Origin of the sequence: Modestobacter sp. Leaf380 (assembly GCF_001424485.1) — a bacterium.
Lineage (GTDB): Bacteria > Actinomycetota > Actinomycetes > Mycobacteriales > Geodermatophilaceae > Klenkia.
In genome coordinates this window covers 112,864-168,428 of the sequence record NZ_LMQC01000020.1, presented here as the reverse complement: position 1 = coordinate 168,428, position 55,565 = coordinate 112,864, and the positions used below count along the sequence as shown (strand labels likewise).

Annotated in this window: 59 protein-coding genes and 1 tRNA gene (2 of these 60 only partly in view); 26 read left to right on the top strand and 34 right to left on the bottom strand. The window is 75.0% G+C overall.

Annotated elements, in window-relative coordinates; genetic code table 11:
* The 3 genes in view from ASG41_RS16200 to ASG41_RS16190 are tightly spaced (at most 29 nt apart) and all read left to right on the top strand, a layout consistent with a single transcriptional unit that may run on beyond the window.
* A protein-coding gene (locus ASG41_RS16200) for a CdaR family transcriptional regulator (RefSeq protein ID WP_056297234.1) crosses the window boundary here: on the top strand, positions 1-1,026 show its 3' portion. 114 nt of this gene lie to the left of the window's left edge; only the last 1,026 of its 1,140 coding nucleotides appear in the window; the start codon falls outside the window, past its left edge; the stop codon is at positions 1,024-1,026.
* A gap of 29 nt (positions 1,027-1,055) precedes the next feature.
* Positions 1,056-1,694: a biliverdin-producing heme oxygenase gene (locus ASG41_RS16195; RefSeq protein WP_235564850.1), complete on the top strand. Its 639-nt coding sequence runs from the start codon at positions 1,056-1,058 to the stop codon at positions 1,692-1,694.
* Positions 1,691-4,099, top strand: coding sequence for a SpoIIE family protein phosphatase (locus ASG41_RS16190; protein WP_056297228.1), 2,409 nt, complete (start codon positions 1,691-1,693; stop codon positions 4,097-4,099). The genes ASG41_RS16195 and ASG41_RS16190 overlap by 4 nt, the downstream gene beginning before the upstream one ends.
* Positions 4,100-4,109: 10 nt before the next feature.
* On the opposite strand, the gene ASG41_RS16185 is transcribed toward ASG41_RS16190, so the two are convergent.
* Genes ASG41_RS16185 through ASG41_RS16175 form a run of 3 tightly spaced genes read right to left on the bottom strand, consistent with a single transcriptional unit; the run spans position 4,110 to position 7,041 of the window.
* Positions 4,110-5,156, bottom strand: a complete 1,047-nt coding sequence (locus tag ASG41_RS16185; RefSeq protein WP_056297225.1) for an FAD-dependent oxidoreductase — start codon at positions 5,154-5,156, stop codon at positions 4,110-4,112.
* 41 nt (positions 5,157-5,197) lie between these two features.
* Complete coding sequence (locus tag ASG41_RS16180) at positions 5,198-5,965, bottom strand: class I SAM-dependent methyltransferase (protein ID WP_235564849.1); 768 nt, start codon at positions 5,963-5,965, stop codon at positions 5,198-5,200.
* Positions 5,962-7,041: a methylenetetrahydrofolate reductase C-terminal domain-containing protein gene (locus ASG41_RS16175; protein ID WP_235564848.1), complete on the bottom strand. Its 1,080-nt coding sequence runs from the start codon at positions 7,039-7,041 to the stop codon at positions 5,962-5,964. The genes ASG41_RS16180 and ASG41_RS16175 overlap by 4 nt, the downstream gene beginning before the upstream one ends.
* A gap of 126 nt (positions 7,042-7,167) precedes the next feature.
* Between ASG41_RS16175 and ASG41_RS16170 the strand changes: the two genes are divergently transcribed.
* Entirely contained in the window at positions 7,168-8,133 is a 966-nt protein-coding gene (locus ASG41_RS16170) for an ATP-binding protein (RefSeq protein WP_162245572.1), read from the top strand.
* A 4-nt stretch (positions 8,134-8,137) separates the two neighbouring features.
* On the opposite strand, the gene idi is transcribed toward ASG41_RS16170, so the two are convergent.
* The 6 genes from idi to paaA form a co-directional block, all read right to left on the bottom strand.
* Complete coding sequence (gene idi, locus ASG41_RS16165; protein WP_056297219.1) at positions 8,138-8,674, bottom strand: isopentenyl-diphosphate Delta-isomerase; 537 nt, start codon at positions 8,672-8,674, stop codon at positions 8,138-8,140.
* A 79-nt stretch (positions 8,675-8,753) separates the two neighbouring features.
* Positions 8,754-9,842: a 1,2-phenylacetyl-CoA epoxidase subunit PaaE gene (gene paaE, locus ASG41_RS16160; RefSeq protein ID WP_056297216.1), complete on the bottom strand. Its 1,089-nt coding sequence runs from the start codon at positions 9,840-9,842 to the stop codon at positions 8,754-8,756.
* On the bottom strand, positions 9,842-10,390 hold the full coding sequence (paaD, locus tag ASG41_RS16155; RefSeq protein WP_235564847.1) for a 1,2-phenylacetyl-CoA epoxidase subunit PaaD: 549 nt from the start codon (positions 10,388-10,390) through the stop codon (positions 9,842-9,844). Before paaD ends, paaE begins: the two co-directional genes overlap by 1 nt.
* Entirely contained in the window at positions 10,387-11,298 is a 912-nt protein-coding gene (paaC, locus tag ASG41_RS16150; protein ID WP_056297209.1) for a 1,2-phenylacetyl-CoA epoxidase subunit PaaC, read from the bottom strand. Before paaC ends, paaD begins: the two co-directional genes overlap by 4 nt.
* A gap of 119 nt (positions 11,299-11,417) precedes the next feature.
* Complete coding sequence (gene paaB / locus ASG41_RS16145) at positions 11,418-11,813, bottom strand: 1,2-phenylacetyl-CoA epoxidase subunit PaaB (protein WP_369800045.1); 396 nt, start codon at positions 11,811-11,813, stop codon at positions 11,418-11,420.
* Positions 11,810-12,775, bottom strand: coding sequence for a 1,2-phenylacetyl-CoA epoxidase subunit PaaA (paaA, locus tag ASG41_RS16140; protein WP_056297205.1), 966 nt, complete (start codon positions 12,773-12,775; stop codon positions 11,810-11,812). Before paaA ends, paaB begins: the two co-directional genes overlap by 4 nt.
* Before the next feature lie 441 nt (positions 12,776-13,216).
* Here paaA and paaK point away from each other — a divergent pair, with 441 nt between their 5' ends.
* Genes paaK through paaZ form a run of 3 tightly spaced genes read left to right on the top strand, consistent with a single transcriptional unit; the run spans position 13,217 to position 17,267 of the window.
* Entirely contained in the window at positions 13,217-14,578 is a 1,362-nt protein-coding gene (paaK, locus tag ASG41_RS16135; RefSeq protein ID WP_056297203.1) for a phenylacetate--CoA ligase PaaK, read from the top strand.
* Complete coding sequence (locus tag ASG41_RS16130; protein WP_056297200.1) at positions 14,575-15,189, top strand: TetR/AcrR family transcriptional regulator; 615 nt, start codon at positions 14,575-14,577, stop codon at positions 15,187-15,189. Before paaK ends, ASG41_RS16130 begins: the two co-directional genes overlap by 4 nt.
* Complete coding sequence (paaZ, locus tag ASG41_RS16125; protein WP_056297194.1) at positions 15,186-17,267, top strand: phenylacetic acid degradation bifunctional protein PaaZ; 2,082 nt, start codon at positions 15,186-15,188, stop codon at positions 17,265-17,267. Before ASG41_RS16130 ends, paaZ begins: the two co-directional genes overlap by 4 nt.
* Positions 17,268-17,316: 49 nt before the next feature.
* On the opposite strand, the gene ASG41_RS16120 is transcribed toward paaZ, so the two are convergent.
* On the bottom strand, positions 17,317-17,718 hold the full coding sequence (locus tag ASG41_RS16120) for a VOC family protein (RefSeq protein WP_056297191.1): 402 nt from the start codon (positions 17,716-17,718) through the stop codon (positions 17,317-17,319).
* Between the two features lie 81 nt (positions 17,719-17,799).
* Here ASG41_RS16120 and ASG41_RS16115 point away from each other — a divergent pair, with 81 nt between their 5' ends.
* From ASG41_RS16115 to ASG41_RS16105, 3 genes are read left to right on the top strand one after another with little or no spacing between them, the layout of a single operon-like run.
* Complete coding sequence (locus ASG41_RS16115) at positions 17,800-18,633, top strand: alpha/beta fold hydrolase (RefSeq protein WP_200939011.1); 834 nt, start codon at positions 17,800-17,802, stop codon at positions 18,631-18,633.
* Complete coding sequence (locus ASG41_RS16110; RefSeq protein WP_056297186.1) at positions 18,630-19,691, top strand: winged helix DNA-binding domain-containing protein; 1,062 nt, start codon at positions 18,630-18,632, stop codon at positions 19,689-19,691. Before ASG41_RS16115 ends, ASG41_RS16110 begins: the two co-directional genes overlap by 4 nt.
* 37 nt (positions 19,692-19,728) lie before the next feature.
* Positions 19,729-20,784 (top strand): NAD-dependent epimerase/dehydratase family protein, encoded by a 1,056-nt coding sequence (locus ASG41_RS16105; RefSeq protein ID WP_056297183.1) that lies wholly within the window; start codon positions 19,729-19,731, stop codon positions 20,782-20,784.
* 6 nt (positions 20,785-20,790) lie between these two features.
* On the opposite strand, the gene ASG41_RS16100 is transcribed toward ASG41_RS16105, so the two are convergent.
* The gene (locus tag ASG41_RS16100) at positions 20,791-21,468 is read right to left on the bottom strand and encodes a PaaI family thioesterase (protein WP_056297180.1); all 678 of its coding nucleotides are present in this window, start codon (positions 21,466-21,468) and stop codon (positions 20,791-20,793) included.
* A complete protein-coding gene (locus ASG41_RS16095; RefSeq protein ID WP_056298161.1) occupies positions 21,461-22,615 on the bottom strand; it encodes an acyl-CoA dehydrogenase family protein in 1,155 nt (384 codons plus the stop codon). Before ASG41_RS16095 ends, ASG41_RS16100 begins: the two co-directional genes overlap by 8 nt.
* A gap of 97 nt (positions 22,616-22,712) precedes the next feature.
* On the opposite strand from ASG41_RS16095, the gene ASG41_RS16090 reads away from it, so the two are divergent.
* Both ASG41_RS16090 and ASG41_RS16085 read left to right on the top strand, forming a co-directional pair.
* The gene (locus ASG41_RS16090; RefSeq protein WP_082557017.1) at positions 22,713-23,750 is read left to right on the top strand and encodes a chemotaxis protein CheB; all 1,038 of its coding nucleotides are present in this window, start codon (positions 22,713-22,715) and stop codon (positions 23,748-23,750) included.
* Positions 23,747-25,603 carry a CheR family methyltransferase gene (locus ASG41_RS16085; RefSeq protein ID WP_200939010.1) on the top strand — a complete coding sequence of 619 codons (1,857 nt, stop codon included), beginning with the start codon at positions 23,747-23,749 and terminating at the stop codon, positions 25,601-25,603. Before ASG41_RS16090 ends, ASG41_RS16085 begins: the two co-directional genes overlap by 4 nt.
* A 24-nt stretch (positions 25,604-25,627) precedes the next feature.
* Here the strand turns inward: ASG41_RS16085 and ASG41_RS16080 are convergent, their stop codons facing one another.
* On the bottom strand, positions 25,628-26,929 hold the full coding sequence (locus tag ASG41_RS16080) for a GAF domain-containing protein (RefSeq protein ID WP_056297176.1): 1,302 nt from the start codon (positions 26,927-26,929) through the stop codon (positions 25,628-25,630).
* A 222-nt stretch (positions 26,930-27,151) separates the two neighbouring features.
* Between ASG41_RS16080 and ASG41_RS16075 the strand changes: the two genes are divergently transcribed.
* Positions 27,152-27,742, top strand: a complete 591-nt coding sequence (locus tag ASG41_RS16075) for a histidine phosphatase family protein (RefSeq protein WP_056297171.1) — start codon at positions 27,152-27,154, stop codon at positions 27,740-27,742.
* Positions 27,743-27,764: 22 nt separating this feature from the next.
* Here ASG41_RS16075 and ASG41_RS16070 read toward each other — a convergent pair whose 3' ends face one another.
* Positions 27,765-28,859, bottom strand: a complete 1,095-nt coding sequence (locus ASG41_RS16070) for an EAL domain-containing protein (protein WP_056297167.1) — start codon at positions 28,857-28,859, stop codon at positions 27,765-27,767.
* Between the two features lie 204 nt (positions 28,860-29,063).
* On the opposite strand from ASG41_RS16070, the gene ASG41_RS16065 reads away from it, so the two are divergent.
* Positions 29,064-29,690, top strand: coding sequence for a TetR/AcrR family transcriptional regulator (locus ASG41_RS16065; RefSeq protein ID WP_056297164.1), 627 nt, complete (start codon positions 29,064-29,066; stop codon positions 29,688-29,690).
* 82 nt (positions 29,691-29,772) lie between these two features.
* Here the strand turns inward: ASG41_RS16065 and ASG41_RS16060 are convergent, their stop codons facing one another.
* From ASG41_RS16060 to ASG41_RS16035, 6 genes are read right to left on the bottom strand one after another with little or no spacing between them, the layout of a single operon-like run.
* Positions 29,773-32,022 (bottom strand): cation-translocating P-type ATPase, encoded by a 2,250-nt coding sequence (locus ASG41_RS16060; RefSeq protein ID WP_255352996.1) that lies wholly within the window; start codon positions 32,020-32,022, stop codon positions 29,773-29,775.
* Positions 32,019-32,228: a heavy-metal-associated domain-containing protein gene (locus ASG41_RS16055; protein WP_082557016.1), complete on the bottom strand. Its 210-nt coding sequence runs from the start codon at positions 32,226-32,228 to the stop codon at positions 32,019-32,021. Before ASG41_RS16055 ends, ASG41_RS16060 begins: the two co-directional genes overlap by 4 nt.
* A gap of 37 nt (positions 32,229-32,265) precedes the next feature.
* A complete protein-coding gene (locus ASG41_RS16050; protein ID WP_056297161.1) occupies positions 32,266-32,559 on the bottom strand; it encodes a metal-sensitive transcriptional regulator in 294 nt (97 codons plus the stop codon).
* Between the two features lie 57 nt (positions 32,560-32,616).
* On the bottom strand, positions 32,617-33,120 hold the full coding sequence (locus ASG41_RS16045) for a DUF427 domain-containing protein (protein WP_056297155.1): 504 nt from the start codon (positions 33,118-33,120) through the stop codon (positions 32,617-32,619).
* Positions 33,121-33,145: 25 nt separating this feature from the next.
* A complete protein-coding gene (locus ASG41_RS16040; protein WP_056298149.1) occupies positions 33,146-33,376 on the bottom strand; it encodes a DUF3618 domain-containing protein in 231 nt (76 codons plus the stop codon).
* Between the two features lie 39 nt (positions 33,377-33,415).
* Positions 33,416-33,664 (bottom strand): hypothetical protein, encoded by a 249-nt coding sequence (locus ASG41_RS16035; RefSeq protein WP_157519460.1) that lies wholly within the window; start codon positions 33,662-33,664, stop codon positions 33,416-33,418.
* Between the two features lie 48 nt (positions 33,665-33,712).
* On the opposite strand from ASG41_RS16035, the gene ASG41_RS16030 reads away from it, so the two are divergent.
* The 4 genes from ASG41_RS16030 to ASG41_RS16015 all read left to right on the top strand — a co-directional run bounded on the left by ASG41_RS16030 (position 33,713) and on the right by ASG41_RS16015 (position 38,272).
* Positions 33,713-33,793, top strand: a tRNA-Leu gene (locus ASG41_RS16030).
* 19 nt (positions 33,794-33,812) lie between these two features.
* On the top strand, positions 33,813-34,520 hold the full coding sequence (locus ASG41_RS16025; RefSeq protein WP_056297149.1) for a spermidine synthase: 708 nt from the start codon (positions 33,813-33,815) through the stop codon (positions 34,518-34,520).
* A 108-nt stretch (positions 34,521-34,628) separates the two neighbouring features.
* Complete coding sequence (locus tag ASG41_RS25095) at positions 34,629-37,697, top strand: glycosyltransferase (protein ID WP_200939009.1); 3,069 nt, start codon at positions 34,629-34,631, stop codon at positions 37,695-37,697.
* Positions 37,694-38,272 carry a hypothetical protein gene (locus ASG41_RS16015; RefSeq protein WP_056297146.1) on the top strand — a complete coding sequence of 193 codons (579 nt, stop codon included), beginning with the start codon at positions 37,694-37,696 and terminating at the stop codon, positions 38,270-38,272. Before ASG41_RS25095 ends, ASG41_RS16015 begins: the two co-directional genes overlap by 4 nt.
* Before the next feature lie 5 nt (positions 38,273-38,277).
* Here ASG41_RS16015 and rdgB read toward each other — a convergent pair whose 3' ends face one another.
* Complete coding sequence (rdgB, locus tag ASG41_RS16010; protein WP_056297143.1) at positions 38,278-38,883, bottom strand: RdgB/HAM1 family non-canonical purine NTP pyrophosphatase; 606 nt, start codon at positions 38,881-38,883, stop codon at positions 38,278-38,280.
* Positions 38,880-39,644: a ribonuclease PH gene (gene rph / locus ASG41_RS16005; RefSeq protein WP_082557015.1), complete on the bottom strand. Its 765-nt coding sequence runs from the start codon at positions 39,642-39,644 to the stop codon at positions 38,880-38,882. Before rph ends, rdgB begins: the two co-directional genes overlap by 4 nt.
* A gap of 160 nt (positions 39,645-39,804) precedes the next feature.
* Between rph and ASG41_RS16000 the strand changes: the two genes are divergently transcribed.
* The 4 genes from ASG41_RS16000 to gndA all read left to right on the top strand — a co-directional run bounded on the left by ASG41_RS16000 (position 39,805) and on the right by gndA (position 42,968).
* Positions 39,805-40,476, top strand: coding sequence for a DUF4337 family protein (locus ASG41_RS16000; RefSeq protein WP_056297137.1), 672 nt, complete (start codon positions 39,805-39,807; stop codon positions 40,474-40,476).
* 56 nt (positions 40,477-40,532) lie between these two features.
* Positions 40,533-40,937: a YjbQ family protein gene (locus tag ASG41_RS15995; protein ID WP_056297134.1), complete on the top strand. Its 405-nt coding sequence runs from the start codon at positions 40,533-40,535 to the stop codon at positions 40,935-40,937.
* A 39-nt stretch (positions 40,938-40,976) separates the two neighbouring features.
* Complete coding sequence (gene bcp / locus ASG41_RS15990; RefSeq protein ID WP_056297131.1) at positions 40,977-41,468, top strand: thioredoxin-dependent thiol peroxidase; 492 nt, start codon at positions 40,977-40,979, stop codon at positions 41,466-41,468.
* 63 nt (positions 41,469-41,531) lie between these two features.
* Positions 41,532-42,968: an NADP-dependent phosphogluconate dehydrogenase gene (gndA, locus tag ASG41_RS15985; protein ID WP_056297129.1), complete on the top strand. Its 1,437-nt coding sequence runs from the start codon at positions 41,532-41,534 to the stop codon at positions 42,966-42,968.
* A gap of 56 nt (positions 42,969-43,024) precedes the next feature.
* Here the strand turns inward: gndA and ASG41_RS15980 are convergent, their stop codons facing one another.
* The 7 genes from ASG41_RS15980 to ASG41_RS15950 form a co-directional block, all read right to left on the bottom strand.
* Positions 43,025-43,993 carry a DNA polymerase domain-containing protein gene (locus tag ASG41_RS15980; protein ID WP_056297127.1) on the bottom strand — a complete coding sequence of 323 codons (969 nt, stop codon included), beginning with the start codon at positions 43,991-43,993 and terminating at the stop codon, positions 43,025-43,027.
* Positions 43,994-44,002: 9 nt separating this feature from the next.
* Positions 44,003-44,743: an MBL fold metallo-hydrolase gene (locus ASG41_RS15975; RefSeq protein WP_056297125.1), complete on the bottom strand. Its 741-nt coding sequence runs from the start codon at positions 44,741-44,743 to the stop codon at positions 44,003-44,005.
* Complete coding sequence (murI, locus tag ASG41_RS15970) at positions 44,740-45,549, bottom strand: glutamate racemase (RefSeq protein ID WP_056297122.1); 810 nt, start codon at positions 45,547-45,549, stop codon at positions 44,740-44,742. Before murI ends, ASG41_RS15975 begins: the two co-directional genes overlap by 4 nt.
* Before the next feature lie 13 nt (positions 45,550-45,562).
* Positions 45,563-46,249, bottom strand: coding sequence for an HAD-IA family hydrolase (locus tag ASG41_RS15965; RefSeq protein WP_200939008.1), 687 nt, complete (start codon positions 46,247-46,249; stop codon positions 45,563-45,565).
* On the bottom strand, positions 46,240-47,190 hold the full coding sequence (locus tag ASG41_RS15960) for a PLP-dependent cysteine synthase family protein (RefSeq protein WP_056297120.1): 951 nt from the start codon (positions 47,188-47,190) through the stop codon (positions 46,240-46,242). The genes ASG41_RS15965 and ASG41_RS15960 overlap by 10 nt, the downstream gene beginning before the upstream one ends.
* Positions 47,191-47,215: 25 nt before the next feature.
* Positions 47,216-47,491, bottom strand: a complete 276-nt coding sequence (locus ASG41_RS15955; protein WP_056297115.1) for a MoaD/ThiS family protein — start codon at positions 47,489-47,491, stop codon at positions 47,216-47,218.
* A 157-nt stretch (positions 47,492-47,648) separates the two neighbouring features.
* Complete coding sequence (locus tag ASG41_RS15950) at positions 47,649-48,122, bottom strand: Mov34/MPN/PAD-1 family protein (RefSeq protein WP_056297112.1); 474 nt, start codon at positions 48,120-48,122, stop codon at positions 47,649-47,651.
* Positions 48,123-48,225: 103 nt separating this feature from the next.
* Here ASG41_RS15950 and ASG41_RS15945 point away from each other — a divergent pair, with 103 nt between their 5' ends.
* Positions 48,226-48,579 carry a hypothetical protein gene (locus tag ASG41_RS15945; RefSeq protein ID WP_056297108.1) on the top strand — a complete coding sequence of 118 codons (354 nt, stop codon included), beginning with the start codon at positions 48,226-48,228 and terminating at the stop codon, positions 48,577-48,579.
* Here the strand turns inward: ASG41_RS15945 and ASG41_RS15940 are convergent.
* Together ASG41_RS15940 and clpS are read right to left on the bottom strand one after the other, a co-directional pair.
* On the bottom strand, positions 48,521-49,015 hold the full coding sequence (locus ASG41_RS15940; RefSeq protein WP_056297105.1) for a DUF2017 family protein: 495 nt from the start codon (positions 49,013-49,015) through the stop codon (positions 48,521-48,523). The genes ASG41_RS15945 and ASG41_RS15940 overlap by 59 nt on opposite strands.
* On the bottom strand, positions 49,012-49,341 hold the full coding sequence (gene clpS, locus ASG41_RS15935) for an ATP-dependent Clp protease adapter ClpS (protein WP_056297102.1): 330 nt from the start codon (positions 49,339-49,341) through the stop codon (positions 49,012-49,014). Before clpS ends, ASG41_RS15940 begins: the two co-directional genes overlap by 4 nt.
* Positions 49,342-49,377: 36 nt before the next feature.
* Here clpS and ASG41_RS15930 point away from each other — a divergent pair, with 36 nt between their 5' ends.
* Entirely contained in the window at positions 49,378-50,661 is a 1,284-nt protein-coding gene (locus tag ASG41_RS15930; RefSeq protein WP_056297099.1) for a nicotinate phosphoribosyltransferase, read from the top strand.
* Positions 50,662-50,695: 34 nt separating this feature from the next.
* On the top strand, positions 50,696-51,274 hold the full coding sequence (locus ASG41_RS15925; protein ID WP_056297096.1) for an isochorismatase family protein: 579 nt from the start codon (positions 50,696-50,698) through the stop codon (positions 51,272-51,274).
* A gap of 9 nt (positions 51,275-51,283) precedes the next feature.
* Here the strand turns inward: ASG41_RS15925 and serB are convergent, their stop codons facing one another.
* Together serB and ctaD are read right to left on the bottom strand one after the other, a co-directional pair.
* A complete protein-coding gene (gene serB, locus ASG41_RS15920) occupies positions 51,284-52,585 on the bottom strand; it encodes a phosphoserine phosphatase SerB (protein ID WP_235564846.1) in 1,302 nt (433 codons plus the stop codon).
* 113 nt (positions 52,586-52,698) lie between these two features.
* Positions 52,699-54,450 (bottom strand): cytochrome c oxidase subunit I, encoded by a 1,752-nt coding sequence (ctaD, locus tag ASG41_RS15915; protein ID WP_056297093.1) that lies wholly within the window; start codon positions 54,448-54,450, stop codon positions 52,699-52,701.
* Between the two features lie 305 nt (positions 54,451-54,755).
* Between ctaD and ASG41_RS15910 the strand changes: the two genes are divergently transcribed.
* The gene (locus ASG41_RS15910; RefSeq protein ID WP_056297089.1) at positions 54,756-55,025 is read left to right on the top strand and encodes a GlsB/YeaQ/YmgE family stress response membrane protein; all 270 of its coding nucleotides are present in this window, start codon (positions 54,756-54,758) and stop codon (positions 55,023-55,025) included.
* 83 nt (positions 55,026-55,108) lie between these two features.
* Here ASG41_RS15910 and ASG41_RS15905 read toward each other — a convergent pair whose 3' ends face one another.
* Positions 55,109-55,565 carry the 3' portion of a putative RNA methyltransferase gene (locus tag ASG41_RS15905; RefSeq protein ID WP_056297086.1) on the bottom strand. The gene runs 392 nt beyond the window's last position, so only the last 457 of its 849 coding nucleotides appear in the window; its start codon lies beyond the right edge, outside the window; its stop codon occupies positions 55,109-55,111.

Sequence of the window (55,565 nt, the reverse complement as noted above, 5' to 3'; positions counted from 1 at the left end):
GCCGGCTCCGGCACCGCGCTGGACGCCGTCCGGACGCGGTCGATCCTGACCCGCGGCTCACCGGTGCAGACCCGGCGGTGGTTCACCGACCTGGGCATCGCCGCGGCGACCGCGCCGCTGCGCACCCCGGCCGACCCGGCCGCCGGGATCCTCACCCGGCTGTGCCTGCCGGTCCGGCACCGCGGTCGGCTGCACGGCTGGCTCTGGCTCCTCGACGAGGGCCGCACCGACGTCGCCGACCCCGCCGCCCCCGGCCTCGCCGCCGCCACGGAGCTGGCCGCCCGGGCCGGCGAGCTGCTCGCCGCGACCCGGCCGGGCACCCGGGACCTGGCCGCGGACCTGCGGTCGGTGCTCACCGGCGAGGACGACGGCCCCGCCGTCCGCGGCCTGGGCACCGCGCTGGGCGCCGACACCCCGCTCACCCTGGTGGCCCTGCGCCCGGCCGGGGCCCTGCCGCCGGGCTGGGCCGCGCCGGCGGCCGGCGCGGTGGCGACCGTGCTGGGGCGCTGGGTGGCGGTGCTGCTCCCGCTGCCCAGCACCCGGGACGGCCGGCCCGCGGGCGCGCTGACCGCTGCAGCCCTGCGCGGCCTGCCCGCGGGCAGCACGGCCGGGGTGGCCACCGCGCGCACCGGCTGCGCGTCGCTGACCACCCAGTGGCAGGAGGCCCGGGACGCCGCCCGGGTGGCCGCGGTCGAGCCGCGGCTGGCCCCGGTCGCGTCCTGGGGCGAGCTCGGTGCGTGGCGCCAGGTGGTCCGCCTCGACGGCCCGGACCCCGCACTCGCCCCGCTGCTGGCCGACCCGGTGCTCACCCGCACGGCCGAGGTGTGGCTGGACTGCGCCGCCTCCCCGCAGCGGGCCGCGGCCGAGCTGAACGTCCACCGGCAGACGCTGTACTACCGGCTGGGCCGAGTGGCCGAGCTCACCGGGCTCGACCTGGCCGACGGCGCGGACCGCCTCGCGCTGCACCTCGCGGTCCGCACGCACCGGCTGGCGACACCCGGCCGTGGCCTAGTGTCTGAGAGTTGATGGAGGCACGAGGGACGGGGACGGACGCGGTGACCGAGCGGTCCGACGTCATGCTGCAGCTGCGCACCGCGACGGCGCCCGAGCACCAGCAGGTCGAGGACACCCTGGCCCTGCTGGACCCCGACCTGACCCCCGCCCGGCTGACCGACGTGCTGCGGCGGATGCACGCCTTCTGGACCGCCGTGGAGGCCGGCCTGGACGCGTGGGCCACCGCCGAGCCGGCCGATGCCGGTGCGGTGGACTGGGCCGGTCGCCGGCGGGCCGGGGTCTTCGCCGGCGACCTAGCGACGCTCGGTGCCCGCCCGCTCGACGCCGGCCCGGACCTGCCCGCCCCCGCCGGCACCGACGGGGCGCTGGGCACCCTCTACGTGCTGGAGGGGTCCACCCTGGGCGGGGTGTTCATCGACCGGCACCTGGCGACGCTGCCGGCCCTGGCCGACGTCCGGCTGCGCGCGTTCAGCCCCTACGGCGAGCGGACCGGCGCCATGTGGGCCGGTCTGCGCCGGGCCACCCGGGACCACGTGGCCGGTGGCGGCGATCCGGACGCGGTCGTCGACGGGGCACGCCGTACCTTCCGTGCACTGGCGCAGTGGTGCGCCGGCGTCGAGCAGTCTGCGCCGAGCCAGGGTCCCGTCCCCCCGTCCTCCCCCGGAGGTGCTCCCGCATGACCGGCGTCCAGCCCGTCCAGTGGCTCACCCCCGGCACCCCCGTCGACGTCACCAACTGCGAGCGCGAGCCGATCCACGTCCCGGGCAGCATCCAGCCCCGCGGCGTGCTGATCGCCGTCAGCGAGCCCGACCTCGTCGTCGAGCAGGCCTCGGCCAACCTGGTCGACGTCGTCGGCATCGAGTGGGCCGACGCACTCGGGCGGCCGCTGGCCGACGTGCTGGGCACCGTCCCGGCGCAGGCGGTGGCCCGCTCGGCAGCGGCCTTCGGGGACCTGCGCGAGCGCAACCCGGTCGAGCTGACGCTGGACCGTGACGGCACCCCGGTCCCGGTCGACGCGATCCTGCACCGGGCCGTGCACGGCACGCCCACCGCCGGCCCGGTCGCCCGGCTGCTGCCCGGCGGCGAGGGCGCACCGGTGACCCCGGGGCCCGAGCGGGGCCTGGGCAGCACCCTGGTCGTCGAGCTGGAGCCCGCCTTCGGCCCGCGCCCCTTCAGCTTCCCGAACACCTACCAGGCCGTCCGCGGCACGATCGCCGAGCTCAACCGGGCCAGCGACCTGCAGGCGCTCTACGACATCACCGTGGAGGCCGTCCGCAGCCTCACCGGCTTCGACCGGGTGATGCTCTACCGCTACGACGAGGCCTACAACGGCGAGGTGGTCGCCGAGGCCCAGCACGGCGGCCTGGACACCTTCCTGGGCCTGCACTACCCGGCCTCGGACATCCCGGCGCAGGCCCGGGCGCTGTACGAGAAGAACTGGATCCGGCTGATCTCCGACGTCGGCTACACCCCCGCGGTGCTGCACCCGGTCGACCACCCGGCCACCGGACAGCCGCTGGACCTGACCTACTCGACGCTGCGCAGCGTCTCCCCGCTGCACGTGGAGTACCTGCACAACATGGGCGTGCGGTCCTCCATGTCCATCTCGCTGCTGCGCGAGGAGAAGCTGTGGGGGCTCATCGCCTGCCACCACTACTCCGGCCCGCACGCCCCGCCCTACGCCACCCGCGCCGCCGCGGAGTTCCTGGCCTCGACGCTGTCCCTGCGACTGGTCGACCGGGCCGCCGAGGAGGAGGTCCGCCGCGCGCTGCGGGCCCGGTCCACGCTGGCCTGGCTGACCGCCGCCACCCTGGACGAGGACCGCCCGCTGGCCGAGTCGCTGCTGGGCACCCCCGACCTGCTGGACCTGGTGCCCGCCGACAGCGTCGCCGTCCAGCTCGAGGGGCACACCGCCGTGCGCGGTCTGCCGCTGGACCCCGCCGTCGCAGCCGTGGTCGCGGACTGGGCGGCCGGACGGCGGGCCGACGTCGTCTCCTCGGAGTCGCTGCTGACCGACGCCCCCGAGTTGGGCGTGCCGGTCGAGGTCGCCTGCGGCGTGCTGTGCGTGCCGCTGCCCGAGGGCCAGTCGGTCGTCTGGGTGCGCCACGAGAAGGTCCGCTCGGTCGACTGGGGCGGCGACCCGCACCACAAGGTGCTCGCCGTCCCTGAGGGGGACGACGTCCGGATCAGCCCGCGGAAGTCCTTCGCGCGCTGGCAGGAGACGGTGCACGGCCGGTCCGAGCCGTGGACGCCGGCCGAGGTCGGCGAGGCGACCGAGCTGCGCACCAACCTGCTGGAGGCGCTGTACGCCCGCACCCGGCGGGTCGCCCGCGCCGCCGAGACACTGCAGCGCAGCCTGCTGTCGGAGCCGCCGCAGCCCGACCACCTGCAGATCGCCGTGCGCTACGTGCCCGCCGCGCGGGAGGCCCAGGTCGGCGGTGACTGGTACGACGTCTTCCAGCAGCCCGACGGCGCGACGGTGCTGGTGATCGGCGACGTCGTCGGGCACGACACCGAGGCCGCCGCGGTGATGGGCCAGCTGCGCGGTCTGCTGCGCGGCATCGCCTACGCCAGCGAGGACGGCCCGGCCGCGGTGCTGTCCCGGCTGGACGCGGCCATCGCCGGCCTCAAGGTGGACGCCATCGCCTCCGTGCTGGTCGCCCGGCTGGAGCAGACACCCGACGAGCTGGAGCGGGGCGTGAGCCGGGTGCGCTGGTCGAACGCCGGCCACCTGCCCCCGGTGGCCCTGGCCGTGGACGGCAGCACCCGGCTGCTGGGCGGCGACGTCCGGGCCGACCTGCTGCTGGGGGTCAGCCCCGGCGCACCCCGTCGCGAGCACGAGGCCACGGTCGAGCGCGGCTCGACGGTGCTGCTGTACACCGACGGGCTGGTCGAGCGCCGGGACCAGGTGTTCGACGACGGCATCACCGCACTGCAGGGACTGCTGACCGGGATGGCCGAGACGCCGGTGCCCGAGCTGGCCGACACCCTGCTGGCCCGACTGCTGCCCGAGCGCGCCGAGGACGACGTCGCCCTGGTCGCCGTCCGGCTGCACGAGCAGGTCCGGCCCCGCCCCGACCGCTGAGCCAGTCCGGTCAGCCGGCCGCCAGCGTCGCCAGGAGCTCGCGGACGGCGGAGCGGCCGGCCCGGTTGGCGCCGATCGTGCTGGCCGAGGGTCCGTAGCCGACCAGGTGCAGCCGGGGCTCCGCCACCACCCGGGTCCCCTCGACGGCGATCCCGCCCCCGGGGGCCCGCAGGTGCAGGGGTGCCAGGTGGTCCAGTGCCGCCCGGAAGCCGGTGGCCCACAGCACGACGTCCGCGTCCAGGGTGCGGGCCGGCGTCCCCGCGACGGCGTCCCAGGCCACGCCGGTCGGGGTCATCCGGTCGAACACCGGCAGCGGCTCGAGCAGCCCCCGCGCCCGGGCCGCCTCGACCTCCGCGGTGACCGGCAGCCCGGTGACGCTGACGACGCTCCCGGGCGGCAGCCCGGCCCGGACCCGCTCCTCCACCAGCGCCACCGCGGCGCGGCCGGCGTCGGGGGTGAAGTCGTCGGTGCGCCAGACCGGTGGCCTGCGGGTGACCCAGCTCGTCGTCGTCACCTCGGCGACCTCGAGCAGCAGCTGCAGCGCGGAGATCCCCCCTCCGACGACCAGCACGTGCCGCCCGGCGAACGCAGCGGCGTCCCGGAAGTCCGCGGCGTGCAGCTGCTGGCCGGTGAAGTCGGCCCGCCCGGGGTAGGCCGGCCAGAACGGCCGGGTCCAGGTGCCGGTGGCGTTGACCAGCCCGCGCGCGGTCCAGTCCCCGGCACCGGTGGCCAAGGCGAAGCCGTCGTCGGTGCGGGTGACCCGGCGGACGACGACCGGCCGGCGCACCGGCAGCGCGAACTCCCGCTCGTAGGCGCCGAAGTAGCGGGCCATGGCGACCGAGGCCCGCTCGTCCGGGCCGCCCGTCAACGGCATCCCCGGGAGGTCGACGATGCCGTTGGCCCGCTCCAGCCGCAGCGAGGCCCAGCGGTGCTGCCAGGCACCGCCGGGTCCCTCGTCGGCGTCCAGGACGACGAAGTCGGTCCCCGCCCGGTGCAGCGCGTACGCCGCGGACAGCCCGGCCTGTCCGGCCCCCACGACGACCACCTCTGCGTGCACGTGCGGTCAACCCGCGCCCTCTCCCGGGCATGCCCGGCAGGTCAGACGGCGGTGGCCACCAGGAGCGTGGGCCGCAGCGCGCCGGCACCGATGAGGGTGCCCATCGCGCCGGCCTGGGCCTTCGAGCGGGCGAAGCGGGGGTCGTCACCGTGGCGCCGTTCGACCTCGGCGTCGACGGCGTCGGCGGCCTCGTCCCAGCCGGGCGGGTTGTCGTGCAGGTCGGCGGCACCCTGCTCCTCGACCCGGAAGCCCGCCTCGGACAGCAACCGGCCCAGCTGCTCCTCCGTGGGGAACTCGTTCCCCTCCGGCGCGGGCGCCGGCAGGTCGTCGACCACCTGGACGAAGACCAGCAGGCCCAGCCGCCCGCCGGGCTGCAGCACGCGGCGCAGCTCGGCCAGCGCCCCGGCCTTGTCCGCCGTGGTGCACAGCACCCCCAGGCTCCACGCGGCCCGGGTGACGCCGTCCCGCAACGGGAGGGCCTGGCCCAGGGCGACCGCGGAGGCCAGCCCGCCCAGGTGCCGGGAGGCGTGCACGGCCGGCAGCATCGGCTCCAGGCACACCGGGACCACCTGCAGCTCGCCGGCCGCCCAGGCCGCGGGTCCCCCGACCCCGGCGCCGGCGTCGACCAGCAGCTCCCCCGCCCCGAGCCCCATCCGGTCGGCCAGCCACCGCAGTGCTCCCACGCTGCCCGACCCCCGGCACCCGGCCGGGACGGCGTGCCCGGGGCCCAGGGCGCGGGCGGCCTCCTCCGTCCACGCCGCGGCGACGCCGAACTCGTCGTCCATCGCGTCGCTGTCCAACCGGCTCATGCGGTGTCCTCCCCCGGGTGTCGCACGGTGTCGTGCACGGTGTCCTCCTTGATCCGGCGGGCGACCTCGGCCTTGACCCGGGCCCCCTCCAGCACGCCGCGGTCGCTGCCCAGCCCCGACAGGTCCACCCCGACGACCCCCTCGACGGCCAGCGCCGTCCGTGCGGCCTCGACGGCCGCGGCGATGCCGGCCTCCACCGGGTCCGAGGCACCGAGCACGGCGCGGACCACGGCGTCGTCCAGGTGCAGCCCGGGGAAGGCCTGCAGCACGCGTGCGGACCGCTCGTCGGTGAACACGGCGACGCCGGCGATGAAGGGCAGCCGCACCCCGACGGCACGGGCGGCGGCCACGAAGGCACGCAGCCGGGCCGGGCTGTGCACGTGGTTGAGCACGCAGAGCGCCGCCCCGGCCCGCTGCTTGGTGAGCAGCCGCCCGGGGCGGGCGTCCACCGGGGGTGCGTCCGGGGACTCGGGGACCGCGGCGGACAGACCGGCCCGGGCGGCCATCGCGGTGAGGCGTGGCCCGTCGACGTCGAACACCTGGGTGATGCCGGGCCGGACGCCGGGTCCGCGGGCGTCCCCGGTCACGCAGAGCACACCGTCGACCCCGACCAGGGCCAGGCCGGCCAGCTCCTGCTCCAGCACCAGCCGGTTGCGGTCCCGGCAGGCCAGCGTCGTCCAGGGCCGACCGCCGGCGGCCAGCACCTCACCCGCCAGCTGGGTGGGTGGCAGGTCGGGCCGGTTCTGGTGCTCGCCCACCAGGACGGCGTCGCTGTCGGGGGCCAGCACGGACACCACGGCGCGGACCGACGCCGGGTCGAAGGGCGTCACCGTCAGGTCGGTCAGCACCACCGGGCGGCGGGCCGCCAGCTCCAGCAGTCCCCCGGGACGCGGCGGTGGCACGTCCACCGGGTGCGGCCACGGCGGGGCCGGGTCGTCCAGGAAGACGCACCGGTGGTCGGCGACCTCGCACCTGCCCGCGTCCGTGGGCCCGCCACAGGGGCCGAAGACCATCCGCTTGGGGCACCCGGGCCGCACCGGGAGCTCCGGGGCCGGGGACCCGGCCGTCGTCGTCACCCCTGCACGCTGCCCCGATCCGCCGTCGGGCAACCCCGTCGAGGGGCTGTGGGGAATGAGTGCCGGTGAACACGGTTACCAGCCCTCGGGCCGGGCACTCCAGCGCTCATGCCCCCCGTGCCCGCCGTGCCCGCACCCCTGGGTGGGCCGTCGGTCGGGTACCGGCACGTCGCGCACGTCACCAGCGCCGACGCCAGCGCCGTGGCGCAGGTCCTGCCCGTCCTGGCTGCCGGCCTCGAGCGGGGTGACCCCCTGGTGCTGGCCTGCTCCGACGAGCTGGCCCAGCTGCTGCGGGCCGGCCTGCCGGCCGATGCCCCGGTGGCGGTGGTGAGCGACGAGGTGCTCGACGGGCGCACCCCGACGGCCCTGGCGGGCTACACCGCGCTGCTCGACCAGCACGCCCCCGCCTCCGGACACCGCCTGCAGCTGGTCACCGACAGCACCCGGCACTGCGCCGGCATGACCGCGTGGCTGCAGACCGAGGCGCTGCTCAACCACGTGCTGGCCGACCGCGCACTGGACCACCTGTGCGTGGTCGACGAGGGGTCGCTGGGCGACGACGCGGCCCTCGCCCGGGCCACGCACCGCCTGCTGCTGCGCGACAACCGCGTGGTCGACAACCCGGCCTGGCGGGAGCCCGCCGAGATCCTGCGCGAGCTGGGCGACGCCGGTGCCGACCCGGCCGAGGAGACCAGCCCGACCCTGGTGTTCCAGGACGTCACCGACATGCGTGCACTCCGCCGGGGCCTGAACCAGGCGCTGCGCGGCGGGCCGCTGCCCGCCGACGACACCGAGGACCTGGTGCTTGCCATCGACGAGGTCACCGCGAACGCCGGGGAGCACGGCGTGCCGCCCGTCGACGTCCGCCTGTGGGTCGGCCCCGAGCAGGTGCTGTGCACCGTCAGCGACCGGGGCCCGGGCTTCGAGGAGCCGCTGGCCGGGTACGGGCCGGCGCACGGCACCGACCTGTCGGTGGGCGGCATGGGCCTGTGGCTGGCCCGCCGGGCGGTGGACCGGATGACCACCGGTCCCCGGTCCGACGACGGCGGTGGCTGCGTCGTCCGGCTGTCGATCGACCCACGGACGCGCTGAGCGCTCAGCTCCCGGCCGGGACCAGCCCGGCCTCCTCGATCAGCCGGGCCTGCTCCCGGCACCACGGGGACCAGGCGTCGCCCTCGGCCTCCTGCCGCGCGCGGAACGCCGGCCAGTCGAGCACCTCCCACTCCCCCGCCTCCGCGGGGTCGGGCCGGGGCTCGCCGACGAAGCGACCCACGTAGACCGGGCAGATCTCGTTCTCCACGACCCCGTCGAACTCGGCGCGGTACCGGTAGCCCGGCAGCGCCGGGGCCAGGTCGGTGACGCCCAGGCCCAGCTCGTCGGACGCTCGCCGGGCGATCGCAGCGGCGTCGTCCTCCCCGGGGCCGGGGTGGCCGCACACGGTGTTGGTCCACATGCCGGGGAAGGTCTGCTTCACCTGCGCGCGGCGGGTGACCAGCAGCCGGCCGGCGTCGTCGAAGAGGTAGGCGGAGAACGCCCGGTGCAGCGGGGTGTCGCCGTGGTGCACGAGCCGCTTGGGCATCGTCCCGACCTGCCGGCCGTCGTCGTCCACCAGCACGATGAGTTCTTCGGCCACGGCGCCATCGTCCCACGGTGCCCCGAGCGCCCGGCCGCGTCTCGGGCCCGCGACGGGGGCGCCGGGGACGTGGGCCGCCTCAGGCGTCGAAGTCGACGGTGACCTCGTCGGAGAGCGGCACGGTCTGGCAGGTCAGCACGTAGCCCTTGGCCACCTCGTCGGGGTCCAGCGCGTAGTTGCGGCGCATCTCGACCTCCCCGGCGGTGACCTTGGCCCGGCAGGTGCCGCAGACACCGCCCTTGCAGGCGAAGGGCAGGTCGGAGCGGACCCGCTGGGCGCTGTCGAGCACCGGTACGCCCTGCTCCAGGGCCAGCGTCGTCGACCGGCCGTCGAGCACGATGGTGACCTGGCTGGTGGGGCCGTCGACGACCTGGTCCTCGCCGCGGACCGGCGCCGGGGGCTCCCCGCCCTCGCCGTCGTCGACGAAGAACAGCTCCTGGTGCACCCGCTCACGGGGCACCCCGAGCTCCTCGAGCAGCTCCTGGGCATCGGTGACCATGCCGTGCGGGCCGCACAGCCACCAGTGCTCCACGTCCGGGACGTCGACGAGTGCGCCGACCAGGGTGCGCAGCCGGTCGCCGTCGAGCCGGCCGCTGGTGACCTCGGCGTCGCGGGGTTCCCGGGAGAGCACGTGCACCAGCTGCAGGCGTGCACCGAAGCGGTCCTTCAGGTCGGCGAGCTCGTCGGCGAACATGACGGTGTTCGTCCGGCGGTTGCCGTAGAAGACGGTCACCGTGGACTCGCCGTCCCGCAGGACCGTGCCGGCCAGGCTGAGCACCGGGGTGACCCCGGACCCGGCGACGACGAACACGTGGTCGGCCGGGGTGGACAGGTCGGCGGTGAAGGTGCCCGAGGGCGGCAGCACGTCGATGGTCTGCCCGGCCCGGACCTCGTTGACCAGCCAGGCGGAGAAGTAGCCACCGGGCACCTCGCGGACCCCGACCCGGGGGGCCGCGCCCATCGGGGCGCAGATCGAGTACGACCGGCGCTCGTCCCGGTCGCCGTCGACCCGGCGCAGGGTGAGCGCCTGGCCGGGGGCGAAGGCGTAGTCCTCGGCCAGCTCGGCCGGCACGTCGAAGGTGACCGCGACCGAGTCGTCGGTGAGCTGCTCGACCCTCGCGACGGTGAGCGGGTGGAACTGCGGGCGGCGGCGGGTGGGCGCGCTCATCAGATCTCCTTGACGTGCTCGAAGGGCTCGCGGCAGCTGCGGCAGCGGCGCAGCGCCTTGCAGGCGGTGCCGCTGAACTCGCTGAGCTCCTCGGTGTCGGGCGACCCGCAGAGCGGGCAGACCGCGGTGCGGCGGGTGGGGCCCAGGTCCAGTGGCACGGGGCCGGCGGCGCGCACCGGGGCGTCCCCGGGCGGGGCGATGCCGCCCTCGGTGAGCTTGCGGCGCCCGTCCTGGCTGATCCAGTCGGTGGACCACGGCGGGGACAGCACGGTGCGCACGTCGACGTCGGCGAACCCGGCCCGGTGCAGGGCGTGCACCAGGTCCGCGCGCATGACGCCCATGGCGGGGCAGCCGGAGTAGGTCGGGGTGATGGTGACGACGACGGTCCCGTCGTCGGCGGTGCGCACGTCCCGCAGCACGCCGAGGTCGGCCAGGGTCAGCATGGGCAGCTCGGGGTCGGTGACGGTCTCGGCGACCGCCCGGGGGTCCCGGGTGAGGGTCGCGCCCACCACGTCGCCCACCACGTCGCCCACCACGTCGCCGCTCACCACGTCGCCGCCGGGTGCTCGCGGGCCAGGCCCTGCAGGGTGGCCAGCAGGGGGCCCATCTCGTCGGTGTGCTCCCCGGCGCGGCCGGGGCTGGGCCGGTCGGCGGGCCACTCCGGGACGGTGAGGGTGGCGCGCTCGAGGACCATCGTCAGCACGTCGCGGACCTCCTCGCGCACGTCGGCGGGGTCGACGGCGACACCGGTGGCGACCAGCCGGGTCTCGACGTCGGTGGCGGTGGACAGGTCCGCCAGCAGCGGCCAGACGGCGTCGACCCCGGCCTGCGCGCGGCGGTGCGACTGCTCGGTGCCGTCGCCCAGCCGCAGCACCCAGCGGGCGGCGTGGTCGCGGTGGTAGGTCAGCTCGGGCACGCCCTTGGCCGCGATCGCGGACAGCACCGGGTCCCGGGACTCCCGCAGCCGCACGAAGAGGGCCAGCCGGTGGGCGCTGGCGACCAGCAGTCGGACGAGGGTCTGGGCGTAGTCGCCGCCGTCGACCTCGACGAGGTGGTGGTTGCGGAACTCGTCGGCGTCCCGGAAGTAGGCCAGCGCGTCCTCGTCGGGGATCGAGTCGGTGGCCGTCTGCCGGCTGCGGCCCAGCACCCCGGCGGCACCGGCGCGGGCCAGCAGCAGCCGTGCCTGCCCGAGCAGGTCCAGGCCGCAGTTGGCGATCGCGACCTCCTCCTCGAGCTCGGGCGCCCGGGTGGTCCACTCGGTCAACCGCTGGCACAGCACCAGCGCGTCGTCCCCGAGCATGAGGCTGTACGCCCCCAGGTCGGCTGCGTCCACCCCCTCGGGGATGGTCGTGTCGACCCCGGCCAACGGGTCGTCGAACCCGGTCCCGAACGCCCACTGCCCCTCGCCCCCGTGAGCGTGGTCCAACGCGTCGTAGACGGTCTCTTCGTGCGCCATCGCAGCCGCACCTCTCTGTGTCGGGACGGGCCCACCGCGGGCGACGTGCTGGAACGGCCCCCTCCCAGGGGCCCCGGTCGTCCGAGGAACGAGGACGTCCGGGGGTGCGAGGGGGTCCTTCAGATGTGCGGGACGTCGTCCGGGATCTCGTAGAACGTGGGGTGCCGGTAGACCTTGTCCCCGGCGGGGGCGAACATCGGGTCCTTCTCGTCCGGACTGGACGCGGTGATGTCGTTGGCCTGCACGACCCAGATGCTCACGCCCTCGTTGCGGCGGGTGAACACGTCGCGCGCGGCGTGCACGGCCATCTCGTCGTCGGGGGCGTGCAGCGAGCCGACGTGCACGTGGTTGAGCCCGCGCTTGCCGCGGACGAACACCTCGTACAGCGGCCAGTCCCGGCGGGCGGTGGCCGCGGAGGGCTCCGCGCCGCTGGGCACCTCCGGCCCGGTGGGGACGGCGCCGTGGCCTCCCTCGGCCGTGGTCTCCCCGGCCGAGGGGGTGACCGGGCCGGTCACGACGCGTGCTTCGCGGCGTACGCGGTCGCCGCCTCGGTGACCCAGGCGTTGTCGTCGCGGGCGGCGCGGCGGCGGCTGACCCGCTCGGCGTTGCAGGGGCCGTTGCCGGAGATGACCTGCTTGAACTCGGCCCAGTCGATCTGGCCGAACCGGTGGCGCCCGGTCTCGGGGTCCAGCGCGAGCTCGGGGTCGGGCAGCGTGACGCCGAGCGCGGCGGCCTGCGGGACCGACATGTCGACGTAGCGCTGGCGCAGCTCGTCGTTGCTGTGCCGCTTGACGCCCCAGGCCATGGACTGCGCCGAGTTCGGGCTGTCGTCGTCCGGCGGGCCGAACATCATCAGGGAGGGCCACCACCAGCGGTCCACGGCGTCCTGCACCATGGCGCGCTGCTCGGGGGTGCCGCGCATCATCGTCATCAGCAGCTCGTAGCCCTGCCGCTGGTGGAAGGACTCCTCCTTGCAGACCCGGATCATGGCGCGGGCGTAGGGCCCGTAGGAACTGCGGCACAGCGGGACCTGGTTGCAGATCGCGGCGCCGTCCACGAGCCAGCCGATGACGCCGCAGTCGGCGTAGGTCAGCGTCGGGTAGTTGAAGATCGAGGAGTACTTCTGCCGGCCCTCGATGAGCTTGTCGGTGAGGTCGGCCCGGTCGGCGCCGAGGGTCTCGGCCGCGGAGTACAGGTACATGCCGTGGCCGGCCTCGTCCTGGACCTTGGCCAGCAGGACGGCCTTGCGGCGCAGCGAGGGGGCGGCCAGCAGCCAGTCGCCCTCGGGCTGCATCCCGATGATCTCCGAGTGCGCGTGCTGGGCGATCTGCCGCACCAGGCCCTTGCGGTAGGCCTCGGGCATCCAGTCACGCGGCTCGACCCGGCGGTCGGCGGCGATGGTGGCATCGAAGTGCGCCTGGAGCGCGGCCTCGTCGGGCGCGGCGGCGTCGGGGCGGTCGAGGGTCGGTGCAGACATCGGGATGAGCCTCCTGCGGTCAATTACTGACCAAGCGGTCGGTAATGAGTGTGCCGCAGTGACGGGAACCGCACAACCCCGACGCGCCACCCACCCGAACGGCCCACACCCGGCCACACCCGGCTGCACCCGGCTGCACCCGGCCGCACCCGACCGCACCCAGCCGCACCCGGCCGCTCGGTGCGCGCCCACGCCGCCATCCCGGCAGGCCGCCCGGCCTGGGCGCGCACCTGGCACCCCGGTGCGCGTCGACGCCGCCACGGGGACGCAGACCCCGGCCCGGGCGCGCAGGCGGACCACGACTGCGCGGCACCCACACCCACTCCGCGGGCAGGCGGGCGGCGGGGCCGCCGACCGGGTGCGCGGGTTGACAGGCCAGCCCCGGGAGGGCTTGCATTACCGACCGAACGGTCAGTAACCGCAGCCTCCCCGGGAGTCCCCGTGACGACGACGTCCGCCAGCCCGACCGCGCAGCAGCCGGGCACCGCGAAGCGCCTGGGCCAGGCCCCCGACCCGGCGACGCTGGACCCGGCCGAGCGGATGGGCGTCGACGAGCTGCGCGCCCTGCAGCTCGAGCGCCTGCAGTGGACCCTGCGGCACGCCTACGACAACGTCCCGCACTACCGCCGCTCCTTCGACGCGCACGGCGTGCACCCCGACGACTGCCGCTCGCTGGAGGACCTGGCCCGCTTCCCCACCACGTCCAAGGCCGACCTGCGGGAGAACTACCCCTTCGGCATGTTCGCCGTGCCCAAGGAGCAGGTGCGGCGGGTGCACGCCAGCTCGGGCACCACCGGCAAGCCCACCGTCGTCGGCTACACCGAGCGCGACATCGCGACCTGGGCCGGCGTCATGGCCCGCTCGATCCGCGCCGCCGGCGGGCGGGCCGGGGACACCCTGCACAACGCCTACGGGTACGGGCTGTTCACCGGCGGCCTGGGCGCGCACTACGGCGCCGAGGCGCTGGGCTGCACCGTCGTCCCGATCTCGGGTGGCATGACCCCGCGCCAGGTCCAGCTGATCGGTGACTTCCAGCCGCGGATCATCATGGTGACCCCCAGCTACATGCTCGCCGTCGTCGACGAGTTCGAGCGCCAGGGCATCGACCCACGCTCCTCCAGCCTGCAGGTCGGCATCTTCGGCGCCGAGCCCTGGACCGAGCAGATGCGGCAGGAGATGGAGGACCGGCTCGACATCGACGCGGTCGACATCTACGGCCTGTCCGAGGTCATGGGCCCGGGCATCAGCCAGGAGTGCGTGGAGACCAAGGACGGCCTGCACGTCTGGGAGGACCACTTCTACCCCGAGGTCGTCGACCCCACCACGGTGGAGCCGCTGGCCGAGGGCGAGGAGGGCGAGCTGCTGTTCACCTCACTGACCAAGGAGGCGTTGCCGATCATCCGGTACCGCACCCGCGACCTGACCCGGCTGCTGCCGGGCACCGCACGCCCCGGCATGCGCCGGATGCAGAAGGTCACCGGCCGCACCGACGACATGATCATCCTGCGCGGGGTGAACCTCTTCCCGACCCAGATCGAAGAGGTCGTGCTGCGCACCCCGGGCCTGAGCCCGCACTTCGCCCTGGAGCTGTCCACCCGGGGTCGGATGGACCACCTCGTCGTCTCCGTCGAGGCCCGCCCGGACTGCCCGCCCGAGCGCCGCCCGGTCGCCGCCGCCGAGGTGCAGACCCTGGTCAAGGAGACCGTCGGCACCAGTGTCGAGGTCGTCGTGGTGGACCCCGCGACGCTGGCCCGCTCGATGGGCAAGCTGCAGCGGCTCACCGACCGGCGCGAGCGCCCGTGACGACGCCGGTCCGGCGCGGGCGGCCCGGGCACTCGCTGGACTCGCTGTTGGACACCGCGGTCGCGCTGTTCAACGAGCGGGGTTTCGAGGCCACCTCGATGGACGCCCTGGCCGAGCGGCTCGGCGTCACCAAGTCCGCGATCTACCACCACGTGTCCTCCAAGGGCGAGCTGCTCCGGCTGGCCCTGGACCGCGCACTGGACCGGCTGTTCGCGGTGCTCGGCGAACCCGGCGCACTGCAGGGCGCAGCGATCGAGCGGCTCGAGCACGTCGTGCGCGGGTCGGTCGGGGTGCTGACCGCGGAGCTGCCCTTCGTCACCCTGCTGCTGCGGGTGCGCGGCAACTCCCACGTGGAGTCCCTGGCCCTGCACCGCCGGCGCGAGTTCGACCGGCTGGTCACCGATCTGGTCCGGGACGCCGTCGCCGAGGGGTCGGTCCGCCCCGACGTCGACCCCGGCGTCACCAGCCGGTTGCTCTTCGGCACCGTCAACTCCCTCACCGAGTGGTACCGCCCCGGCGGCGGGCTGTCCCCCACCGACCTGGCCGACGGCCTGGTCACCACCCTCTTCGCCGGCCTGCGCACCCAGCCCCGACCCCAGGAGCACCGATGACCGCTGCACCCCGGACCACCGCACCCCGGACCGCCGCACCCCTGCTCGAGAGCTACGCGACCGGCCGCTGGTGGGCCAGCGACGACGAGGGCGCCCCACTGCCCGACGCGGTCACCGGGGAGACCGTGGCGCGGATCAGCAGCCGCGGCCTGGACGTCGCCGGGATGGTCGCGCACGCCCGCACGGTCGGCGGCCCGGCGCTGCGCGAGCTGACGTTCCACCAGCGGGCCGGCCTGCTCAAGGCCGTCGCGCTGCAGCTGATGGCCCGCAAGGACGAGTTCTACGCCCTGTCCCACCGCACCGGCGCCACCGACGGCGACAACGCCGTCGACATCGACGGCGGCTTCGGCACGGTGCTGTCCTACGCGTCCACCGGCCGCCGCGAGCTGCCCGACGACACCCTGGTGCTCGACGGGCCGCCGACCCCGCTGGGTCGCGGTGGCACCTTCCTCGGCCAGCACGTCTACACCTCGCTGACCGGGGTCGCCGTCCAGGTCAACGCCTTCAACTTCCCGGTCTGGGGCATGTTGGAGAAGCTGGCACCGGCGTTCCTGGCCGGGATGCCCACGATCGTGAAGCCCGCCTCGCAGACCGCCTACCTGACCGAGGCGGTGTTCCGGGCGGTGGTGGAGACCGGGCTGCTGCCCGAGGGGTCGGTGCAGCTGCTGGCCGGGTCGGCGTCCGGGCTGCTGGACTGCCTGGACGGCCAGGACCTGGTCGGGTTCACCGGCTCGGCGACGACGGCGGCGCTGCTGCGCAGCCACCCCGCGGTCACCGAGCGCGCCGTCCGCTTCAACGCCGAGGCCGACTCGCTGAACTGCTCGGTGCTGGGCCCGGACGCCGGCCCGGACACCCCCGAGTTCGACCTGTTCGTCCGCGGGCTGGTCACCGAGATGACGGTCAAGGCCGGCCAGAAGTGCACCGCGATCCGCCGGGCGATCGTGCCCCGCCAGCACGTGGACGCCGTCGTCGAGGCCGCCCGGGCGCAGCTCGCGCAGGTCGTCGTCGGCGCCCCGGGGGCCGACGGCGTGACCATGGGCGCGCTGGCCTCGCGGGACCAGCGCGAGGAGGTGCTGCGGGCGGTGGACCGGCTGCGCACCCACGCCGAGCTGGTGGTGGGCGACCCGACCGACTTCGCCGTCACCGGCGCGGACCGGGAGCGTGGGGCGTTCCTGCCGCCGATGCTGCTGCGCTGCGACGACGCGGCCGCCCCCGAGCCGCACGACGTCGAGGCGTTCGGCCCGGTCGCCACGGTGCTGCCCTACGACGGGTTGCCGGACGCGATCACGCTGGCCCGACGCGGCCAGGGATCGCTGGTGGCCAGCCTGGTCACCCACGACCCCGCCGTCGCCCGGGAGTTCGTGCTGGGCGCGGGCTCCGCCCACGGCCGGGTGCACGTGCTGGACCGCGACGACGCCGGGGAGTCCACCGGCCACGGCTCGCCGCTGCCGGTGCTGGTGCACGGCGGCCCGGGCCGGGCCGGTGGCGGGGAGGAGCTCGGCGGGGTCCGCGGCGTGCTGCACCACATGCAGCGCACCGCGGTCCAGGGCTCCCCCGACCTGCTCACCGGGGTCGGCCGGCGCTGGGTCGCCGGCGCCCGCCGCACCGAGGACGGCGTGCACCCCTTCCGCAAGTCGCTGGCCGAGCTCCGGATCGGGGACTCGGTGACGGCGGGCCCGCGGGAGATCACGCTGGCCGACATCGAGCACTTCGCCGAGTTCACCGGCGACACGTTCTACGCCCACATGGACGAGGCGGCGGCCGCGGCCAACCCGCTGTTCGGCGGCCGGGTCGCGCACGGCTACCTGGTGCTCAGCTGGGCCGCGGGCCTGTTCGTCGACCCCGACCCGGGCCCGGTGCTGGCCAACTACGGCCTGGACTCCCTGCGGCTGCTCACCCCGGTGAAGCCCGGGGAGCAGGTGACGGTGACGCTGACCTGCAAGCAGATCACCCCGCGCGGGGGCGCCGACCACGGCGAGGTCCGCTGGGACGCCGTCGTCGTCGACTCCGCGGGCAGCCCGGTGGCCACCTACGACGTGCTCACCATGGTCGCCAGGACCTGGCCGCCGGCCACCTGAGCGGAGTGCGTGGGCGCAGGTCTGCTGCGCCCACGCACTCCACCCGGGTTCACGCGGCCGGCGGGGCCATCAGCTCCAGGGCGATGTTGTCGGGGTCGCGGAACTCCAGGATGTAGCCGGCGCCGATGTCCTTGACGCCCTCGTGCGCGATGCCGAGTGAGTCCAGGTGCGCGGCGGCCTCGTCCAGCGCCTCGCGGGAGGAGACGGCGAAGGCCACGTGGTCCAGGCCGGTGCGGTCTTCGCTGAACTCGTCCTCCGACACCGGGCGCAGGCCCAGCAGGGACTCCCCGAGGGCGTAGATGACACCGCCGAAGGCGAAGTCCGGGGCTCCCTCGGCCTGGCCGTCGATGGCGACCGGCAGGGCGAAGACGCTGTCGTAGAACGCCCGGGACCGGTCGATGTCGGTGACGGTGAGCCGGACGTGCGCGTAGTGGGTCGTGGTGATCGGCATGGGCCCGGTGTGCCCGATCCGGACGCTCCCAACCGGATGCACGCGGCTGCACCTGTCGGACCCACCCGGCATCCTGGGCCGGTGGACACCTTCAGCCGCGACGGCCTGACCTTCGACGTCCGGGACGCCGGCCCCGCCGGCGGCCCACCGGTGGTGCTGCTGCACGGCTTCCCGCAGCACGCCGGCAGCTGGGACCGGGTCGCCCCGGTGCTGCACGGCGCGGGTCTGCGCACGCTGGCGCCCGACCAGCGCGGCTACTCCCCCGCGGCCCGTCCACGGGGGCGGCGGGCCTACGTCGTCCGCGAACTGGTGGACGAGGTCCGGGCGCTGCTGGACACCGCCGGGCTGGAGCGTGCGCACGTGGTCGGGCACGACTGGGGCGCGATGGTGGCCTGGGCGCTGGCCGCCTGGCACCCGGACCGGGTGGCCACGCTGACCGCGGTCTCGGTGCCGCACCCGGCCGCGTTCACGAGGTCCTTCCTCACCAGCTCGCAGGGCGTGAAGTCGGCCTACATGGCGTTCTTCCAGCTGCCCGGGGTGCCCGAGGCGCTGCTGACCCGCGGCAACGGAGCCGTCCTGCGCGATCTGCTGGTGCGGTCGGGGATGCCGCGCGCCGACGCCGAGGACACCGTCTCCCGGCTGCGGCCCGCGGGGGCGCTGACCGCGGCGCTGGACTGGTACCGGGCCCTGCCGCTGGGGGTCTCGGACCCGGTGGGCCGGGTCCGGGTGCCCACGCTGCACGTGTGGAGCGACCGGGACGGGTTCCTCGGCCGGGCCGGCACCGAGGCCACCGCCGGCCACGTCACCGGGGAGTACCGGCTGGAGGTGCTCGAGGGCGTGACGCACTGGGTGCCCGAGACCGCCGCCGACCGGCTCGGGGAGCTGGTCACCGCGCACGTGCGGGCCCACGGGTGAACCGGGCGGCGGTGCTGGCCCGCCGGGTCCGGGCCCAGCAGCTGGACCGCTCCACCGGCACCGTCGCGGACACGGCGGTCCTCGACCTCGGCGTGCAGGACACCGGCCCCGACGGCGCGCGCTGGGCGCTGGCCGTCCGCGGCCTGACCGACCCGGAGCCCGCCGACCTGGCCACCGTCTGGTCGCTGCGCGGGGCACCGCACGTCCACCGCCGCGCCGACCTGCCCGGGGTGGCCGCCGCCACCGCCCCCTGGTCCGACGCCGACGCGGCCAAGCGGGTCTTCGACGCGGCGAAGCCGCTGAAGGCGGCCGGGATCGGCGTCCGGGAGGCCCTGGACGTCGTCGCGGCGACCATGCGGGAGGTCGTCACCGCACCGATGGTCAAGGGCGAGCTGTCCGCCGCGCTCACCGCCCGGCTGCCCGCGCCCTACCTGCGGCGGTGCGGCCCCTGCCGGGCGGTGCACGCCTTCGAGCAGCCCTTCCGGCTGGCCGCGCTGCGCGCCGGCCTGGAGCTGCAGCCGGGCACCTCGCCGCCGGTGCTGCAGCCGATCCCCGGGTTCACGGTCGCCGAGGCACCGGAGGAGGGGCTCGACGTCGTACGGGCGTACCTGCGGCTGCACGGCCCGGCCACACCGGCCCAGGTCGCCGCCTACCTGGACGCACCGGTGGCGGAGGTGCGGGCGCACTGGCCCGGGGACGCCGAGCCGGCCGACGTCGAGGGTCAGCGGCGCTGGGTGCTGCCCGGCGGCCCACCCGGCGACCCGGTCCGCGGCACCCGGCTGCTGGCCCCCTTCGACCCGTTCCTGCAGACCCGGGACCGCGAGCTGCTGGTGCCCGACGCGGCCCGGCGGAAGGAGCTCTGGCCCACCCTCGGGCGCCCCGGTGCGGTGCTGGTCGACGGCGAGCCGGCCGGGGTCTGGCGCCCCCGCGCAGCCGGAGGGCGGCTGGCCGTGCTGCTGACCCCGTGGCGGGACGTGCGCCCGGCCGACGTCGAGGACCAGGCCGAGCAGCTGGCCGTCACCCGTGGCCTGGCTCCCGGCGGCGTCACCCTCGGCTGACCGGGTAGGCCCTCGCAGACGCGGGTAGGGCCAGGGCATGACCTCTCCCGCCGACACCGGCCACCTCGACGGCCAGACCGTCGCCGTCACCGGCGCGACCGGCAACGTGGGGACGGCGTTCCTGCGCCAGCTCTCCCGCGCCCCGATCGCCCAGGTCCGCGGTCTCTCCCGCCGTCAGGCCCCGGACACCGCGCCGTACGACAGCGTCTTCTGGCACCACACCGACCTCGGCACCCCGGAGAGCGCCACCGTGCTGGCCGAGTTCCTGGACGGCGCCAGCACGCTGGTGCACTGCGCGTGGGCGCTGCAGCCGGGACGCGAGCCCGACCTGCTGCACGAGATCAACGTGGAGGGCACCCGTCGGGTCCTGCACGCCGCCGGTACCGCCGGGGTCGGGCACGTCGTGGTGCTGTCCTCGCTGGGCGCCTACGCCGGCGGCGACCCGGCCTCGCGGGTGACCGAGGACTTCCCGACCACCGGGGTGCCCAGCGCGCAGTACAGCCGGGACAAGGTCGCCGTCGAGCAGCTGGTCCGGGAGTTCGCCGCCACGCACCCCGACGTCACGGTGACCGTCGTCCGCCCGACGCTGGTGCTGCAGGCCGACGCGGCCAGCGCCATCGGCCGCTACTTCCTGGGCCCGCTGCTGCTCGGCGTGGCCAAGCGGGTGCCCGCCACGATCGCGTCGAGGCTGCCGCTGCCGCTGCCGTCCTCGCTGCACCTGGGCCTGGTGCACGCCGACGACGTCGCCGACGCCCTGGCCCGGATCGTCGACCGCCGCGCAGGGGGTGCCTTCAACCTGTCCGCGGACCCGGTGATGGACGCCGACCAGATCGCGACCGCGCTGGGCACGGTCCGGGTGCCGGTCCCCGGCGCGGTGCTGCGCGCCGGGCTGTCCGCGGCGTTCCACGCCCGGCTGGTGCCCACCGAGCCGGGTTGGCTGGACATCGCCCTGCAGATCCCGGCCCTGGACTCCACCCGGGCGAAGACGGTGCTGGGCTGGGAGCCGCTGCACCGCGGCAACCGGATGCTGCCGGAGTTCGTGGCCGCGCTGTCCCGCGGCGAGGGCGCGCAGGGCCCGGTCCTGCACGGCTGAGCGGCGTCAGCCCCGGGAGGTCCACGCGTCGACGACGTGGCTGACACCGGCGAACGTCGCCGCCGCGGCCTCCGGGCGCAACGCCACGAAGAGGCCGTCGGCCTCGGCGAGGACGGTGTCCGGGGCGTCGGCGGCGGCGACGGTGGCGTGCGCCGTCGTCCGCCTGCCCTCGGTGCCGGTGACCCGGGCGTCGAGCACCAGCGGGACGCCCAGCCGGACCGGGCGGCGGTAGGTCACGGTCAGGGTGGCGGTGAGACCGCCGGCCCCGGCGACCCGGACGGCCCGGGCCAGCACGTGGTCCAGCAGCATCGCGGTCGTGCCGCCGTGCACCAGCCCGGGTGGCCCCTCGTGCGTCTTCCCCAGGGTCGCGGTGGCGTGCACGCCGTCCCGACCGGCCGACCCCAGCTCCAGGGGCGGCGCGACCGGGCTGCCCGGCCCGTAGACCGGGGAGTACCAGCGCTCCCCGGCCGCCGGGTCGTCGCAGCCGGCGACGTCGCGCAGCCCGCGGGCACCCACCCCCAGCCGGGCGGTCAGCTCCCGGGCCGACGCCGCGACGGCGGCCAGTTCTCCCTCGGGCACCTCGGTGAGCACGCACGCCTCGACCAGCTCGCGCAGCGCCGTCCCGAGCTCGGCGACGGCGGCCCGGCGCTGCTCCCGCGCTGCGCCGGTGAGCAGCTCAGCCACGGGCCATGCCCGCCTCGCGCAGCAGCGCGCCGCCGATGATCACCTTCTGCACCTCGCTGGTGCCCTCGTAGAGCCGGTAGAGCCGGGCGTCCCGGTAGAACCGCTCGACCGGGGTGCTGCGCAGGTAGCCCAGCCCGCCGTGCACCTGCACGGCGCGGTCGGTGGCCCGCCCGACCATCTCCGAGCAGAACAGCTTGGCCGCCGACGGGCCGACCGAGGTGTCCTCGCCGCTGTCGTAGCGGGCCGCGACGTCCACGACCATCGCCCGCGCGGCCAGCAGCTCGGTGTGGCTGTCGGCCAGCATCGCCTGGACCAGCTGGAAGCGGCCGATCGGCGCCCCGCCCTGCTTGGCGGTCGCCGCGTAGGCGACCGACTCGTCGAGCACCCGCTGGGCCATCCCCACGCACAGCGCGGCCACGTGCAGCCGGCCGCGGGAGAGCACGGTGAGGGCCTTGGCGTACCCGCGGCCCTCCTCACCGACCAGCGCGTCGGCCGGCACCCGGACGTCGTCGAGGAAGACCTCCGCGGTCCACGCCCCGGACTGGCCGGTCTTGCGGTCGTGCGGGCCGACGGTCACCCCCGGCGTCGAGGCCGGGACGACGAAGGAGGAGATGCCCCGCCCGCCGGTCTGCGCCGGGTCCGAGCGGGCGAAGACGACGAACAGGTCGGCGATCGGGGCGTTGGTGATGTACCGCTTGCCCCCGTCGAGCACCCACCCCTCGCCGTCCCGGCGGGCGGTGGTGCGCAGGCCCGCGGGGTCCGAGCCGGCCTCGGCCTCGGTGAGCGCGAAGGAGCCGATCAGCTCCCCGGCCGCCAGCCCCGGCAGCCAGGCCTGCTTCTGCGCGTCGCTGCCGAACCGGGCCACGACCTGACCGGCGATGCCGTTGTTGGTGCCGAACAGCGAGCGGAAGGCCGGGGAGGTGTAGCCGAACTCGAAGGCCAGCTGCACGTCCTCGCTCATCGTGACGCCGAGGCCGCCGAACTCCTCGGGGAGGGCGTAGCCGAACAGGCCCATCTCCGCCGCGGCCTGCCGCAGCTCGTCGGGCACCCGGTCGGTCTCCTCGATCTCCTCCTCGCGCGGGACGACGACGTCGCGCACCAGCCGGCGCACGGCGTCCCTGACCTGGGTGAAGTCCTCGGTGTCCACGGTCACATCGTGACCCGGCGACGCGGATCGCGGCCAACCGGCTCCGCTGGGACCGGCAGGGGGGATGATCAGCGGATGCAGGAGCTGGGCGGACGACGTGGCTGAGCGGGACCTGGTGGTCGTGGGGGCCTCCGCCGGGGGTGTGGAGGCGCTGCGCGCCTTCGTGGCCGGGCTCCCCGCCGACCTGCCCGCCGCCGTGCTGGTCGTGCTGCACGTGCCGGCCAACGGCGGCAGCGCGCTGGCCAACGTGCTGTCCCGCTCCTGCGCCCTGCCGGTCACACCGGCCGTCCAGGACCAGGAGCTGGTCCGCGGCACGGTGACCGTCGCCGTCCCCGACCGCCACCTGCTGGTCGCCGGCGAGCGGCTGGTGCTGTCCCGCGGGCCCCGGGAGAACGGGCACCGGCCAGCGGTCGACCCGCTCTTCCGCTCCGCCGCCCAGGTCTCCGGTCCTCGCACGCTGGCCGTGGTGCTGTCGGGCACGTTGGACGACGGGGCCGCCGGCGCGCTGGCGGTCGAGCGGCACGGTGGGGTGGTCGTCGTCCAGGACCCGGCCGACGCGCTCTACGACAGCATGCCGCGGGCCGCCCTGCAGGCCACCCTGGCCGCCCGGAGCGCCCCGGCCGACCAGCTCGGCGCCCTGGTCGCCGAGCTGGTCGGGCAACCGGTGCCCGAGCCCGTCGACCCGGCCACCACCAGCGGCACCGAGCCCGACCGGATGAGACTGGAGACCGCGATGGCCGCCTTCGACGAGGAGGCCCTCGGCTCCCCCGACCGCCCCGGGGACCCCGCCGGACTGACCTGTCCGGACTGCGCCGGGCCGTTGTTCTCCATCCCGGAGGAGACCCTGCAGCGCTACCGCTGCCGGGTGGGGCACGCCTGGACGGCGCAGAGCCTGGCCGCCGAGCAGACGTCCGCGGTCGAGGGCGCGCTGTGGATGGCGCTGCGCAGCCTGGAGGAGAAGGCCGACCTCGCCCGCTCGATGGGCACCCGGGCGGCCGCCCGCGGGCACACGCTGACCGCGGGCCGGTTCGTCGAGCAGGCCGACGAGGCGCACACCTCGGCCCTGCTGCTGCGCCAGCTCCTGCAACGCGCCAGCACCCCCCAGCCCGACGGTGAGCTGGAGGCCGGCGCGTGAGCACCCCCGAGACCGGCCGGGAGCGACCGGCTCTGCCCGTCGACGACAGCGACCCCTCCTTCGAGGCGCTGCTGGAGTGGCTGCGCGAGGTGCGGGGCTTCGACTTCACCGGCTACAAGCGGCCCAGCCTGGTGCGCCGGGTGGCGCGCCGGATGACCGACGTCGGGATCGCCGACTTCGACGTCTACCGGGACCACCTCGAGGTGCACCCCGAGGAGTTCACCGCGCTGTTCAACACGGTGCTGATCAACGTGACCAGCTTCTTCCGCGACCGGGACGCCTGGGAGCACCTGACCACCGAGCTGCTGCCGCCGGTCCTGGCCCGCAACCGGCCGGTGCGGGGCTGGTCCGCGGGCTGCGCCACCGGCCAGGAGGCCTACAGCCTGGCCATCGCGCTGGCCGAGGCGATGGGCCCGGAGGCGTTCCGCCGCAGGGTCAAGATCTACGCCACGGACGTCGACGAGGAGGCCCTCGCCGTCGCCCGGACCGCCAGCTACCGGGAGGCCGAGCTGGCGGGCCTGCGCCCGGACCAGGTGGAACGCTGGTTCACCCGCGACGGCGACCGCTGGACGGTCTCCAAGGACCTGCGCCGGGCGGTCATCTTCGGGCGCAACGACCTGGTGCAGGACGCCCCGATCAGCCACATCGACGTGCTCATGTGCCGCAACGCGCTGATGTACCTCAACGCCGAGACCCAGGCCCGGGTCGTCGGCCGGCTGCACTTCGCGCTGGAGCCGCACGGCGTGCTGTTCCTGGGCAAGGCCGAGATGCTGCTGTCGCACTCCGCCCTGTTCAGCCCCGTGGACCTGGGCCGCCGGCTGTTCCGCCGGCGCGCCGACGTGCTGCCGCCACGCCAGCGCGTGCCCGGGCCGGTCGAGCCCCTGGACCACGACGCCCGCTGGCAGCGGCTGCGCACCGAGGCGGTGCTGGCCGGGCCGCTGCCCCAGGTCGTCATCGACGCCGAGGGCAGGCTGGCGCTGACCAACCACCAGGCCGACCGGTTGTTCGGCCTGGACGCCCGGGACGTCGGCAAGCCCTTCCAGGACCTGGAGCTGTCCTACCGGCCGCTGGAGCTCCGCTCCCACCTGGAGCAGGCCGTCGGCGAGCGGCGGGCGCTGTCCGTGCGCGGCGTGGAGGCCTCGCTGTCCGGTGGCGAGACGACCGTGCTGGACGTGCAGGTCGTGCCGCTGTCCGACCACGACGGCTCCCCGCTGGGAGCCAGCGTCGTCTTCGAGGACGTCAGCCGGTACCGCGCGCTGCAGCTGGAGCTGGAGTACGCCAACCGGCAGCTGGAGAGCGCGTACGAGGAGCTGCAGTCCACCAACGAGGAACTGGAGACGACGAACGAGGAGCTGCAGTCGACGGTGGAGGAGCTGGAGACCACCAACGAGGAGCTCCAGTCCACCAACGAGGAGCTCGAGACGATGAACGAGGAGCTGCAGTCGATGAACGACCAGCTCCACACCGGCAACGACGAGCTGCGCGGGGAGACCGAGCAGGCCGTCAAGCGGTGGGACTTCGTCAGCGCGGTGCTGGGCAGCCTGCGCGCCGGCGTGGCGGTGCTGGACGCCGACCTGTCCCTGGTGGCCTGGAACGGCGCGGCCGAGGAGCTGTGGGGTGTCCGGGAGGACGAGGCGCTGGGCCGGTCGCTCATCGACCTGGACATCGGCCTGCCGGTCGTCGAGCTGCTGCCGCTGCTGGACGGCTCCCGGTCGGGCACCGGGCACAGCGTCGTCCGGGTGCCGGCGGTCAACCGCCGCGGCCGGCAGGTCACCGTGCAGGTCACGGTGAGCCCGCTGACCGGCGTCCGGGGCGCGGGCACGGTGCTGGTGATGGACCCCGTCGAGGGCTGACGGGCGGGCCGGCCGCCCGCCGGGTCAGGACCCCGACATCCAGGGGCCCAGGCCCTGGCGCGCCCCGCCCTCGACGATCAGACCCGCCAGGTCGCGCAGCTTGACGTTGTGGGTGTTGCTCAGGGCGACCAGCCGGGCGAAGGCCTCGTCGGCGGTGCCCCCGTGGTGGGCCATGACGATGCCCTTGGCCTGCTCGATGACCGCCCGGGAGGTGAGTGCCTGCCGCAGGTGCTCGGTGAGCGAGCGCAGCGACTGACGCTGGGAGACCTGCTCCAGCACAGCGGCCACCACCGAGGCGACCAGCTCGCCCACCCGGCGGTCCCGCTCGCCGAAGGCGTCGACCTGCGCGGCGTACACGTTGAGCACCCCCAGGGTGGCCTCGCCGGCGACCACCGGCAGGCTCAGCACGCTGCGCACCCCGGTCCCGCCGGCCGCCGCGGCCAACCGCGGGAAGCGGTCGTCGGCCAGCAGGTCGCCCGTCGCGACCGTCTGCCCCGACTCGTACGCCGCCAGGCACGGCCCCTCGCCGATCCGGTACGTCAGGCCGTCGAGCTCCTGCGCCGACCGCGAGTCCGAGGCCAGCTGCTGCGGGTCCGCCGGGGACCCCACGGTGATGCTCGCGGAGTCGGCCGCGCCCACGGCGTCCCGGACGATGCCCGACAGCTGGGCCAGCACGGCCTGCCGGTCCTCCTCACCGACGGGCACCACGCACAACCGGGCGACCGCGGCGGCGACGGCGAGGTCGCGGTCGTCGTCGCCGTCGGCGGTCGGACCACCGCGGAGGGCAGCAGGCAGCCACACCCAGCGCACCCGGTCCCCGGACCCGGTCCCCTCCAGCACCCCCACCGCGTCCACGACGGTCGACTCGCCGGCGCGCGGCTGGACCGGGAGCACGACCCGGGCCTCCGCCTGGCCCGACGACAACGAGCTCAGGGCAGCCCGCAGCGGCCCGCGGCGGTCGGCGGCGACGAAGACCGCCAGCGGCTTGCCGGACAGTCGCTCGACCGGGGTCGCCAGCATGCGGGCCGTGGCCCCGTCGGCCTCCTGGACGGTCCCCCGCAGGTCGGTGACGAACTGGCAGACCGGGACCAGGGAGGAGACCCGCTCCCGCCAGCGCTGCTCCTCCTGGTGCCGCTCCACGACGGCGGCGAGCTGGTCCTCGTACTCCTTCAGCGCCTCGTCGGCGACCCGGAGCTCCTCCTGGGCGACGTCGAGCTCGCCGAGGGCCGCCAGCACGTCGGCGAAGACCGAGCCGGCCTGCTGGGTGGGCAGGACGGGGGGCGCGGGCTGCGACCTGGCCTCGGGTACAGCCGGTGTCCGTGCCATGCCCGCCTCCCAGTTCCGGGTGCCCCCGGGTCCGTCGAGCCTAGACGGCCCAGCCGGATCCGGAACCTCGGGACGGCCGACCCGGCCCGCACGCGACGACCGGGTCCCGGCTGGCCGCGCCGCACCGGGGGTCGGCATCCTGGTCGCCGTCGCCGCGCCCGGTGGCGGCTGGCGGGGCCCCCGTCGGTGGCGGGGCGCGGGACACGAGGAGAGGGGACGACCGTGGGCGAGGTGGTCGTGCTGCGACACGGGGAGACCGAGTGGAGCCGGAGCGGGCAGCACACGAGCGTCACCGACCTGCCGCTGCTGCCCGAGGGCGAGGCCCAGGCGCGGGCCGTGCGCGGGCCGCTGTCCCGACGCCGGTTCGTCGAGGTGCGGGTCAGCCCGCGCGAGCGGGCCCGGCGGACGGCCGAGCTGGCCGGGCTGGCCACCGACACCGTGGACCCGGACCTGGTCGAGGTCGACTACGGCCGCTGGGAGGGGCGGACCACGCCGGACATCTCCGCCGAGCTGGGCCGCACGTGGTCGCTGTGGACCGACGGCACCGAACCCGGTGACACCCCCGGGGAGAGCCTGGCCGAGGTGGCCGCCCGGGTCGACCGGGTGCTGGAGCGGGTCCGCCCGCACCTGACCGAGGGGGACGTCGCCCTGGTCGCCCACGGCCACGTGCTGCGGGTGCTCACCGCCCGGTGGCTGGGACTGGCCCCCGAGGCCGGGTCGCTGTTCGCGCTGCACGCGGGGTCCTACGGGGTGCTGGGCCACGAGCACGACCGTCCGGTGCTCAGCGGCTGGAACGTCGCGACCGACCACTAGGCCCGGCGGGGTGCCCGGGCACTCAGGGGACGGGGAGCAGCTCCGGCTCGGCCGGCGGCCGGGCGGCGGCCGGGCGACCGAACAACCAGCCCTGTCCCAGGTCGACCCCCAGGTCGCGGACCTGGTCGGCGCGCTCGGCGGTCTCCACGCCCTCGGCCACGACCACCGCGTCCAGCGAGTGCGCCAGGGTGACCAGGGACCCGACCACGGCCCGCGCGGCCGCGTCGTCCAGCCGGTTGACCAGTGCCTTGTCCAGCTTCACCACGTCCGGGCGCACCGCGGCCACCAGCGCCAGGCTGGACCAGCCCACGCCGACGTCGTCCAGGGCCACCCGCCAGCCCAGGGAGCGCTGGTGCTCGAGGACGGCGAGCAGGTGGCCGCGGTCGCGGGCGGCGTGCGCCTCCACGACCTCGAAGACCAGCTGCCCCGGCGTCAGACCGCTGTCGTGCACCGCCTGCTCGGTGCCGGCCAGGCACACCGCGGGCCGGTAGACCGCCTCGGGACTGCTGTTGACGTACAGGTCCGCCTCGCCCAGCCAGCCGGCGGCCCCGGAGATGGCGGCCTCCCGCGCCCACCGGTCGAGCCGGTCCCCCCAACCGGCGGCCGCCGCCAGGAAGAACAGGTCGCCACCGCCGACCTCCCGGCCGTCGACCCCGCCGCGCAGCAGCGCCTCGTAGCCGGTGACCCGACCGTCGGCCAGGTCCACGACGGGCTGGTAGACCGGCCACAGCCGGGCACCGGTCAGCAGGCCGACCTCCACGGTGACGCCGCGACGGGCCAGCTCGACCGAGAGCGTGGGCGCGGCCAGCAGCTGAGCGGCCAGCGCGACGCCGTCGTCGGAGTCGGGGTCGGTGGCCACCCGGACCGCGTCGGTCTCGGCGGCCGACAGCTCCCGGGCCAGCCGGGCCAGCAGCCGGTCGAAGCGCCGGGCGTCCAGCGGGCTGCTGTCGTCGACCACGTCGAGCAGGCCGGGCAGCAGCTCGGCGTTGAGGCCCAGCGCGGTGGCCGTGCGGGCGATCGCGGGCAGCACGTGCGGGACCGGGCTGGCCAGCAGCAGGCGGGCGACCCGGCCGGGCCGGGGCCAGCGGGGAGACGACGGCTCGGTGGCTCCGGTCACCCACCGAGGATGTCCGACACGCCCGGCCGCCCTGGTCAGGCGCGCGGGGTGCGACGATGATGGAGCGTCAACAGTGTTGTTGCCGTTCGCCCTGCACAGCCGCCGGGTCCTTGGGTGTGGCCTTCCCCACGACTGTCGGCGTGTCGCCTCGGAGAGGCGACGCCGGGACGCCCGTCGATCAGCTGACGGTCTAAAGTCAGACACATGGCAGCCCTCTCAGCCCCGGAGGTCACCCGCCCCAGTCGCGGTGGCCGGCCGCGTGACCCCTCCCGCGACGGAGTCATCAGGGCCGCGATCCTGCGCCTGCTGGCCGACGTGGGCTACAACGCCCTGACCATGGACGCGGTCGCCGCCGAGGCCGGCGTCGGCAAGGCGACGATCTACCGCCGGTGGCGCACCAAGTCCGACCTCGTGGTCGACACCATCGCCGAGATGAACCGCGCGGAGACCCAGCTGCCCGACACCGGCAGCCTCGAGGCCGACCTGCGTCAGCTGCTGCGCTCGCTGGTGCACGTCGTGAACGGCCCCCTGGGCGCCGCGTCGCTGTCCCTGCTCTCGACGCTGCCGCACCAGCCGGCCCTGGCCGAGGCGTTCCGCACCGGCCCGCTGGGCCAGTGGACCGAGTCCTTCCGTGAGGTCTGGGGCCGGGCCGAGGCCCGCGGCGAGGTCCGCCCGGGCCTGGTCGGCTCCGCCGTCGCGGACTCCGCGTCCGCCCTGGTCGTGCAGCGCTGGCTGCTCACCGGCGAGCCGCTGGACGAGGCCTACGCCGACCAGGTCGTCGACACCGTGGTGATGCCCCTGGTCGCCCGGCGTTGCACCGAGGGCGCCTGACCCCAGCGTCTGACCCCAGCGCCCGCCCCGAGACCAGCGGCCCGTCCTCTCCCCCGGAGGGCGGGCCGCTGTCGTCGGCGGGTCAGCCGGCGAACCGGCGCAGTCGCAGGCTGTTGCCCACCACCAGCACCGAGGACGCCGCCATCGCCAGGCCGGCCAGCACCGGGTTCAGGAACCCCAGCGCCGCCAGCGGCACGAGTGCCACGTTGTAGGCGAAGGCCCAGAACAGGTTCACCTTGATGGTGGCCAGCGTGGCCCGGGACAGCCGGACCGCGCTCACCGCGGCGCCCAGGTCGGCCCGCACCAGGGTCAGGTCGCTGGCCTCGATCGCCACGTCGGTCCCGGTGCCCATGGCCAGTCCGAGGTCGGCCTGGGCCAGTGCCGGGGCGTCGTTGACGCCGTCGCCGACCATGGCGACCACCCGGCCGCGGGCCTGCAGCTCCCGGACGACGTCGACCTTGCCCTCGGGCAGCACCCCGGACACGACCTCGCCGGCCTCGGGGTCCAGCCCGACCTGGCGGGCGACGGCGGCGGCCGCACCGGCGTTGTCCCCGGTCAGCAGCACCGGTGAGAGCCCGAGCGCCCGCAGGTCGGCGATCGCGGCGGCACTGGTGGGCTTCACCGTGTCGGCGACGACGAGCACGCCGTGCACGGCACCGTCCCAGGCGACCAGGACCGCGGTGCGGCCGGCCTGCTCGGCCGCGGTGACGGCGTCGGCCAGCTCGGCCGGGACCGGTCCGGGCATCTCCCCCACCCGGCCCACGACGACGGACCGGTCCTCGACGGTGCCCTGCACCCCGCGGCCCTGCCGGGAGGCGAAGTCCACGACCTCGGGCAGCGGTACGGGGGCGCCGGCGACGACGGCCCGGGCGATGGGGTGCTCGGAGCCGGCCTCGACCGCGGCGGCCAGCCGCAACGCGTCCGGGTGGCCGTGGACCTCCAGCAGGGCCATCTCCCCGGTGGTGACGGTGCCGGTCTTGTCCAGCACCACGGTGTCCACGCGGCGGGTGGACTCCAGGACCTCGGGGCCCTTGATGACCACACCCAGCTGGGCGCCCCGGCCGGTGCCCACCAGCAGCGCGGTGGGGGTGGCCAGGCCCAGCGCGCACGGGCAGGCGATGACCAGCACGGCGACCGCGGAGGTGAAGGCCGCGGCGACGTCCCCGGTGACCAGCAGCCAGACCACCAGGGTGGTCAGCGCGACCGCGAGCACGACCGGCACGAAGACCGCCGACACCCGGTCGGCCAGCCGCTGGACGGGGGCCTTGCCGCTCTGCGCGGCGGTGACGAGGCGGCCCAGCGCGGCCAGCGTGGTCTCCCCGCCGACCCGGTCGGCCTCGACGACCAGCCGGCCCCCGACGTTGACCGTGGCGCCGGTGACCCGGTCGCCGACGCCGACCTCGACCGGCACCGACTCCCCGGTCAGCATCGAGGCGTCCACGGCCGAGGAGCCGGAGACCACGACGCCGTCGGTGGCCACCTTCTCCCCCGGCCGGACGACGAACCGGTCGCCCACGGCGAGCCGGGAGACCGGGACCCGGACCTCGACGCCGTCGCGGAGGACCGCGGCGTCCTTGGCACCCAGGGCCAGCAGCGAGCGCAGCGCGGCGCCGGACCGGCGCTTGGCGCGGGACTCGGCGTACCGGCCGGCGAGCAGGAAGACGGTGACCGCGGAGGCGACCTCCAGGTAGAGCTCGCTGGTGCCGGCACCCTGCTCGGCGAGCAGGTGGAACTCCATCCGCATGCCGGGCATCCCGGCGTCGCCGAGGAAGAGCGCGTAGAGCGACCACAGGTACGCCGCGACGATGCCGATCGACACCAGGGTGTCCATCGTGCTGGCGCCGTGCCGGGCGTTGACGACGGCGGCGCGGTGGAAGGGCCAGGCCCCCCAGACGGCGACCGGGCTGGCCAGTGTGAGCGCCAGCCACTGCCAGTTCTCGAACTGCAGCGCGGGCACCATGGACAGCACCAGCACGGGCAGCGCGAGGGCGGTGGAGACGACCAGCCGCTGGCGCAGCGACCGGTCCTCGGCCGACGGCGCGTCGTCGTCAGTGGCTCCGGCGGTGGCTCCGGCGTCGGGCTCGTCGTCCGCCGGAGGGGCGGGGACGGTGGCCGCGTAGCCGGCGGCGGAGACGGTGGCCAGCAGCCGCTGGGTGTCCACGAGGGCCGGGTCGTAGCGGACGGTGGCGGCCTCGGTGGCGTAGTTGACGCTGGCCTGGACGCCGTCGACCTTGTTGAGCTTGCGCTCGATCCGGGTGGCGCACGAGGCGCAGGTCATCCCGGTGACGTCGAGCCGCACCTCCGAGGGCAGCTCGACCGGGCCCGCCGTCACTGCAGGTCGGCGGAGTAGTCCCCCGCCTCCGCCACGGCGGCCTGGACCTGCTCGGTGGTGACGTCCTGGCCGGTGACCCGGAGCGTGCCGCTGGACAGGTCGACGTCCACGCCGGTGACGCCGGCGAGCTCGGACACCTCCTCGGTGACCGAGGCGACGCAGTGCTGGCAGGTCATGCCGGAGACGGTGAAGGTCTGGGTCTGCACGGAGTTCCTCCTGGTGGGTGCGGCTGGGACGGCGCGGTCAGCGCCGGACGAGGCGGGCGATCGCGGCCGAGGCCTCGGCGATCTTGGCGTCGGCGGCGGCGCCGTCGTCCTGGGCGCTGCTGGCGACGGCGTCGCGCACGCAGTGCCCGAGGTGGTCGTCGAGCAGGCCCAGGGCGACCGCCTGCAGGGCGCTCGTCGCCGCCGAGACCTGGGTCAGGACGTCGATGCAGTACGTGTCGTCCTCGACCATCCGCGCGATGCCGCGGACCTGACCCTCGACCCGGCGCAGCCGCGCCAGGACCTGGTCCTTGTTGCCCTCGTAACCGGTCATGCCACTGAATATACCCCTAGGGGGTAGGGGTGTCGACCAGACCGGCGTCCCGCCGGGTCACCAGCCGCGCGTGCCCACCTCCCCCTTGAACGGCCCCACCACCTCGTCGGTGATCCAGCCGCCGTAGAAGTCCCCGGCCTGGGCGCGGACGGTCTCGCCGTCGACGGTGGCCCGGTCGAGCTTGGAGGGGTAGAACGCCACCGCACCGCGCAGGTGCTCGTACCCGGGGGTGGGCCGCTCGTAGGACCAGCCCACGGCCGGGTGCCGGACCCCGTCGACGACGGCGTCCCAGTAGGTGGCCACGCCCTTCCACTCGCACCAGCTGGCGCCGTCGGCACGCTGCAGCACGCCGTCGGCGACGTCCTCGCGCGGGACGTAGTAGACCGGCGGGTGGCTGGTCTCGCAGACCCGGGCGGCCCGGGTGGTCGTGGCGATCACGGCGCCGCCGAGGACGACCTCGACGCGACGGGGGGTGACGTCGGCGGACGGGGGCCGCGGGTAGTCCCAGACGGACTCCTGGCCGGGGCCGGCGGGATCGGGGCGGGTGGGTCGCGGGTGCATCACGCACCCGAGTGTGCGCCCGACGTCAGCGGTTGCGGTGCCGGACCTTCTGCACGACGACGAAGGTGACCAGCAGACCGGCAGCGGCCATCGCGGCCTGCCCCGCCGGGGTGGTCAGGAAGTGCTGCACCCGGACCTTGGCCTCGGCCTGCAGCCGCTTCGGGCTGCTCCGGTAGACCAACTGGTCCAGCGTGGCCGCCAGGGACTCACGGGCGGCGTCGATCTCCTGCTGGATCTGCTCGGGGCTGCGCGGCACGGGCACAGCCTGCCACGTCCGCGCGTTCCCCACCTGCGCTCAGCCCAGTTGGTCCATCGCCTCGGCCCGGAACTGGGCCAGGAACTGGTCCCGGGTGATCCCCCGGCGCTCGGCCTCCCGGTCGCAGAGCATGGCGATGACCAGCGAGGACTGCCGCACGACGTCGGCCCGCAGGTCCTCACCCAGCCCGGCCAGGACCGCCGTCCAGGCCGTCCAGTCGCCCTCCCCGGCGGCCTCGGCCATCTCCAGCACGATCCCGAACCGGCGCAACGCCTCCAGGTCAGCCACGTCCACGACGGTAGCCGCGGCACCGGGCCCTCCTAGACTCCCCCGCACGCGGGAGTGGTGTAACGGCAGCCACGCCAGCCTTAGGAGCTGGTGCCCTCGGGCGTGCGGGTTCGACTCCCGCCTCCCGCACGACAGGTCGGAGGACCCCATGAGCGCCCGATTCGCCGAGCTCGCCTTCCGGGAGACCCCGATGGGCGAGATCAGCCTGCGCCGACGCCGCGACCCGCGCCTGGACGTCGACGTCTTCGAGGTCAAGCTCGGCGAGGAGTTCCTCATGTCGAGCCTGTTCACCGCCGGCGAGGTCGCCCTCGCCGACCTGGGGCTGGCCCAGGCAGGACCCGGTCCGCTGGACGTCGTCGTCGGCGGGCTGGGGCTGGGCTACACCGCGCAGGCCGCGCTGACCGACCCCCGGGTCGGCTCGCTGACGATCGTCGAGGCGCTCGAGGACGTCGTCGACTGGCACCGGCGGGACCTGCTGCCCGACACCGCGGGCCTGGTGCACGACCCGCGTGTACGCGTGGTGACCGCGGACTTCTTCGCCCTGGTCGACTCCCCCGGCGGCCTGGACCCGGCGACCCCGGGTCGGCTCTTCGACGTGGTGCTGCTCGACGTCGACCACACCCCCACCCACCACCTGCACCCCAGCCACGCCGGCTTCTACGCCCCCGAGGGGCTGCGCCGGCTGCTGCGGCTGCTCCGGCCCGGCGGGGTCTTCGCCCTGTGGTCCGACGCCGCGGACCCGGCGTTCGCGCAGGTGCTGGCCGGGGTCGCCGCCCGCAGTGCGGTGCACGAGGTGGTCTTCGCCAACCCGCTGACCGGCGGGACGTCGTCGAACGTGGTCTTCACCGCAGGCTGAGCCGTCCCCCCGGGGGGCCTCACCCCGGCGGGTGAGGATCCCGCCCACCGCCTGTCGGGACCAGGGGCCGGTGCCGACGTCCCCCAGGTGACGACTGCCGTGCGACCCGTGACCACCGGGGACGACGCCGCCCCGGTGACCCGGGAACGGCGTCCGGCCCCCACGCCTGCCCCCCGTCCGCCCACGCCCCTCCCGCGCGCCACCCCCGCGGGCCGGAAGGAGGAGCGGCTCGGGGACGTGCTCGTCCGCACCGGGGTGCTGACCGCGGCGCAGCTGGAGGAGGGCCTCGCGCAGGGCCGTCGGGTCGGCGAGCCGCTGGGTGCCGTGCTGATGGCCAAGCAGTGGATCACCCGTCGCCAGCTCTACGTGGCCCTCGCCGACGTGTGGGGCGCCGAGATGGCCTTCGTCGACCCGGTCGAGGTCGACCCGGACCTCGCCGGCCTCTTCCCCTACCCGCAGCTGGCCCGCGAGATGTGGGTGCCGCTGCGCACCGAGCTGGGCCCCGACGGGCAGGTGCAGGTCGTCGTCGCCACCTCCGGGCGGCCCTCCGAGCACATCGCCGCCGAGGTCGCCGAGCGCACCGGCGTCGACCGGGTGCACCAGGTCGTCACCACCGACTGGGACGTGCAGCGCGCGCTGCGCACCGTCTGGCGCGAGGAGGTCGTGCACGAGGCGGTGTCCTCGCTGGCCGAGCGCCGGCCCGAGGAGTCCGCCTCCACCGTCTTCACCTGGCCCCAGGTCGCCAGCGCCGTCGTCGCGGCGCTCGCCGTCGTCGTCGGACTGGTGCTGGACGCACCCACCACGGTCGTCGTCCTGCTCGCCGTCATCAACGTGACCATCGGGCTGTCCGTCGGCGCCAAGGCGCTGATCAGCACCGTCGGGACGGCGTCGGAGACCGTCGAGCAGGTGACCGAGGAGGAGGTCGCGGCCCTCGTGGACGCCGACCTGCCCCGCTACACGATCCTGGTCCCGGTCTACAAGGAGGCCGGCATCGTCGGCCTGCTGATGAAGAACCTGTCCTCGCTGGACTACCCGCGGGAGAAGCTGGAGATCCTGCTCCTGCTGGAGGAGGACGACCCGGAGACCCTGGCCGCCGCGCTGGCCGCCGCACCGCCGGACATCGTCCGCATCCTGGTCGTGCCGCACTCCATGCCCAAGACCAAGCCGCGCGCCTGCAACGTCGGGCTGTCCTTCGCCCGCGGCGACCTGGTGGTCATCTACGACGCCGAGGACCGGCCCGACCCCGACCAGCTCAAGAAGTCCGTCATCGCCTTCCGCAAGGGCGGGGAGGACCTGGTCTGCGTGCAGGCGGCGCTGAACTACTTCAACGCCGAGGAGAACCTGCTCACCCGCATGTTCACCCTCGAGTACTCCTCGTGGTTCGACTACACGCTGCCCGGCCTGGACGCGTTGCGGCTGCCCATCCCCCTGGGCGGCACCAGCAACCACTTCCGCGCGGACATGCTGCGCGAGCTGGGTGGCTGGGACCCCTTCAACGTCACCGAGGACGCCGACCTCGGCGTCCGGTCCTCGGCGCGTGGCGGGCGTGTCACGGTGGTCAACTCGACCACCTACGAAGAGGCCAACATGGCCGTCGGCAACTGGATCCGGCAGCGCAGCCGCTGGATCAAGGGCTACATGCAGACGTTCCTGGTGCACACCCGGCACCCGATGCGCCTGGTCCGCCAGATCGGCCTGCGCCAGGCGATCGGCTTCCTGCTCACCATCGGCGGCACGCCTGCGACGTTCCTGCTGACCCCGGTCCTGTGGGTCCTGTTCGTGCTCTACCTGGCGTTCCCGCGCCAGTTCAGCCCGGCGCTGCCGCCGTGGCTGGAGTACGTCAGCCTGGCCAACCTGCTCATCGGCAACGGGATGATCGTCTACCTGAGCCTGCTGGCCGGCTTCAAGCGCCGCAGCTACGGCCTGGTCGGCTACGCGCTGCTCTCGCCGTTCTACTGGATGCTGCACTCGGTGGCCTCCTACAAGGCCGCCTGGCAGCTGGTCACCAAGCCCTTCTACTGGGAGAAGACCCAGCACGGGCTGACCAGCCACACCCAGGACGACGGGGCCGACGGGGCCCACGGTGACCCCGCCGAGGACCACCCGACCGAGGCCACCGCCGACGGCGCCGGGCCCGCCCCCGACGGGTCGCCGCCGAGCCCGCCCCCCGCTCCGCACGAGGCGGCGTCCGCGGTGCCGGCGCTGACCCGGGTGCCCGCCGCGCAGGCGCTGCCGGTGCTCGCGGTGCTGGCCGCCGCGACCGCCGTCGCCGCTGCCGCCGCGCAGGAGCCGTCCGCGCAGGACCCTGCACGCCCGGCCCCCGCACCCCCGGCCCCTGCACACCCGAGCCCCGCACCCGCGAGCCCGACACCCCCGCGCCCCGCACACCCGAGCCCCACACCCCCGCGCCCCACACCCCTGGAGTCCGTCCCCGTGGACACCCCCGAGCCCTCCCCTGCCCCCGAGGCCGACCCGACGCCGCTCCCGGCTGCGCCGGTGCCACCGGTGGTCCGCCGCACCGTCGTGCCGATGCCCCCGCTGGACCTCGACGACCTGGCCCAGCTCCGGGCCGAGCTCGACGTCCTCGACGAGCACGACATGATCAGCGAGCTGTCCAGCGTGCCCCAGCGGCGCGGGTCGCACCGGGCGCGCAGCTACGACGTCGAGACCGGTGGCGGCCTGCCCGAGCCGGCCCGGCCCGACCCGGCGGACCTCGCCCGCCGGCTGGTCGAGCAGATCGGCGTCGACGGCCTGGGCCCCGACGGCCGGGGCGCGCACTCCCTGGGCGGTCGACCGCCGGTGCCGCCGTTCCCCGCCGGTCGTGGCCTGCCCCCGGTCCCGGGCCCGCGCGCTCTCCCCGCCGTCCCGGTGGTGGCCTCCGACACCCGGCCCCCGGTGCGGGCCCTGCCCCCGGTGCCGCCGGTCCCGGTCCGGCCCGCGGCCGAGCCGGTCCGTCGCGAGGGCCCGCTGCCGACCCTGGCCCCGCGGCCGGACCCGGTCACCCCGATCACCGCGCCCCGTCCGGTGCCACCGCCCGCACCGCGCTCCGCCGGCGCGGTCTCGCGGGTCGGCACGCTCCGTCCGGTGCCGGCGCCGGCAGCTGCGCGGACCGGGGCACCACCCCGGGTCGCCGGTCCGGCGTCGGGCCTGCTGTCCTGGCTCGGCGACCCCTCGTGAGCACGGCTTCGACCAGCCTGGACCGCGCCCGCCCGCCCACCGCGACGGCCACGGCCGCGCCGCCCGCCGCGGTGCGCAGTCCGATCCGGATCCCGATGGGCCCGGTGCTGCTGGCCTGCCTGGCGCTGGTGGTGGTGGAGCTCGTGGCGGCCCTGCTGACCATGACGCCGCTGCACACCGCACTGCTGGGTGCCTGCCTGACGGTGGTCGTCGTCTTCGGCGCCGTCTTCGCCTTCGGCGCCATCACCATCGCCGGGTTCGCCGCCGGCGCGGGTGCCGCGGGAGTCGTCGTCCTCGAGCCGCGGCACCTCGTGCTGACCCTGGTCGCGATGGCGGTGATCGCCGTGGTGTGCGGCCTGGCCCCGGGCTGGGCCCGGGTCGAGGCGTGGCAGGCGGCCCGCTCGGCCGGCGCCCCGCTGACCGGTGACGGCGTCCGCACGAGCCGGCTCCCCGGCCGGCTCGCGGTGCTGTGGCGCACCGACCGGGTCGTCGCCGCCTTCCTGGTGCTCTCCTTCCCGCCGGTCTTCGTGACCGGGGCGGTCGCCTTCATCACCTGGACGGCGACCCGCGGCTGACCCGCTCAGCTGCCGAGCAGCTCCCCGAGCACCGGCACCAGCGCCGCGAAGGCCTGCCCGCGGTGGCTGATCGCGTCCTTGTCGGCCGGGGACAGCTGCGCCGACGTCACCTGCAGGCCCTCGGGGACGAACACCGGGTCGTAGCCGAAGCCGTTGGTGCCCCGCGGCTCCCGGACGACGACCCCGCGCCACTCCCGGCGCAGCACCCGCTCGGTGCCGTCGGGGGTGACCACCGCGGCGGCGCAGACGAACGCCGCGCCCCGCCGCTCGTCGGGCACGTCGGCGAGCTGGCCCAGCAGCAGCGTGGTGTTGGCCGGGTCGTCCCCGTGCCGGCCCGACCAGCGGGCGGACAGGATGCCCGGCATCCCGTTCAGCGCGTCCACGGTGATGCCGGAGTCGTCGGCGACGGCCGGCAGACCGCTGTACCGGACGGCCTCGCGGGCCTTGAGCAGCGCGTTGTCCTCGAAGGTGGCGCCGTCCTCGGGGGCCTCCGGGTACTCCTCGACGTCGCGCAGCCCGAGCACCTGGACCCCGGGGACGGCGGTGGCCAGCAGCCGCTGCAGCTCGGCGAGCTTGCCGGCGTTGCGGGTGGCCAGCAGCAGCCGGCTCACCGGGAGACCGTGGCCTGCAGGGCCTGCTCCTGCAGGCGGGTGAGGTCGGCGCACCCGGCGACGGCGAGGTCCAGCAGCTGGTCCAGCGTCGCCCGGTCGAACACCGCACCCTCGGCGGTGCCCTGCACCTCGACGAAGCCGCCGTCCCCGGTGCACACGACGTTCATGTCGGTCCCGGCGCGCACGTCCTCCTCGTAGGCCAGGTCCAGCCGAGGCTGGCCGTCGATGACGCCGACGCTCACCGCGGCCACCGACTGGACCAGGGGCGCCTTCTTCGCGAGCTTCTTGCGCTCCCCCAGGTACGCCACCGCGTCGGCCAGTGCCACGTAGGCCCCGGTGATGGCCGCGGTGCGGGTGCCGCCGTCGGCCTGCAGCACGTCGCAGTCCAGCGCGATCGAGTTCTCCCCCAGTGCGGACAGGTCGATGGAGGCCCGCAGCGAGCGGCCGATCAGCCGGCTGATCTCGTGCGTGCGGCCCCCGACCTTGCCCTTGACCGACTCGCGGTCGCTGCGGGTGTGGGTGGCGCGCGGGAGCATCGAGTACTCGGCGGTCACCCAGCCCAGGCCCGAGCCGCGGCGCCAGCGGGGCACGCCCTCGGTGACGCTGGCCGCGCACAGCACCCGGGTCCGGCCGAACTCGACGAGCACAGACCCCTCGGCGTGGTCCAGCCAGCCCCGGGTGATCGTCACCGGGCGCAGCTCGTCGGCACGGCGGCCGTCGGCACGGGTTCCTGCAGGTCGGGCGCTCTCGGGGAGGGTCACGTGGGACGAGGGTAGTGGGGTGGGGCGGGTGCGACGACGCCGTCGGCGCGACCGGGCGGCGCGCGGTGCACGGCACCCTCGTCGACGGTCGTCGACACCTACTGTCCGCGCTGGTCGACCCGCTGGTCAGGCCGCAGACGACAGACGAGGACCACGCCCGATGTCCCAGCACGGCGCCTCCACCGACGACGTGACCCCCGCTGCCGGGCCCGCCGAGACCCGCGAGGAGAAGCGCAGCCGCTTCCTCGAGCTCGGCGCCGCCCTGGTGCTGGGCCTCTCGGCGACGGCCACCGCCTTCGCCGCCTACCAGAGCGGCGTCCTGGGCGGCGACGCCATCGCCGGCTACTCCGAGGCCAACAACCTCACCAGCCAGGCCGCCGACGTCTACGGCGACGCGAACGGGCAGTTCAACTACGACCGCGGGCTGTTCCTCACCTACGCCGGCTACCTGGTCACCGGGGACGCCGACACCGCCGACGTCTTCCGCGACCAGTTCATGAGCGAGAACCTGCAGACGACGATCGACTGGTACGACCAGACCGGCGACGAGGTGACCGACCCCTTCGACACCGACGCCGGGTCGCCCTACGCGCTGGAGGAGTACGCCCAGGGCAACGAGCTCACCGAGCAGTCCGACTCCGTCTTCGCCCAGGCCCGGGCCAACGACGAGCAGGGCGGCCAGTTCGACGTCGCCACCGTGCTGCTGGCGCTGTCGCTGTTCTTCGCCGGCATCGCCTCGGTGTTCCGGTCCTTCGTGCCGCAGGCCGTGATGCTCGGCGTCGGCACCCTGGGGTTCCTCGCCGGCCTGGTGCAGCTGCTCGTCGCGCTCTGAGCGGTCGCACCTGCGGCCGGGCTGCGCGAGCGGCCCGGCCGCCGCACCATCGGGGCATGCGATCGGAACTGCGCCAGGTGCGCACCGGCGGCGTGCCCAGCGTCGTGGACCTGACCGACGAGTGCGCGGAGTTCGTCCGCGGCGAGGGCGACGGCCTGCTGCAGGTCTTCGTCCCGCACGCCACCGCCGGGATCGCCGTCATCGAGACCGGCGCCGGCAGCGACGACGACCTGCTGGCGCAGCTGGACGTGCTGCTGCCCACCGACGACCGGTGGCGGCACCGGCACGGCTCCCCCGGGCACGGCAGGGACCACGTGCTGCCGGCGTTCGTGCCCCCGCACGCCACCATCCCGGTGCTCGAGGGCCGGATGGCGCTGGGCACCTGGCAGCGGGTCTGCTTCGTCGACACCAACGGCGACAACCCGACCCGGCACGTCCGCTTCAGCTTCCTGGCCGGCTGAGCCGGCCACCCCCGCGCCGGGGTCTGCCACCATGCACCCGTGACCGACAGCGACACCGCCACCCCGACCCGGCTCTCCCCCGGCGACCAGGCCCCCGACTTCACGTTGCCCGACGCCGACGGCAACCCGGTCTCGCTGGCCGACCGCCGTGGCCGCCGCGTGGTCGTCTACTGCTACCCGGCCGCGCTCACCCCGGGCTGCACCACGCAGGCCGTCGACTTCACCTCGGCGGCCGGCGAGTTCGCCGAGGCCGGGCTGGACATCATCGGCATCTCCCCCGACGCCCCGGAGAAGCTGGCCCGGTTCCGGGAGCAGGAGTCGCTGTCGATCACCCTGGTCTCCGACCCGGAGAAGGAGGTCATGAAGGCCTACGGCGCCTTCGGGCCCAAGAAGCTGTACGGCAAGGAGGTCGTCGGGGTGATCCGCTCGACGTTCGTCATCGACGCCGACGGCCGGGTCGAGAAGGCCGGGTACAACGTGAAGGCCACCGGCCACGTCGCCAAGCTCCGGCGGGACCTCGGTCTGGACTGACGTCCCGTGCGGGGAGTCCCTCGACACGTGTAGCCCACCACCCGGTCGGGCACGACCGGGTGCATGAGCGAACAGATCGGCGTCACCGGGCTCGCGACCATGGGTGCCAACCTCGCCCGCAACCTGGCCCGGCACGGGCACCACGTGGTGGTGCACAACCGCACGAAGGCCAAGACCGACGCGCTGATGAGCGCGCACGCCGAGGACGGCGACCTGGTCCCCGTCGAGTCCCTCGAGGACCTGGTCGCCGCCCTGGAGCGGCCCCGCAAGGTGATCGTGATGGTCGCTGCGGGCGACCCCACCGACGCCGTCATCGAGGCGATCGCACCGCTGCTGGACGAGGGCGACGTGCTGGTGGACGGCGGCAACGCCCGCTACACCGACACGATCCGGCGCACCGCCGAGCTCGGTGAGCGGGGCCTGCACTTCGTCGGCGCCGGGATCTCCGGCGGCGAGGAGGGCGCGCTGAACGGGCCGAGCATCATGCCCGGCGGCTCGGCGGAGGCCTACGCGGTCATCGGCCCGCTGCTGGAGGACATCTCCGCCCACGTCGACGGCGAGCCCTGCTGCACCCACGTGGGCACCGACGGCGCCGGGCACTTCGTCAAGATGGTGCACAACGGCATCGAGTACGCCGACATGCAGCTCATCGCCGAGGCCTACGACCTGCTGCGCCAGGGCCTGGGGATGACGCCGGCCGAGATCGGGGACGTGTTCGCCACCTGGAACGAGGGCGACCTGCAGTCCTACCTGATCGAGATCACCGCCGAGGTGCTGCGGCACACCGACGCGAAGACCGGCAAGCCCTTCGTCGACGTCGTGCTGGACGAGGCGGAGCAGAAGGGCACGGGCCGCTGGACCGTGCAGTCCGCACTGGACCTGGGCACCCCGGTCTCCGGCATCGCCGAGGCCGTCTTCGCCCGTGCGCTGTCCGGCCACGTCGACCAGCGCGCCGCCGCCCAGGAGGTGCTCCCGGGCCCCGGCCGCGACTGGGACGACCAGGTCGCCGACCGGGAGGCGTTCACCGAGAGCGTCCGCCAGGCGCTCTACGCGGCCAAGGTGGTCGCCTACTCCCAGGGCTTCGACCAGATCGCGAGGGGCGCAGAGGAGCACGGCTGGGACGTCGACCGTGGCGCCCTCGCCGCGATCTGGCGGGACGGCTGCATCATCCGGGCCGCGTTCCTGGACCGGGTCCGCCAGGTCTTCAGCGACGAGCCCGACCTGACCACGTTGCTGACCAACGAGTACTTCCGGGACGCCGTCGCCGACGCCCAGGAGGGCTGGCGCCAGGTGGTCGCCGGCGCCGCCCGGCACGGCGTGCCCGCCCCCGGGTTCGCCAGCGCGCTGGCCTACTACGACGGGCTGCGCGCGGAGCGCTCCCCCGCCGCCCTCATCCAGGGCCTGCGCGACCGGTTCGGCTCGCACACCTACAAGCGCGTCGACGCCGACGGCTCCTTCCACACGATGTGGTCCGAGGACCGCCGCGAGGTCGAGGCCTGACCCGCACCGAGTGACAGCCGAGGGGCGCGCCGCACGTGGGCGCGCCCCCTCAGCCGTCACTCGGCGGCGCGGGCGGCGGCCTTGCGGCGCTTGCCCTCGTGCATGGCGGCGACCCGGGCGACCGGGATGGTGTGGCCCTCGGCGACGACGTCGGCATCCAGCAGCTGGGGTGCGGGCAGTGCGTCGGCCCACGGGTCGCCGGCGATCCGGGCGGCCGCGTCGGTGACGGTGGTGCCGCGCGGGTCGGCGGCGTCCAGGTCCTCCCAGGAGACCGGCGCGGACACCGGCAGGCCGGGGCGGGCGCGCGGGGAGTAGGCGACGGCGATGGTGCCGCGGCCCGAACGGGTCGAGTCCACGAACACCCGGCCACCGCGCTCGGCGACGACGTAGGCCGTGGTGGCCACCCCGGGGTCCAGGGCAGCGGTGCGGGCGGCCAGTGCGCGGGTGGCCGCGGCGACGTCCTCGTGCGAGGACCCGTGCACCGGGACGACGAGGTGCAGCCCGCGCGAGCCGGTGGTCTTGACGGCCGCGGTCAGTCCGGCGTCGGCCAGCGCCTGCCGCGCCAGCCGGGCGGTGGCGACGACGGCGCTGAAGGGCCCGTCGTCGGGCGGGTCGAGGTCCAGCACCAGGCCGGTGGGCTCACCGAACCCCTCGGCGGTCGACCAGGTGGAGAAGGGGACGTGCAGTTCGACGGCCCGCTGGTTGGCCAGCCACAGCAGCGTGCGCCGGTCCTCGACCAGCACCTGGTGCACCTCGCGCTTGGCCCGGTCGGACCAGGTGGCCGCGGTCCGCACCCAGTCCGGGGCACCCTTGGGCACGTCGCGCTGCACGAAGGCCGCGGCTCCCGGGCGGATCCGCACCGCGGTCAGCGGGCGCCCGGCCAGCAGCGGCACCAGCCGGTCGGCGAAGGCGTCGTAGTGCTCCAGCAGCGCCCGCTTGGTCACCCCGAGCCCGTCACCCAGTTCGTCGTCCAGGCTGGAGAACGAGACGCCGTCCCGTTCCTCCTTCGCTGCTGCTGCTGCCACCGGGCCTCCTCAGACCTCGTAGACCCCGAGCGGGACGACGAGTTCGGTCTCGCCGAACACCTCGGACGCTGCTGCCAGCTGGGCGGACCGGTCCACCCACGGCGGCACGTGGGTCAGCAGCAACCGGCCCACCCCGGCGTCCCGGGCGTGCTCGCCGGCCTCGCGGCCGGTCAGGTGCAGGTCCGGGGGCAGCCCGGGCACGTCGGGGTGCGCCGCCTCGGCCAGCAGGACGTCGGCCCCCCGGGCCAGCGCGACCACGGCCGGGCTGACGCCGGTGTCGCCGGTGTAGACCAGCGACCGCCCGCCGGCGGTGAGCCGCACGGCGTGGCACTCCACCGGGTGGGCGGTGCGCGCGGTGGAGACCTGGAAGGGCCCCAGCTGCCACTCCCCCGGCCCGATGGCGAACACGTCGAACACGTCGTCGACCGGGCCGTCGGCGGCGTCGTAGGCCAGCCGCAGCCGACGGTCCGCGCCCACGGGGGCGTACAGCGGCACCCGGTCGCGGGTGGAGCGCCCCGAGTACCGCTTCCAGACGACGAAGGGCGCGACGTCCAGGCAGTGGTCGGCGTGCAGGTGGGAGAGGAACACGGCGTCGACCGCGTCCGGGTCGACCACCCGCTGCAGCGCCCCGAAGGCCCCATTGCCCAGGTCCAACAGCAGCCGGTAGCCCTCGTGCTCGACGAGGTAGCAGGAGGCCGGGGAGTCCGGGCCGGGTGCCGAGCCCGAGCAGCCGACGACGGTGAGCCTCACGCTGCCTGCACCTGGTCGATCTCCGGGCCCAGGAACCGCCGGCCGAGGCGGGCGAAGGGCTCGGGGTCACCGGTGGCCAGGAAGGCGTGCCGCGGGGGCCCGGCGGACTCCGGGCGCAGCAGGTCGGCGGTGGTGAGCACCCGGTAGACGTCCTTGGCGGTCTCCTCCGCGCTGGACACCAGGGTCACGCCGTCGCCCAGGACGAGGGAGAGGACCCCGGTGAGCAGCGGGTAGTGCGTGCAGCCCAGCACGACCGTGTCGACGTCGGCGGCCAGCAGCGGGTCCAGGTAGGACTGGGCCAGCCCCAGCAGCTGGCGCCCGCTGGTCACCCCGCGCTCGACGAAGTCCACGAAGCTGGGGCAGGCGGCGCTGGTGACGGTGACCTGCGGGGCGGCGGCGAAGGCGTCGGGGTAGGCGCCGGAGGTGATGGTCGCGGTGGTGCCGATGACCCCGACCCGCCCGCTGCGGGTGGCGGCGGTGGCCCGCCGCACGGCCGGCAGCACGACCTCCACGACCGGGACGTCGTACCGCTCGCGGGCGTCGCGAAGGCACGCGGCGCTGGCCGAGTTGCACGCCACCACCAGCATCTTGACCCCGGCCTCGACCAGGTCGTCCATGACGGCCAGGGAGTGCGCGCGGACCTCGGCGATCGGCAGCGGACCGTAGGGGCCGTTGCGGGTGTCCCCGACGTAGCGGACGGACTCGTGCGGCAGCTGGTCCAGCACGGCCCGCACGACGGTGAGACCACCCACCCCGGAGTCGAACACCCCGATCGGTGCGTCCGCAGCGCTCTCCGGGTTCCCCATCTCGGGCCCCAGGCTAGCGGTCTGCAGGGCCCCGCAGCACGGTGGCGGCCGGCAGCAGCAGCCCGTCGCCGGCCCACCGGGCCCCGGCCAGGTCACGCACCACGAGGTCGGCGGGGGTGGCCAGGGCCTCCTCGCCGATGCCCAGCACCCGGCAGCCCGCGGCCAGTCCGGCGGCGATGCCGCTGGGGCTGTCCTCGAGCACCAGGGCCCGGGCCGGCTCGACTCCGAGCCCGCGCGCAGCGGCCAGGTAGCCGGCCGGGTCGGGCTTGCCGGCGGTGACGTCCTCGGCGGCGACGAAGACCTCGGGCACCGGGATGCCGGCGCTGCGCAGCCGGGCGGTCGCCAGGGCGCGGGTGCCGGAGGTGACCACGGCCCAGCTCCCCACCGGCAGCATGGCCAGCAACGCCGGGACGCCGGCCATGGCGGCGACGACCTCGGCGTCCTCCAGCTCGAAGGCGTCGATCAGCGCGGTCGCAGCCGCCCGCTGCTCCTCGGCCACGAGCAGCGCGACCGTGTCCGCGGCCCGGCGGCCGTGCACGATCGACAGCGCGGCCTCGGGCTCCAGGTCGTGCGCGAGGGCCCACCGGCTCCAGGCGCTCTCCACCGCGGCGAGGCTGTCGACCAGCACGCCGTCGTTGTCGAAGAGCAGCCCGGCGGCGGGGACGTGCAGGTCGGGGGCGAGATCGTCGTTCAGGCCCACAGCTGGCCCTCCAGGGCGGCGGTGGCCTCGTCCAGGGTGCCGCCGTAGGCGCCGGTGGACAGGTACTTCCACCCGCCGTCGCAGACGATGAAGCAGATGTCGGCCTTGCGCCCGGCCGCCACCTCCTTGTCCGCGATTCCCAGCGCGGCGTGCAGGATCGCCCCGGTCGAGATGCCGGCGAAGACGCCCTCGCGCTCGACGAGCTGGCGGGTGCGGTGCACGGCGTCGTCGGGGCCCACGGAGAACCGGCTGTCGAGCAGGTCGGCGTCGTAGAGCTCGGGGATGAACCCCTCGTCGATGTTGCGCAGGCCGTAGACCAGCTCGCCGTAGCGCGGCTCGGCGGCGATCACCTGCACACCGGGCTTGTGCTCACGCAGGTACCGGGAGACCCCCATGAGCGTGCCGGTGGTGCCCAGGCCGGCGACGAAGTGGGTGATCGAGGGCAGGTCGGCCAGGATCTCCGGGCCGGTGCCGGTGTAGTGCGCCTCGGCGTTGGCCGGGTTGCCGTACTGGTAGAGCATCACCCAGTCCGGGTTCTCCGCCGCGAGCGCCTTGGCCTGCCGGACGGCCTCGTTGCTGCCGCCGGCGGCCGGTGATCCGATGATCTGCGCGCCGTACATCTCCAGCAGCTGCCGCCGCTCCACCGAGGTGTTCTCGGGCATGACGCAGATGAGCCGGTAGCCGCGCTGGCGGGCGACCATGGCCAGCGAGATGCCGGTGTTGCCGCTGGTCGGCTCCAGGATGGTCGCTCCGGGCCGCAGCCGCCCCTCCTTCTCCGCCGCCTCGATCATCGCGATGGCGGCCCGGTCCTTGATCGACCCGGTCGGGTTGCGGTCCTCGAGCTTGGCCCACAGCCGGACGTCGGCGGTGGGCGAGAGGGACGGCAGCCCGACCAGCGGGGTGCCGCCGAGGGAGTCGACGAGCGAGGCGAAACGGGCCACGGGGGCAGCTCCTGTGGGGTCGGGGTCAGCCGCCGGCGACCGCGGGCAGGATGGTGACGGAGTCGCCGTCCTTGACCGGGGTGTCCAGCGAGCCGGTGAAGCGGACGTCCTCGTCGTTGACGTAGACGTTGACGAAGCGGTGCAGCTTGCCCTCGTCGGTGACCAGACGGCCCTTGATGCCCGGGTGCTGGCCCTCGATGTCGTCGACCAGCGCGCCCAGGGTCTCCCCAGCGCCGGAGACGGTCTTGTTGCCGCCGGTGTGGGTGCGCAGGATGGTGGGGATCCGGACCTCGATGGCCATGACGTACCTCTTCTGATAAGTGGGGTGTGCCCCGCGCAGCACGCAGCGAGGTCGGGCGCTACCAGGTGGAACGTCCTGGACAGGACTCTGATTCCACCGGCCCCCTCGCAGGGCCCGAGGCGCGCGGAGCACGTCGCGGGGGCGAGGGGGTCCTTCTTCAGTCGTAGACGACCGTGGTGGGCGAGTGCCCGAAGAGGTAGGACTCGACGACCTCGACGTCCTCCTCGGTGACCACGCCGTCGACGATCCGGAAGCTCCGGAACTCGACGTCGTCACCGGCCAGGCCGGTCTGCGCACCGTGCTCGCGGGTGGACACGAGCACGTAGTGCGCGAACGGCTCGGAGGCGTAGCTGACGTCGGTGCGCGAGGGGTGGGCCTCGGTCGCGGTGTGCGAGTGGTAGACGACGACGGGGACCTCGTCGCGGTCGTCCATCTCCCGGTAGAGCCTGAGCAGGTCGGCGCTGTCGAACTCGTAGAACGTGGGCGACCGGGCGGCGTTGAGCATCGGGATGAACCGCTCCGGCCGGTCGCTGCCCTCGGGGCCGGCGACGACGCCGCACGCCTCGTCGGGGTGGTCGGCCCGGGCGTGCGCGACGATCGCGTCGCGGGTCGCCCGGTCGATGCGCAGCACGGGGGCGAGTCTAGGCCTCGCCCGGCCTCTCCCCGCCCCCGGGGATGCCGGGTCGGGGTCCGCGCTCCGCCGGACCGGTACGGTGCCGACTCGTGGAGCACCGTTGCTGATCGAGGTCCTGATGGTGGTCGGCGTGCTGGTGGTCGCCGTCCCGGCCCTCGTGCTGGGGGTCCGCCGGCTGTCCCGGCGGGGCGCCCGGACGCTGAAGCCCACCGGCGCGGACCGCACGGAGTACGTGATCGTCGTCGTCGGCCGGGTGCTCGGGCTGCTGCTGGTGCTGGCCCTGAGCGCGGTGGTCCTGCTGGCCTCGATCGGCGGGCTGGTGAAGGGCCTGACCGTGCCGAACCTGGTCTACGTGTTCTTCGTGCTGGACCTGCTGCTGGCCTCGCTGGTCGTGCTCACCTCCGGCGGCCCCCGGCGACCAGCGCGTCGACGAGGGACCCCTGCACGGCGGTGAGCCAGCCGTAGACGGCGTGCTGCTGGGCCTCCTCCCCCTCGGGGTCGGTGGGCGGCTCGGTGTCTGCGGTGATGCCCAGCCGGGTGCCCAGGGCCAGCCGCAGGTCGTTCGTGGTCCGCAGCCAGGCGCGGGCCTGGTCCTCGTCGAGCCGGACCTCCCCGCCCCCCTCGGGCGTGCTGGCCCGCACGACCGCGAGGTCGTCGGCCTTCCCCTCGCGCAGCGAGGCCTCGGTGAGGTCCCGGTAGTCCCGGGCGATCTCGGTGTCCGAGGCGTGCCCGGGCGGCAGCAGCCGGTCCAGCACCGGGTCCCCGCCGGCGTCGTCGCCGTCCAGGGACAGCAGCTGCTCCAGCTGGTCGACCAGCAGCCCCAGCACCCGCACCTCGGCGTCGACCAGCCCGCCGACGACGACGTCGCCGCGGCGGCGGAAGGGCTTCACGCGTCCCTCTGGTAGCTGGCCCACAGGCCGTAGGCGTGCAGCCGGCTGGTGTCGTGCTCCATCCGCTCCCGCGGGCCCGAGCTCACGATCGCCCTGCCCTCGTGGTGCACCTGCAGCATGAGCGTCGTGGCGGTGGGCTCGTCGTAGCCGAAGAGCTCCTGCAGCACGAACGTCACGTAGGTCATCAGGTTCACCGGGTCGTCCCACACGACGGTGACCCACGGCCGGTCGAGCTCGAACTCCTCGCCGGTGGTCGTGTCGGGGGTGACCTCGGGCGTCACCGTCCGCTCGGGGGCTGTGCGCTCAGGCGCGAGGGGTCCGGCCACGGCACCACTCTAGGTCGCCCCCTACGCTCCAGCTCCATGCCGCTGGGGTCCGCTCTGCTCACCGACCGGTACGAACTGACGATGCTGGCTGCCGCCCTGGCCGACGGCACCGCCGACCGGGACTGCGTCTTCGAGGTCTTCGGACGGCGGTTGCCGCACGGCCGCCGCTACGGCGTCGTGGCCGGCACCGGCCGGCTGCTGGAGCACCTGGTCGACTTCCGGTTCGGCGACGACGAGCTGGCCGCGGTCCGCGAGCAGGGCCTCACCGACCCCGCGCTGCTGGACTGGCTGGCCGACTTCTCCTTCACCGGCGACGTCGAGGGCTACGCCGAGGGCGAGCTGTACTTCCCCGGCTCCCCGGTGCTCACCGTGCGGGCGCCGTTCGGGCAGGCCGTGCTGCTGGAGACCCTGGCTCTCTCAATCCTCAACCACGACTCCGCGATCGCCTCGGCCGCCGCCCGGATGGTCGGCGCCGCCGGCGGTCGGCCGTGCATCGAGATGGGCTCCCGGCGCACCCACGAGGAGGCCGCCGTCGCCTCCGCCCGCGCCGCCTGGCTGGTCGGGTTCGCCTCCACGTCCAACCTCGCCGCAGGCGCCCGGTACGGCGTCCCCACCGCGGGCACCAGCGCGCACGCGTTCACCCTGCTCCACGACGACGAGGCCGCCGCCTTCCGCGCGCAGGTCGCGGCCCTGGGCACCGGGACCACGCTGCTCGTCGACACCTACGACACGATGCAGGGCATCGCGACGGCGATCGAGGTCGCCGGCACCGAGCTCGGTGCGGTGCGCCTGGACTCCGGCGACCTGGGCCTGCTGGCCACCCAGGCGCGCGAGCTGCTGGACTCCCTGGGCGCCACCGGCACCCGGGTGACCGTCACCAGCGACCTGGACGAGTACGCCATCGCCGCGCTGGCCGCCGCCCCCGTCGACGGCTACGGCGTGGGCACCTCGCTGGTCACCGGCTCCGGCGCCCCCACCGTCGGGATGGTCTACAAGCTCGTCGAGCGCGACGGCGTCCCGGTGGCCAAGAACAGCGAGGGCAAGCGGTCGGTCGGCGGCCGCAAGACCGCCGTCCGTCGGCACGACGCGTCGGGCACCGCGACCGCGGAGGTCGTCGTCCCCGGGGACGTCGAGGGCCGGGACGGCGACCGGGCGCTGACCGTGCCACTGGTGCGCGGCGGGGAGCTGGTGTCCACCGACACCCCGGCGCAGGCACTGCGGGCCGCCCGCGCCCACCACGAGCAGGTCCGCACGGCGCTGCCACCCGAGGCGTGGTCCTTGTCCCGCGGGGAGCCCGCCATCGACACCGTCACCGCCTGAGCGGGGGCCCCGGGGGCGCGGCAGGATGGTCGGCATGACCCGTGCGCTGATCGTCGTGGACGTGCAGAACGACTTCTGCGAGGGCGGCAGCCTGGCCGTCGCCGGCGGGGCGGCCGTGGCTGCGGCCGTCACCGAGCACGCCGGGCAGGGCCTGGAGCGCGGCGAGTACGCCCACGTCGTCGCCACCCGGGACCACCACGTCGACCCGGGCGGGCACTTCTCCGATGCCCCGGACTTCGTGGAGACCTGGCCGCGGCACTGCGTGGTCGGCACCGACGGCGTCGACCTGCACCCGGCCCTGGACCGGGGCCTGCTGCGCGCGGTCTTCGACAAGGGCGAGCACGCCGCGGCCTACTCCGGCTTCGAGGGCAGCAGCGAGGGCACCGGGCTGGCTGACTGGCAACGCTCCCACGGTGTCGACGACGTCGACGTGGTCGGCATCGCGACCGACCACTGCGTGCGGGCGACCGCGCTGGACGCCGTCGGGGCCGGCTTCACCACCCGGGTGCTGCTGCCCCTGACGGTCGGGGTGGCCGAGGGCACGACGGCCGCCGCCCTGGAGCAGCTGCGCACCGCGGGCGTGCAGCTGTCCGGGGAGCCCCAGCGCTTCTAGACCCCCGGGTCACACCGCGTCGAGGACCTCGTCGCGGGTGAAGCCCAGCACCTGCAGCACCGCGTCCAGGTAGGGCTGGTTCAGCGCCGTGTGCGCCTGCTCCCGCACGAAGGGCTTGGCGTTGAACGCGATGCCCAGCCCTGCAGCGGCCAGCATGTCCAGGTCGTTGGCGCCGTCGCCGACCGCGACGGTCTGGTCCAGCGGGACGCCGAACTCGGCGGCGAACCGGGCCAGGGCCCGGGCCTTGCCGGGCCGGTCGACGATCTCCCCGACCAGACCACCGGTCAGCACGCCGTCGGCGACCTCGAGGGTGTTGGCGGCGGCGAAGTCCAGGCCCAGCGAGGCTGCCAGCGGGTCGGTGATCTGGGTGAAGCCGCCGGAGACGATGCCGCAGCGGAAACCCAGCCGCTGCAGGGTGCGGATCAGGGTGCGCGCCCCCGGGGTCAGCACGAGGTGCTCGCGGACCTCGTCCAGGACGCTGACCGGCAGCCCGGCCAGCGCGGCCACCCGGGCCCGGAGGGACTGCTCGAAGTCCAGTTCACCGTTCATCGCGGCGGCGGTAATCCGGCCGACCTCCGCAGCCCGCCCCGCCCGCGCCGCCAGCTCGTCGATGACCTCACCGCGCACCAGCGTCGAGTCCACGTCGAGCACGATCAACCGCTTGTTGCGCCGGGCCAGGCCCACCTGCTCGACGGCGACGTCGGCACCGGTGGCCGCCGCGACCGCGCCCAGGGCGGCCCGCAGCGGGGCGGCCTCGGCGCCGGAGACGGTCAGCTCGAAGCTGGTGACGGGGTAGTCCGAGAGGCGGCGGATCGCGTCGATGTTGCCGCCGACGTCGGCGATGGCGCGGGCGGCGCCACCGACCGCCTCCGGGGGCACCGGACGGCCCAGCACGATCACGTGGTGCCTGCGGACGCCGTCGGCGACCAGCCCCGTCGCCCCGGCCGCGGGCTCCACGAGCACCTGCACCCCGGCCTCGTCACCGACCCGGGCGGCGACCGGACGCAGGCGCGCGACCAGCGCGGCGTCGTCGTCGGCACCGTGCTCCTGCACCACCACGCCGAGCACCAGCTGGCCGTGCACCACGACCTGCTCCACGTCGACGACCTCCAGCGCCGGCAGGACGGCCAGGGCGGCGAAGAGCCGGGCGGTCACCCCCGGCCGGTCGGCACCGGTCACGGTCAGCAGCGCGCCGGCGTGCGGGACGTCGACCACCGGATCCGCGGTGCCCTCGGTGTTCGGGGCCGGGGTGGTCGGGGCCGGGGTGTTCGGGGCCGGGGTGGTCGGGACGTCCTGCTCGGGGCCGGTCACGGCGGTCATCGTGCCCGACGTGGGACTGCGGTCCTGCACACACTCCCGCGGACGCGCGAACGCCCCGCGGGCCGGTGGCCTGCGGGGCGTTCGTGGTGACGTGCGCTACCGACTCAGAACGGGTCGGGGTCGTTGGCGCCCTGACGGGCACCGGTGCCGTCCACCAGCTCGCTGGCGTACGGGCCGTGCTTCTTGCCGGCGTGCGCCTCGGCCTCCATGCGCTCCCGCAGGTGCGGGTAGTGCAGCTCGAACGCGGGGCGCTCGGAGCGGATGCGCGGGATCTCCAGGAAGTTGTGCCGCGGCGGCGGGGACGACGTCGCCCACTCCAGGGAGTTGCCGTGGCCCCAGGGGTCGTCGCGCAGTGCGAGCTGCCCGTACTTCCAGGACTTCACGACGTTGTACAGGAACGGCAGCGTCGAGGCGCCCAGCACGAAGGACCCGATCGTGGAGATCGTGTTCAGCGTGGTGAAGCCGTCGGTGGGCAGGTAGTCGGCGTAGCGACGCGGCATGCCCTCGTTGCCCAGCCAGTGCTGCACCAGGAACGTGGCGTGGAAGCCGATGAACGTCAGCCAGAAGTGCACCTTGCCCAGCCGCTCGTCCATCATCCGGCCACACATCTTGGGGAACCAGAAGTAGATGCCGGCGTAGGCGGCGAAGACCACGGTCCCGAAGACCACGTAGTGGAAGTGCGCCACGACGAAGTAGGTGTCCGAGACGTGCCAGTCCACCGGCGGGGAGGCCAGCAGCACGCCGGTCAGACCGCCGAGGAGGAAGGTCACCAGGAAGCCGATGGAGAACAGCATCGGCGTCTCGAAGGTCAGCTGCCCCCGCCACATCGTGCCGATCCAGTTGAAGAACTTGATGCCGGTGGGCACGGCGATGACGTAGGACAGGAAGCTGAAGAACGGCAGCAGCACCGCACCGGTGGCGAACATGTGGTGTGCCCACACGGTCAGCGACAGGGCGCCGATGGCGATGATCGCGAAGATCATGCCCTTGTAGCCGAACAGCGGCTTGCGGCTGAACACCGGGATGATCTCGGAGATGATCCCGAAGAACGGCAACGCGATGATGTAGACCTCGGGGTGCCCGAAGAACCAGAAGAGGTGCTGCCACAGCATCGGCCCGCCGTTGGCGGCGGAGAAGACCAGCGCACCCAGGTGGCGATCGGCCAGCAGCGCCATCAGGGCCGCGGTCAGGATCGGGAAGGCCAGCAGGATCAGGACGCTGGTGACCAGGGCGGCCCACACGAAGATGGGCATCCGGAACATGGTCATGCCCGGGGCCCGCAGGCAGACGATCGTGGCGATGAAGTTGACGCCACCGAGGATCGTGCCCAGGCCGGACACGGCCAGGCCGGCGATCCACAGGTCCCCACCGGCACCCGGGGAGTTCGTCACGTCCGAGAGGGGGCTGTAGGCGAACCAGCCGAAGTCGGCCGCACCACCGGGGGTGAAGAACCCGGAGATCATGATCAGCCCACCGAACAGGAACAGCCAGTAGCTGAAGGCGTTCAGGCGCGGGAAGGCGACGTCGGGGGCGCCGATCTGCAGCGGCAGGATCAGGTTCGCGAACGCGAAGAACAGCGGCGTCGCGAAGAAGAGCAGCATCACCGTGCCGTGCATGGTGAACAGCTGGTTGTACTGCTCGTTCGACAGGTACTGGAGGCCGGGCCGCGCCAGCTCGCCGCGCATGAGCATGGCCATGAGGCCACCGATCATGAACCAGCTGAACGACGTGGCCATGTACATCAGGCCGATGGTCTTGTGGTCCGTGGTCCGCAGCAGCATCGAGAGCCGCGAACCCTTCTCGGCCACGTGAGCCGGGCTGGGCCGGCTCACGATCGGAGCGGGGGCGATCGTCACGTCCCGGAGCTTAGACGGTGTGCACGCCCGCTGTGCGTGGGATGGGTGACGCCGCTCCGGCGGGGTCCGAGAGGCGTGCCACCCCCACCCTCGAGCGTGTCCCAGGTCTCCTCGGGGCGGGCCACTGACCTGCGGGAACGGGTCGGAAGGGGTGCTTCCGCAGGCGGGCGTCCACTCCCCCGTCGGGACCAGATCGTGACCCGCGGACGGTTTGGGGCCGCTCAGGCAGGGCACATGATCATCTGCGTTGGAGAGACCGACGCACCGACGGCGCCCCGGCGCCGTCACACCCTTGGAGGTCCCCCGTGATCTGGAACATCATCGTCTTGATCGTCATCGGCCTCGTGGCCGGTTTCATCGCCCGGGCCGTCATCCCCGGCAAGCAGGACCTCTCGATCGTCGCCACGATCGTGCTGGGCATCATCGGCTCCCTGGTCGGCAACCTGCTGGGCAGCCTCATCAGCGGCAACGGCTTCGAGCTGGGCACCGCCGGCTGGATCGGCTCCATCGTCGGCGCGATCATCGTGCTGGGCGTCTACGTGGCCGTCAGCGGCCGCAAGTCCGTCCGACGCTGACCCCGGCGGTCCCACAGACCGCGTAGGACCTCCGACGAGGGCCCGGCCACCAGGCCGGGCCCTCGTCTGCGTCTGCGGCCCGCTCAGCTCCCAGCGGCGTGGGTCGAGACGTCGACGGCCACGGTGACCGCCACCCGGGCCGGCAGCGCGGCCACGGCGGCGTCCAGGGCCCCCGGCGCCAGGTGCCTCGCGTGCGGGCCCATCCCCACCAGCGTCCGCACCGCGCCGTGGTCGAGCTCGAGCACCTCGCGGTGCCCACCCGTCGCGACCGGGCGCAGGTGCGGTTCCAGCGAGGCGGCCAGCCGCGCGGCCTTGTCCGGGTCCACCGAGAGCAGGCCCAGCGGGCCGACCAGCTCCCCCAGGTGGTCCGCCGCCGGGGTCACCACCACCAGCCGCCCGCCCGGTGCCAGCACCCGCGCGGTCTCCGCGCCGTTGCGCGGGGCGAAGACCACCAGCACCCGGTCGACCGAGGCCGGACGCACCGGCCAGGCCGACCAGCTGTCCGAGACCACCGCCATCGCCCGGGGGTGCGCCCGGGCG

Bases quoted from the DNA above. Each gene is read 5' to 3' on its own strand.
- paaE (WP_056297216.1), bottom strand. From the start codon at position 9,842: ATGAGCGCGCCCACCCGCCGCCGCCCGCAGTTCCACCCGCTCACCGTC.
- ASG41_RS16180 (WP_235564849.1), bottom strand. From the start codon at position 5,965: ATGAGCCGGTTGGACAGCGACGCGATGGACGACGAGTTCGGCGTCGCC.
- gndA (WP_056297129.1), top strand. From the start codon at position 41,532: ATGAGCGAACAGATCGGCGTCACCGGGCTCGCGACCATGGGTGCCAAC.
- ASG41_RS16080 (WP_056297176.1), bottom strand. From the start codon at position 26,929: ATGGCACGGACACCGGCTGTACCCGAGGCCAGGTCGCAGCCCGCGCCC.
- ASG41_RS16025 (WP_056297149.1), top strand. From the start codon at position 33,813: ATGAGCGCCCGATTCGCCGAGCTCGCCTTCCGGGAGACCCCGATGGGC.
- ASG41_RS16045 (WP_056297155.1), bottom strand. From the start codon at position 33,120: ATGCACCCGCGACCCACCCGCCCCGATCCCGCCGGCCCCGGCCAGGAG.
- paaZ (WP_056297194.1), top strand. From the start codon at position 15,186: ATGACCGCTGCACCCCGGACCACCGCACCCCGGACCGCCGCACCCCTG.
- murI (WP_056297122.1), bottom strand. From the start codon at position 45,549: ATGGGGAACCCGGAGAGCGCTGCGGACGCACCGATCGGGGTGTTCGAC.
- ASG41_RS16065 (WP_056297164.1), top strand. From the start codon at position 29,064: ATGGCAGCCCTCTCAGCCCCGGAGGTCACCCGCCCCAGTCGCGGTGGC.
- paaC (WP_056297209.1), bottom strand. From the start codon at position 11,298: ATGGCGCACGAAGAGACCGTCTACGACGCGTTGGACCACGCTCACGGG.
- ASG41_RS15925 (WP_056297096.1), top strand. From the start codon at position 50,696: ATGACCCGTGCGCTGATCGTCGTGGACGTGCAGAACGACTTCTGCGAG.
- ASG41_RS16190 (WP_056297228.1), top strand. From the start codon at position 1,691: ATGACCGGCGTCCAGCCCGTCCAGTGGCTCACCCCCGGCACCCCCGTC.
- ASG41_RS16000 (WP_056297137.1), top strand. From the start codon at position 39,805: ATGTCCCAGCACGGCGCCTCCACCGACGACGTGACCCCCGCTGCCGGG.
- ASG41_RS16050 (WP_056297161.1), bottom strand. From the start codon at position 32,559: ATGACCGGTTACGAGGGCAACAAGGACCAGGTCCTGGCGCGGCTGCGC.
- paaA (WP_056297205.1), bottom strand. From the start codon at position 12,775: ATGTCTGCACCGACCCTCGACCGCCCCGACGCCGCCGCGCCCGACGAG.
- ASG41_RS15930 (WP_056297099.1), top strand. From the start codon at position 49,378: ATGCCGCTGGGGTCCGCTCTGCTCACCGACCGGTACGAACTGACGATG.
- ASG41_RS16120 (WP_056297191.1), bottom strand. From the start codon at position 17,718: ATGCCGATCACCACGACCCACTACGCGCACGTCCGGCTCACCGTCACC.
- ASG41_RS15955 (WP_056297115.1), bottom strand. From the start codon at position 47,491: ATGGCCATCGAGGTCCGGATCCCCACCATCCTGCGCACCCACACCGGC.
- ASG41_RS15995 (WP_056297134.1), top strand. From the start codon at position 40,533: ATGCGATCGGAACTGCGCCAGGTGCGCACCGGCGGCGTGCCCAGCGTC.
- ASG41_RS16105 (WP_056297183.1), top strand. From the start codon at position 19,729: ATGACCTCTCCCGCCGACACCGGCCACCTCGACGGCCAGACCGTCGCC.